This window comes from Sulfitobacter marinus (genome assembly GCF_900116285.1).
GTDB lineage: Bacteria > Pseudomonadota > Alphaproteobacteria > Rhodobacterales > Rhodobacteraceae > Sulfitobacter > Sulfitobacter marinus.
This window is the reverse complement of record NZ_FPAJ01000002.1, coordinates 284,482-340,914: the sequence shown is the minus strand read 5'-3', so window position 1 is coordinate 340,914 and position 56,433 is coordinate 284,482. Positions and strand designations below refer to the sequence as shown.

Below are 56,433 nucleotides of genomic sequence, written 5' to 3'. Positions count from 1 at the left end.
GACGCAGCTGGAAACTTCCGTCGCAAAAAATGTGAAAAACTTTCGCGGATCAGTTTGCGACATCGCGACGCAATAGCGTTATGCCGCCTTTCAATTACGTCCAAACACCCGCATATGAGAAGGGCATCAGGATTGAGAACATGACAGATCACAGCACCGAAATTGCCCATACAGACACAGACGAACGCCCGATGGCCCGGTCGCTGCTGCGCGGGTGGCGGCGTAAATGTCCCAATTGTGGGGCTGGCCCCTTGCTCAAGGGGTATCTCAAGGTCAATGACAGCTGCACCGTTTGCCGCGAGGAATTCTTTCACCACCGTGCCGACGACGGCCCTGCGTATCTGACCATTCTGATCGTCGGCCACCTGATGGCCCCCATGCTGCACGTGGTATTTGCGACATGGCGCCCGGAACCTTTGACGCTGTTCACAATCTTTGCGGTTGGCTGCGTCGGCTTGTCGCTCTACCTTCTGCCCAGACTAAAGGGGGCCTTGATCGGTTTCCAATGGGCAAAGGGCATGGGCGGGTTTGGGCGCGAATAGCACACACCGCGTATCCCGGCCCGACTGATTGCAAGAATAAGGGCCACTAGATGAACATCGACAAAAGCCAAATCCGCAACGCGTCCACGGTAATCGTGATCCGCGACCGCCATGAAAACCCCAGTATCCTGATGGGGCAGCGCGGCGCGCAGGCGGTGTTTATGCCCAACAAGTTCGTGTTTCCGGGCGGCGCGCTGGACGTAGGCGATGCGCATATCCCGCTGGCCAATCCCTTGCCCGACACCTGCCTGAACCGTCTGGCCGAAGACGCCGATGCATCGCTTGCCCATGCCTTGGCCGTCGCGGGCATTCGCGAATTGTGGGAAGAAACCGGATTAATTCTGGGCGAAAAGGGCGCGTGGCAGGGCACGCCCCCCGCAGATTGGGAAACCTTCGCACAGCGCGGGTACTTGCCGAGCGCAGCCCCCATGCAATTCGTTTTTCGCGCGCTGACGCCTCCCGGCAGGCCCCGCCGCTTTGACGCAAGGTTCTTTTTGGTTGATGCAGATGATGTGGCCACGAACCTTGATGATTTCGACGCCGCCTGTGACGAGCTGTCCCATCTGCAATGGGTCGCTTTGTCTGATGCGCGGTCTTTCGACATGCCCTTCATCACCGAGGTCGTCCTGGCCGAGGTCGAAGCCCGCGCAAAAGAACTGACCCCGCCAGAATCCGTGCCGTTCTTTAAAAATAACGACGAGGAAAGTCTGTTCCTGCGTCTGCGCGGTCGGCCCATGACCGGATAACATCGCGGGGCGCGTCGTTTTCTTTCAAAGAAAACGGTCCGGAATTTTTGAAAAATTCCGCGTGCCTCAGGCGACAAGTACCAGCATCAGGATCGAACTGATCAGAACCGCCATCCCGGCCCATTCGCGCCCGGTGATCTTTTCGCGGAAAAACAGTGTGGACGCCGCAACACTCAGGATCAGTTCAACCTGCCCCAACGCTTTTACATAGGCGGCGTTTTGCAACGTGAAAGCGATAAACCAGCACAGCGACCCGCCCAAGGACATCAGCCCGATCCACACAGCCACCTTACGCGCCTGCCACACAGCGCTCATCTGCCCCGGTTCGCGCAACCTTAGATACACCGCCATGATGGCCGCCTGCATGCACACGACTGCTGCTAGTGTAACCCCCGCCCGCAGCACCGGCATGTCCGACATAACCGCCAATGTCGCCCCACGATACGTCACCGCCGAGATCGCGAACAGGAAGCCCGAGGCAATCCCCAAGCCCGCCGCCTTGTTCCCCATATCGCGCAGACGGAAACCGTTTTCACCTTTCTTGGCGGATAACAGCAACAGCCCCACAACGCCCAATCCGATCGCGGCAAAGCCCCAGATTGTGACGCCTTCGCCCAGGATCAGCCAACCGGTCAGAACGGTCAGGATAACTTCGGTCTTCTTAAAGGTGATGCCCACCGCAAAATTGCGTTGCTTGAACAGCAAGACCACACAGACCGTTGCAAGGATTTGCGCCGTCCCGCCCAGCAAACCATAGGCCCAGAACCCCGACCCAATCTGCGGCAGTTGCGTGCCGCTCGTCCCTAGATAGACCGCAAGCCCCCCGACGATAAACGGGGCAGAATATAGAAACCTCGAAAACGTCGCCCCCGCCGCCGACAGCGTAGCGGTGGCCAGATATTTTTGCAGCATGAACCGCGCGGTTTGAAAGATTGCGGCGGCTAGGGTGACGAGGATCCAAAGATCAGGCAATACGAATGTCATGCCGCACCTTATGCGCTATTCTTTGCCACGTGCCAGCCTTCAATCAGACCTTGGGGTCAGGGTTTTCCGTGTGACCATCCACCGCGATCACCTGCCCCGATACCAGCCGCGCGCCGTCTGACCCCAAAAACACCGCCATGTTCGCGATATCCCGCGCCTCGACAAAGCTGCGCATTGATGTGCCAGAAGCGTAGCCGTCATAAACTTGATCGCGGGTCATGCCTTTGGCTGCGGCCTCGCGGTTCAGCACACCTTCCATCCGCGGGCCTTCCACCGCGCCAGGGCAGATCGCATTGGCGCGGATGCCAAAGGGGCCCAGCTCCATCGCGAGGGTTTTCGTCAGCCCGATCATCGCCCATTTCGCCGCCGCATAGGGCGTGCGATTGGGGTAGCCATAGATACCCGCCGTTGACGACGTGACGATGATTGCGCCCCTGCCTGCCGCCTTCATAAGCGGTGCGGCATGTTTCGCGGCGATAAAGGCACCTTCCAGATTTACGCTGACACAGGCGCGAAAATCCTCCAGCGCGACATCTTCGATCAACGCGGTTGGCCCCGCGATCCCCGCATTGGCGCAGAGCACATCGATATGGCCCATTTCGGCGATGATCGACGCCATGGCGGCCTCGTCGGTGGCGTTGGCCACGCGGTGATGCCACTGCGCAGGACAATGATCCAGCGCCGCGCGGTCGGTGTCGGTCACCCAGACCTCGAACCCTGCCGCGTCAAACGCGTCGCCCATGGCGCACCCGATGCCTGACGCCCCGGCGGTGATCAGAACCCGTTTCAACGCGGTGCGCCGACAAAGCGGCCAACGCCTTCGGGCATCGGCAGGCTGGCGTGGCCTTGGGCGAACCGCACCAGCGCGGCCTCGATTTCAGGGCTGGGGTTAGACGGCTTGCGGGTTTGCAGGCTGACATGCAGCAAGAAATGTTCCCCCGTGGCCAGCAAGCGGTCGCCTTCATACATCTCATGCCACAGATGCATTTTCTTGCCCGCCCCCATCAACACCCGCGTCCTGATCTCGATCAGCGCGCCAGCGTGCACTTCATCCACGTGGCGGATATGGGTTTCTGCGGTGAAATAGCTGCCGCCCGACGCAATATAATCGGCGTCGCAGCCGATCAGCTCCATAAATCTGTCTGTCGCGTCGGCAAAGGCCTGCAGATATTTTGCCTCGGTCATGTGGCCGTTGTAGTCGGTCCAATCCAGCGGCACAGCGCGGCGCACAGTCAGTACAGGCTGGCTTGCGTCTGCAATATCGTCCGCTCGTGCGTCCAACACAGTGCCCACCCGCAATGTCGCCTCGTGCTGCTTCATCAACCGCCCAGCGCCCCAGTCTTGCTGTTTCAGCGCGCGCATCATCGACACCAGATTGTTATCGCGGATACGTTCCAGATCGCGAATGCCGTAAGCGCCGGACTGTTCGTCAGATTGCCCCGCGATCAGATCAACCAGATCATCATTGAACTCGGGCACGTCCATCAATTTGGTCCACGGCCATTTCAGCGCGGGGCCGAACTGTGCCATGAAATGCTTCATCCCGGCCTCGCCGCCCGCCACGCGATAGGTTTCAAACAGCCCCATCTGCGCCCAGCGAATACCAAAACCATAGCGGATGGCGTTGTCGATTTCTTCCGTGGTGGCAACGCCGTCTTTGACCAGCCACAGCGCCTCGCGCCAGACGGCCTCAAGGAAACGATCCGCCACATGTGCGTCGATCTCTTTCTTGAGGTGCAGCGGATACATCCCGATGGAGGTCAGGGTTTCCTTGGCCTTGTCGACCAGCGGCCCGTCGATGCCATTGCCCGGCACCAATTCGACCAGCGGCAGCAGGTACACAGGATTGAACGGGTGCGCGACCATGATCTGATCCGGGCGCGCCATGCCGTCTTGCAACTCGGATGGTTTGAAGCCCGACGTCGACGACCCGATCACGGCATCGGGGTCACAGGCCTGTTGGATCGCACCAAAAGTCGTGTGCTTAATCTCAAGCCGCTCTGGCACGCTTTCTTGAATCCATGACGTGTCCTGAACGGCGTCTGATATGCTATCATGAAAGCTGATCTTACCCTCATCTGGCAGCGCCACATCGGTCAAACCGGGCATCGACCGCCGCGCATTGGCCATGACCTCACCAATCTTGCGTTCGGCTTGGGGGTCGGGGTCGAACACTTGCACGTTCCATCCGTTCAACGCAAACCGAGCGGCCCATCCGCCCCCGATCACGCCACCGCCAATCACTGCTGCAATCTTTGTCATTTTCGCATCCTTAGCTGGCTGATGTCATAGCCGTTGAAATCCAGTATCTCTTGTGCGGCTCTTATCCGGTCCGCGCCGCCGGTAGGCTTGCGGTCCAGTATCCAGCCGAAATCCCCCGCAGGGTTGCCGACAGCAGCGGTACGAAATCCTTCGTCGACCCAAAGTACCCAGAAAGTCTTTGTTTCGCCATCTGGCCCGGTCAGCGCATAGCGCCCCTGCCCTGTGGACGTCGCCGGCCAAACGTCATCGCACGCGCCATCGCTGTCACAGAACTGAAAGGCAGGCCCACCTCTGCTATCAACAAAGGCAACGGTTGCAGGCGCATCAGCGTCAAAGCTGCCGCGCACCACCCAGGCCCCTTTGAACCGTGCCGCATCATAGCGGCTGGTTGATCCGATCAAGGCCGACGGGTCGCGGTATCCGTCGGTCAGCTTTGGCCCCTGTGCTCCGCAGCCCGCCAGCAATAGCAGCGCTAGCAGCGCGCGCTTCACTTGGGTGCTCGTTTGGTCAGGCCCAGCTTTTCGCGCACTTGTGCAGGGGTCATCAGCCGTGCACCCATGTTTTCGATAATGCTGCCCGCACGTTCAACCAACTGCCAGTTTTCGGCCAAAACGCCCTTGTCCAGCCACAGGTTATCCTCAAGCCCGACGCGCACATGGCCTCCCGCCAGCACCGATGCCGCGACATAGGCCATCTGGTTGCGCCCCAGACCAAAGGCGCTGAACGTCCAATCGTCCGGCACGTTATTCACCATCGCCATAAAGGTATTCAGATCATCCGGTGCCCCCCATGGCACGCCCATGCACAGCTGCACCAAGGCGGGGTTGTCCAGCACGCCATCTTTGACCAGCTGTTTGGCGTACCACAGGTGGCCTGTATCGAACGCCTCAATCTCGGGCTTGACCCCCAGATGTGTCATCATCCGACCCATGGCCGTCAGCATGCCCGGCGTGTTGGTCATGACATAGTCGGCCTCGGCAAAGTTCATCGTGCCGCAATCAAGGGTACAAATCTCGGGCAGGCATTCCGCGATGTGCTGCACACGTTCAGATGCGCCAACCATGTCCGTGCCTTCGATTGGCGGCAGCGGATGTTCGGTGGGGCCAAAAACGATATCCCCGCCCATGCCCGCGGTGAGGTTCAAGATCACATCGGTCTCAGACTCGCGGATACGCTCAGTGACTTCGCGGAACAAATCCAGACGGCGGCTTGGCGCACCGGTTTCCGGATCACGCACGTGGCAATGTACCACCGCGGCCCCCGCCTTGGCCGCCGCAATCGCGCTGTTGGCGATCTGTTCGGGGCTGCGCGGCACGTGGTGACTGCGGTCCTGGGTCGCACCCGATCCGGTGACGGCACAAGTAATAAACACATCTTTGCTCATGGTAAGTGGCATTTGGGTACTCCTTTGGATCGGGTTAGTAGGGCATTGGATGCGCTTTATGCGCGGCGGCAATATCGGCCATAATCTCATCGCTCAGTTCCAGATCAATGGCACCCAAGGCAACATCAAGCTGGTCCATAGACGTCGCGCCAAAGATGATTGACGTCATAAAGGGCCGCTGCCGCGCCCAGGCCAGCGCCATATGCGTCGGGTCCAGCCCGTGCTTTTGCGCGATATCCAGATAGGCGGCTGTGGCGTCAAACACGTTGCCAGTTTTGCGCCCGCCCAGATCACCAACAATCGACATGCGCGACCCGTCGGGCACCGCGCCGTTTTGGTATTTCCCGGTCAAAAGACCAGCAGCAAGCGGCGAAAAGGACAGCAGGCCAATGTCTTCGTTGTGGCAGGTTTCAGCCAGATCGGTATCGGCCAGACGGCACATCAGCGAATACTCGTTCTGCACCGATACGGGGCGCGGCCCGCCTGTGCGCTCGGCGGCATTGGCCCATTGGGTCAGGCCCCAGGCGCTTTCATTGCTTAGACCAAAGCTGCGGATCGTGCCGCGCTTAACTTCATCTTGCAGCGCGCCCATGCAGTCTTCCATATGGGCGATCACCTCGGCCCGGTTTTGCGAGGACGGGTCATAGTCCCAGTTCTTGCGAAACATATAGCTGCCGCGATTAGGCCAGTGAAACTGGTACAAATCGACGTAATCCGTCTGCAAACGCTTGAGCGAGTCCTCAAGCGTCTCGCGAATTGTCTTGGACGAAATAGGGGCCCCGTCACGCGGAGCCGCCCCCGCGCCCGAATGTTTCGTGGCCAGCACAAAGTCCTTGCGCCTGCCGGATTTTGCGATCCATTGCCCGATGATTTCTTCGGTCAGGCCGACGGTCTCGGCCTTGATCGGGTTCACCGGATACATCTCGGCCGTATCGACAAAGTTGATGCCAGCAGCCAAAGCGCGGTCAATCTGTGCGTGGCCTTCCTCGGGGGTGGTTTGGGTGCCCCAAGTCATCGACCCAAGGCAGAAATCCGATACCTTGATATCGGTGCGGCCCAATGTGTTCATCTTCATCGCATTCTCCTGGTCTTGATTTGCGCCACCCTCTCGTTTCGACTGCCCCATCGCAAGCGCATTTTCTGCACTGCGCGACAAAACATCATTTGCGTCGTTTTTTCCAAAGCAATGTCGTTTTGACCGTTGGTTTCCAGATTGTATGACGACATGGTGCACAGCATGCGTTTGCTCATTTCCTTTGCCGCCCTTTTTCTATCGGTCATCTTGCTGCAGCTGTCCTCGGGCGGTGTGGGGCCATTGGATGTGCTGTCAGGTGTCAAGATCGGATTCTCCAAGCAAGAGATCGGCCTGCTCGGCTCGGCACATTTCGTGGGCTTTTTCATTGGCTGCTGGTGGGCACCGCGCCTGATGGGCAGCGTGGGCCACAGCCGCGCCTTTGCGGCCTTCACCGCGTCCGGGGCGATCGGGTTAATGGCCCATATGCTGGTGCTTGATCCGTATGCCTGGGCGTTGATGCGCGTCGCGTCAGGCCTGTGCGTTGCGGGCTGCTATACCGTGGTCGAGGCGTGGTTGAATGCCAAAGTGACCAACGAAACGCGGGGCCGGACCATGGGGGCCTACCGCGTTGTCGACATGAGCGGGTCACTGGCGGCACAGATGATCATCGGCATTTTGGCCCCTGCATCATATGTCTCGTATAACCTGCTGGCGATCTTGTGTTGTGCTGCACTGATCCCGCTGACCCTGTCCACTTTGCCGCAACCGGAAACACCAGCGCAGCCGCGCTTGCGCCCACGACTGGCAATTGCCCGGTCCCCCCTTGCCGTCGCTGCCGTGGTGGTCGCCGCCCTGTCCAGCGCATCGTTTCGGATGGTCGGGCCGATCTATGGCCAAGAGGTCGGGCTAAGCGCCGGGCAAATCGCGTGGTTTCTGTCCGCCTTTGTTTTGGGCGGCGCGCTGGCGCAATTCCCCATTGGCTGGCTGGCCGATAAATTCGACAGACGTTGGGTGCTGATCTGGATGTCGGCCGCGTCCATCGTCAGCTGCGCGGTCACCGTAATGTCTGCGGGGTTTGGCACCCAAGCGATCTTTTTCGCGGCAACATTCTTTGGACTGACGACATTCCCGATCTATTCTGTCGCCGCCGCCCATGCCCATGACTTTGCCACCAGCGAAGAACGGGTCGAGCTGTCAGCGGCGCTGATGTTCTGGTTCGCTGTGGGGGCGATCTTTGCCCCCTATCTGGCGTCGGTGCTGATCGACAACTATGGCCCGGCGGCCCTGTTTACGATGATATCTGTGGGTCATGGGGTTTTGGTGATCTTTGGCCTGACCCGCATGCGCGCCCGCCCCACGGCACGCAAACGCACGCCTTATGTCTATGCACCACGCACCTCCTTTACCATCGGCCGTCTGATGCGCCGCCAGCGTGACGGTAGCAACAACAACGCCCCCTAGCCCTTGGCGCGTCCCTGCGTTAGAGACATGCCAAAGCATTTTCGGGGCCCTTACCATGACACGCCATCTTATTACGTCAGCCATCCCTTACATCAACGGGATCAAGCATCTTGGCAATCTTGTGGGCAGCCAACTGCCCGCCGATTTATACGCCCGTTACCTGCGTGCGCGTGGCCACGAGGTTTTGTTCCTATGTGCCACCGACGAACACGGCACCCCCGCCGAACTGGCCGCCGCCAAGGCCGGTAAACCGGTCGCGGAATACTGCGCCGAGATGCATGATGTTCAGACGCGGATTGCCGACGGGTTTGGCTTGTCCTTTGACCATTTCGGGCGGTCCTCCAGCATCCAGAACCAAAAGCTGACCCAGCATTTCGCCGGTGCTTTGTATGACCAAGGGCTGATCGAGGAAGTCGAGCAACGTCAGATCTATTCTGAGACCGATGGCCGCTTCCTGCCTGACCGCTATGTCGAAGGCACCTGTCCGAATTGCGGGTTTGAGGATGCGCGCGGCGATCAATGCGACAACTGCACCAAACAGTTGGACCCCGAGGACCTGATCAACCCGCGCTCTACCGTGTCGGGTGCGACCGATCTGGAAATGCGCGCGACCAAACATCTGTTCCTAAAGCAATCGCAGATGAAAGATCAGCTTGACGCGTGGATCAATTCGAAAACCGATTGGCCCGTTCTGACCACATCGATCGCCAAGAAATGGCTGCATGACGGCGACGGCCTTCAGGATCGTGGCATCACCCGTGACCTAAGCTGGGGCGTCCCAGTCAAACGCGGCAATGAGGATTGGCCGGGGATGGAGGGCAAGGTGTTCTATGTCTGGTTTGACGCCCCTATCGAATACATCGCCTGCGCCCAGGAATGGGTCGATGCGGGCAAAGGCAGTGATTGGGAAAGCTGGTGGCGCACCGACAAGGGCGCCGACGACGTGCGCTATACCCAGTTCATGGGCAAGGATAACGTGCCCTTCCACACGCTCAGCTTTCCGGCCACGATCATGGGTTCGGGCGAGCCGTGGAAGCTGGTCGATTACATTAAATCTTTCAACTACCTGACCTATGATGGCGGGCAGTTCTCAACCTCACGCGGGCGTGGCGTGTTCATGGATCAGGCGCTGGAAATCCTGCCCGCAGACACATGGCGCTGGTGGCTGTTGTCCCACGCGCCGGAAACATCCGACGCGGAATTCACCTGGGAAAACTTCCAAGCCTCCGTGAATAAAGACCTTGCCGATGTGCTGGGTAACTTTATCAGCCGGATCACCAAATTCTGCCGCTCGAAGTTCAGCGAAGACGTGCCAGCAGCGGGCGAATATGGCCCTGCCGAACACGCGTTGATCGCAGACCTGACCGAGCGCGTGGCCCGCTATCAAACCGCGATGGAGGCAATGGAAGTCCGCAAATCCGCCGCTGAACTGCGCGCGATCTGGGCGGCTGGCAACGAATATCTTCAGGCCGAGGCCCCTTGGACCACGTTCAAAACCGACCCCGACAAGGCCGCCGCCCAAGTACGTTTGGCGCTGAACCTGATCCCGCTTTATGCGGTTCTATCAGCGCCGTTCATCCCCACCACAGCCGCCAGCATGTTGGAAAGCATGCATGTGGAAGACGCCCAATGGCCCGACGATGTGCCCGCCGCACTGGGCCAGCTTACCCCCGGCCACGCCTTTGACGTGCCAGAGGTTCTGTTCACCAAGATCACCGACGAACAGCGTGACGAATGGGCTGAACGATTCGCGGGCGTGCGCGATTAAGGGCCGCGCCCGGTCTGACGATATGCTTGTCTTGTGGGCAGGCCGTGTCTGTGTGGGCGAAAATGCGCACCGTAGTGCTAAAAAATGGACCATTGAATATCAATTTGATTCAGCGGGTTAACCAAAACACGTGGCAATGAACGATGGTTTTCGACCCGCAGGCGCATCATAGCGTTGGACAGATCGTTAACGCGCCTTATGTCACAAGAAATACAGCGAAAGGGCCTGGGGACTTAAATGCCTACAAGATCTATTGATGAGATGGCGGCAGAACTTGTGCACTTGCAAGACGCATTGGCGGCCAAAGAAGCTGAGTCAGCAAAGAAGAACTCCGACAGCAAATCCGATCGCCTGATCTTTCTCGAGGCGATGATGGAGACCGTGCCGGTCGGCGTGATCATGGCCGACGCAAATGGGCAGATCATCTATGGCAACAGCCATGTCGAAAGGATGGTGCGCCACCCGGTTATCCATTCAGAAGATGCCGATAACTACCAAGGCTGGGTGTCCTTTCACGAGGATGGTCGTCAGGTTGAAAGCCACGAATATCCACTCGCACGCGTGATCCGCGACGGCGAGGCGCATTCCGAAATCGACGTGAATTACCAACGCGGTGATGGCACACGGTTCTGGATGCGCATCATCGGCAAACCGGTGGTCGACGCCAACGGCGCGCGCATCGGTGCCTCCGTAGCACTTATCGACATTGACGAAGAACGCCGCCTGCGCGAGGCGCAGAACATCCTGATTGCCGAACTGAACCACCGCGTGAAGAACGCCTTTAGCGTGGTCAAATCCATCGTCAGCCAGTCCTTGCGCAAAATGAGCATTCAGCGCGGGTTGCGTGAAACCATTGATCAACGGCTCAACGCCTATGCCTTGGCGCATTCCAAACTGGTCGGCACCTCATGGGACCGCGCCGAAATCGGTGCCGTTGCCGCAGATGTGTTAGACCCGATCGGAAACGGCCGCATTGATCTAAGCGGCCCCAAGGTCGAGGTCCCCTCGCGGCAGGCATTGTCCTTCTCGATGGCATTTTACGAACTCGCAACCAACGCCATGAAATACGGCGCGCTGTCCGTACCCGAGGGGCGCGTCAATTTGTCATGGGAACAATCTGATACCAAGGAGGGTTCAGTTATAGAGCTCCACTGGAATGAGCTAGGCGGACCCGCGGCGGAAAAACCAAGTGAAACCGGTTTTGGCAGCTTTATCACGGGCCGCGCATTGCAAATGGAGACAGGCGGAGAAATCATAACCGATTTCGGGCCTGACGGATATAAATGGCATCTCAGAATGCCGGAACATACGGAAGACCGGGCAAACTAATGAGCAATACACCGCAGAATATTTTTATCGTCGAAGACGAGGTCGTTGTGGCGTTTGAGATGACGGATATCCTTGAGGATATTGGTTTTAACGTCATTGGCCCGTCCATTCACCTTGAAGACGCGAAAACCAAGGCGCGCGAAGGCGACATCGACATTGCCTTTCTTGACGTGAATTTGGGGAATAACAAAACCTCTAAACCGGTCGCCGATATCTTGCGCGAACGCAAAATCCCGTTTGTGTTCATCACCGCCTATGATGCGGATCAGATCAGCTTTCTTGGGCCCGATGACCGCGTGGTGAAAAAGCCCGTCAGCAGCCAAAAGCTGATTGAAACCTTACGCCGCGTGTACCCAAACCTAGAAACGTAATTTCCCCAGTGTAATCACCGAAAATTGAGCCGGATTTGATAGGCCGCGACATGTCGTCGTGGCCTATTTGCGTGACACGACCGGCGCAAGAACATATAGTGAACATATGGTTAAGCAAACAGTAGAACAAAAGCTCGCTATTCTGAGTGATGCGGCAAAATATGACGCGTCCTGCGCCTCTTCGGGGTCGACGAAACGCGACTCGCGCGATGGCAAGGGGTTGGGATCGAACGAGGGCAGCGGCATTTGCCATGCATACGCGCCCGACGGGCGTTGCATCAGTTTATTGAAGATCCTGATGACCAATTTCTGCATTTATGATTGCAGCTATTGCATCAATCGCGCGTCCTCGAACGTGACCCGCGCACGGTTCAGCGTGGACGAGGTCGTGAAGCTGACCATCGAATTCTACCGCCGCAATTATATCGAAGGGTTGTTCCTGTCCTCGGGCGTGATCCGCTCACCGGATGCCACCATGTCGGACATGGTGCAGATCGCGCGCAAACTGCGACACGAGGAAAACTTTCGCGGCTATATTCACCTCAAAACCATCCCCGACGCCGCCCCCGAACTGATTGCCGAGGCCGGACTGCTGGCGGATCGTTTGTCGATCAATGTCGAACTGCCGACCGATGCCGCCGTCCAGCAATATGCGCCCGAGAAAAAGCCCGGCCAAATTCGCAAGGCAATGGCCGATTTCCGACTGCGCAAGGAAGTGTCCAAGGATAAGTCCCACAGCGGCAAACGCCCGCCCCGTTTTGCCCCTGCAGGACAGTCAACGCAGATGATCATCGGGGCTGACGGGTCAAACGATGCTGCGATCCTGGGGCAATCCACGCGGCTGTACTCCAGCTATAAGCTCAAGCGCGTCTATTATTCCGCCTTCTCGCCAATCCCTGATAGCTCGTCAAAGCTTCCGCTGATCCGGCCGCCGCTGCAACGCGAACATCGGCTATATCAGGCGGATTGGTTGCTGCGCTTTTATGATTTCCAACTGGACGAAATCACATCCGTAACGGCCGACGGGAACCTCGATCTTGAGATGGATCCCAAGCTCGCCTGGGCGCTTGTCCACCGCGAAGTGTTCCCTTTGGACGTTAACCGCGCCAGCCGCGAGATGTTGTTGCGCGTGCCGGGGTTCGGGGTCAAAACCGTCACCCGCATCCTGTCCACCCGCCGCCATCGCACGCTGCGCTACGAGGATTTGATCCGCATGGGCGCATCGATGAAAAAAGCGCGCAGTTTCGTCACAGCCGGCGGCTGGTCCCCCGGCGGTCTGACCGACAGCATCGACTTGCGCGCGCGTTTCGCGCCGCCGCCCGAACAGCTGGCCCTGTTCTGATGCACCGCGCCGTCATGCCTCGGATTGGCACCGCGCAGGCGTGGCGTGATGCTGCGCGGCAGTTTCTGACCGCCGGTATCCGGCCCGAGGATATCGTGTGGGGCGACGCCACCACCGCCCCCGATCTGTTCGGCGATGATACGCCCCTGCGGCCAAACATGCAGGTCACCGTGCCGCGCAGTTTTATCAGCATGGCCAGCAGCGTGGTCTGGCACAGCGATCCCGAACGTTTCGCCCGGCTTTACGCATTTCTGTGGCGGATCAAAGATGCGCCGCATCTGATAACGGACCGCGGCGATGCCGACCTGTCACGCCTGCGCAGGATGGAAAAGAACGTGCACCGCTGCCAGCACAAGATGAAGGCTTTCGTACGCTTTCGCGAAATCGGGCAGCCCGACGCCCCCCGCCGATCCTTTGCCGCGTGGTTCGAGCCGACCTATCACACGGTAGAACCCACAGCGGATTTCTTTGTACGACGGTTCAGTGATATGGACTGGCGCATTTTGACACCGGACGTCTGCGCCCTGTTCGAAAACGGCAAGCTGACCTTCAGCGAGGGGCAGGAAAAACCGAACTTGCCCGAGGACGCCAGCGAACAGCTGTGGATCACCTATTTCCAGAACATCTTTAACCCCGCGCGGTTGATGGTCAAAGCCATGCAATCGGAGATGCCCAAGAAATACTGGAAGAACATGCCAGAGGCCGCGTTCATCCCCCAGATGATCGCTGATGCCCCGGCCCGTGCCCGCGCGATGGCCGAAACCGCCCCGTCCCTGCCCCCTGCCCGCATGGCGCAGATTCAGGCGCAACTGACCGCGCATCAATCGGCGTGGGATGGCCCGAAGGATGCGTTGCCCGCAGCCATCGCCGCCTGCACGCGCTGCCCTTTGCATTGCAATGCGACCCAAGCCGTAACGGGCGAAGGACCGCTGGATGCCGGCCTGATGATCGTCGGTGAACAGCCCGGCGACCAAGAAGACCTGAGCGGGCGGCCCTTTATCGGCCCGGCTGGGCAGCTTTTTGATCAGATCGCAACGCAGGCCGGGCTGGACCGAACGCAGGCCTATGTCACCAATGCGGTGAAACATTTCAAGTTCACGCCACATGGCAAACGTCGCATCCATCAGCGGCCCAACACGTCAGAGATTGATCACTGCCGCTGGTGGTTGGACGCGGAAATCGCACAGGTACAGCCCAAGCTGATCCTTGGCATGGGGGCCACCGCCGCCGAGGCACTGACAGGCAGCCGCGATGCGATCTTGAACCGTAGTGGCAAGGTCGAGGCCACACCATCCGGCACGCCCGTTCTGCTGACGCTGCACCCATCTTATCTGCTGCGGGTTGCCGACCCACAGGCCAAGGCAGACGCCACGGCACAGTTCAGGAATGATCTGCACATGGCTGTGCGGATGTTGGCCTAGCGCGACACTTGTTTCCAAAGCAGGGGTTGCAAACGCGATATAGACATCCATATAACATCCACATGGATGGAGAAACATATGAGTAATGTCACAAAGCTTCGGGACAAGATGCCAGATAACGAGAAGATCACCATCAATCTGGGCTTTGTCGATCTGGGCCGGATCGATCTGCTGGTGCAGGAAGGGTTTTATTCAAACCGCAGCGATTTCATTCGCACCGCCATTCGCAAGCAATTGGATCACCAGTCAGATAGTGTGACCCAATCGATTGACCGTCACACCATGGAAATGGGCCTGCGCGACTATACCGCCGCAGATCTTGAGGCCGTGCGCGCCGCCAACGAGCTGTTGCACATCAAGGTCGTCGGCCTTGCCCGGATCGCGGCCGATGTGACGCCCGAACTTGCCCTAGCCACCATCGGTTCAATCAATGTGCTGGGGGCACTTCAAGCCAGTCCCGAGGTCAAGAAAGCCCTTGGCGCGCGGATCAGCTGATCCCTGTCTTATGTTTCAAAGGAAACCAAAATGACAAATAAGTTCACCTCGGCCCTGCGCCAAGCAACCAAACTGGTCCGCGCCGGGAATCCTTTAGGGGCCACGAAAACCATACAAACCGCGTTGAGGGGTGGTGGGATGGCCGCGTTGGATGAAATGGCCAAGTCCTCGAAAAAATCGTTTGGGAAACCGAGGGTTGGGCGAAGCCTGCGCGACACGCTTGCCAGTCTTAACGCTGGCATGGCGCAATCTGCCACGACGGCGGCAGACGTGACAGAACCGCCGCTGACACCGGGCGCGTGTTTTGAAGCGGAAACCTTTGAGTGTGCCGAAGGCAGCCGCGACTACCGGCTTTACATCCCTGACCTGAAAGGGCGCAAACCGGCGGCTATGATCATGATGCTGCACGGCTGCAAGCAATCGCCCGTTGATTTTGCTAAGGGCACAGGGATGAACCAGTTGGCTGATGCCCACGGTCTGATCGTGGTGTACCCCGCACAATCACGCGGCGCGAATATGCAATCCTGTTGGAACTGGTATGCGACCAGTGACCAAACACGCGATGCGGGAGAACCGGCGATCCTAGCCGGTTTGGCGCGTAAGATGCAGACCGATCATGGCGTGGCCGAGGGCCGCGTTTTCGTCGCGGGCCTGTCCGCCGGTGCGGCAATGTCGGTTGTTTTGGGCCAGACCCATCCTGACGTGTTCAGCGCCATTGGGGTGCATTCCGGCCTGCCCTATAAGGCCGCGCATGATGTACCATCCGCCTTTGCTGCGATGGGGTCGGGCAGCACCCGCAGTCACGAAACGCGACCGATCCCCTCGATTGTGTTTCACGGGGATGCCGACGCCACAGTGCATGTGACAAACGGACAGCGCATTGCAGAAGCCGCAGCAACAGGCGCACAAGTTGTGGACGATGGCAGCGTCAAAAATCGCAGCTTCACGCGCAGCACAACCCTGTCCCCCGACGGCCATGCCGTGATGGAGCATTGGACAATCGCGGGCCTTGGGCACGCGTGGTCAGGCGGCGACAGTACCGGGTCCTACACCGATCCCGACGGCCCCGTTGCCAGCGCCGAAATGGTACGGTTCTTCCTTAACTTGCCTATGAAAGGCGCATAACGTGACCCATTCCCTGACCTTTGACGCCGTTAGCGAAGCACCCCCCGGCCCCAAATGGGCCGCCCGCTGGCAGCGGTCATGGCCCGCTTACGAGGCATGGTTCACCGCACGTGGCGGCGACAACGGCCCCGACCGCGCCGCCTGCGAGGCCGCATTGCGCAAGTATATGCCCAAGCTTGTCCCCGTGCATGCCAAGCTGACCCAGCTTGCCGGTGGATCGGACCGCGCGGCGCGGTTCCTGTCCACATGGTGCCCGCCCAGCTATCTGGGCGGCTGTTCGCTGGCGGTTGCCACGTCACGCGACGACATCCGCCTTGTCCGCAATTACGATCTGTCGCCGGACCTGAACGAAGGGTTGTTGCTGCACAGTGCGTGGACCGGTCGGCGCGTCATGGGCATGGTGGAATTCCTGTGGGGATTATCCGACGGGATCAATGACGCGGGCCTTAGCATCGCGCTGGCCTATGGTGGGCGGCAGGAAACCGGGCGCGGTTTTGGCATCACCACGATCCTACGCTACGTGCTTGAGACCTGCGAGACTGTCCCCCAAGCGTTGCGGGTCTTGCAACGCGTACCATCGCACATGCCCTATAACGTGGTCGTGGCCGATGCATCGGGTGCGGCGGCGAGCGTAGAGATGTATGCAGGCGGCGGCGCAAAGGTGCAGCCGCGCCTTATTTCCACCAATCACCAGACCGATGGCAGCATGCCAGATCGCGGCACCTTTACCCGTACGTTTGAACGGTCAAAGCATCTGAATGGCGTCTTGTCCGAAGGGGCTCCTCCCGCCACCCTTGTCGGCCGGTTTACCCAAGCGCCGCTAAAACAGGATCGCTATGCCGAAGGGTTTGGCACGTTGTTTACCGCAGAATACGAACCGCTGCGCCGCCAGATGACCCTGCATTGGGAGGGAGAGGTCTGGGCGCAGTCCCTCGACGCATTCGAGGAAGGCACCCGTGAGATACGCTATGGCGCTACGGGCACCGCTACGTCCTATCACTCTGGCGGTATCGACTGGGTCAAGATCGGCATGGGTTATGCCGCAGGACGACATCCCGACTGGCACAGGTTCTTGCCCAGTGGCGTGGACGTCGCCTGAGATCACATAAAAAACGCCGGCCCTTTTGATAAAGGGCCGGCGTTTTCTGTCTCAAAAGCATTTGCCCAAGATCAGCCGTAGAACAGCCTTGGGAAATACAATGCGATCTCGGGGAACAGGATGATCAGCGCGACCCCGATCAACGTCACCACGACATAGGGGAATACTGACGCATAGATGTCGCCCATGGTGACATCAGGCGGGGCCACCCCCTTGAGGTAGAACAGGTTAAAGCCAAAGGGCGGCGTCATATATCCGACCTCCATCATGATGATGAACAAGATGCCGAACCAGATCGGGTCAAACCCCGCACCATGCACAATTGGCAAGAACACCGGCAAGGTGATCAACATAATGCCGACAGGGTCCAGAACCATGCCAAAGAAGAACAGCAAGACCAGCATAAAGAACAACGCGCCCCAACGACCGCCGGGAATATAGCTCATCAGATCAGAGATCAGGCTTTGCGCCCCCAAGGCGGTATAAGCCGTCGAAAACGCATGTGCCGCGAACAAGATCCACATCACCAAGGCAGTCAGCTTGAGTGTGGCGATCGAGGCATCATGCAACACCTGCCAGGTCAGCTGCCCATTGATCAAAGTCGCCACAAGCGAGCCGAACACACCAATGGCTGCAGCCTCTGTCGGGGTAGCAAAACCGCCAAAGATCGCGCCAAGAACAATCACCACAATCATGATCGGCAGGATCACCGCCTTGAGCGATTTGATCTTTTGCGACCAATCGGCGCGTTCCTCAACGGGCAACGCTGGCCCCAGATGCGGTTGAAGCCAGCAACGCCCACCGATGTAAAGCGAGACCAGCACGAACAGGGTCAAACCCGGCCCGATGCCCGCCGCAAAGAGACGGCCAACCGATACTTCGGTCAGCAGCGAATAGAGCACCATCAGGATCGAGGGCGGGATCAGGATGCCCCATCCGCCCCCCGCGTTAATGGCCCCGAGGGCGAGCTTTTTATCATACCCTCGCTCAAGCATTTTGGGCAGCGCGATGGTGCCCATCGTGACCACGGCCGCACCGGAGATCCCCGACATGGCGGCAAAGATCACGCAAATCAGAACCGTCCCAATGGCCAAGCCGCCGCGCAGGCCACCAAACCATTGGTGCATCATATCGTAGAGGTCATTCGCGACCCCCGATTTTTCCAGCAAAATCGCCATGAACACGAAAAGCGGCACCGCCATCAGGGTCGGTGATTGCATCGTCTCCCACATCTTGGAGGCCAGCAGATAGAAACCGATTGTGCCCATCTCAAAGTACAAAAACACCACCGAAACACCGCCCAGCACAAAGGCCAGCGGCGTTCCCAGCATCAAAAACAACAGCAATGCGCCGAAAAACAGCAAGGTAAGGAGTTCGACGCTCATTTTTGCTTCTCCTGAGTATTTATTTCATCTCGGTCCGGATCACCGGGTTTGCCAAAAACATCTTCGGGGATCGGCAGGCCCCGCAGCACGCGGATGTCCGACCACAGGCGCACGATGCCCTGCAACAGCAGCAGAATGGCGGCGACGGGGATCAACGCCTTGGTCGGCCACAGCGGGGCCTTCCAGACGGAATTTGACCGCTCCATATCGGCAATCGCCTCGGATGCGATGTCCCAGCCTTGCCAAAGCAACACGCCCACAAACAGCAAAAACAGCGGCCATGTCAGGATATCGACGGACGCCCTGCGTCTGCGTGACATACGGCCATAAAAGATATCGACGTTCACATGCCCGCGCTCGGTCAGCAGATAGCCGCCGCCGATGATCGCGTAGACACCAAAGATCAAGGTGGCCAATTCTGCTGTCCAGATTGTCGGGCTTCCCACCAGATATCGCATCACGACATCGGCCAGAAGCAGGACAAAAATCACCAAGACACCCAGCGACACCCATCGCCCGATAAATTGGTTCACACGCGTAATAGTACGGGCCAGTTGCATCATGGCGGCATGCTCCTTTAGTGCGAAAAGGGGGCGGCGCACCACATGCGCGCCGCCCTATTTTTCAAAGCTACAGGAAACGGGGCTTAGGCGTAGCCCATATCCTTCATCAGCGTGCGATAGATGTCAGCTGCCTTTGCGGCTTTCTCGCCCTTCTGGCCTTCGGTCTCAAGGATCTGAGCCGAGGCCGTCGCGAGCATTTCCAACACATCATCCGGCAGGGTCATCACTTCGACGCCATCATTGGCCACGCCTTCGGTCAGCGCAATCGCTTCAAAATGTTGATACTCGGCCGACCGCAGGAAGAACCGCGTTGTGATCGTATCAACCAAGGCGCTGCGCAGATCGTCCGGCAGCCCCTCAAGCGCGTCTTGGTTCAGGATGAACGCGTCGGTTGTTTGCGCCAGAACCGGTTTGTAGTGGTATTTACACACTTCCCACAGAGACATGGATTGCGCCCCAATGGCAGCACCCCAATGTGCACCGTCCACGACACCAGAACTGAGCGATTGATACAGCTCTGATCCGGGGATGTATTGCGGTGCCGCACCGGCAGCGGCCAGATAATCCAGCATCGCGCCAGAGGACCGGATCTTGAGGCCTTGGAAGTCGGCGGCAGATTCGATCTTTTTGGACAGAACCATTTCCGTCGGCAGAACTTTTTCGCACATCATATGCACGCCGTCAGCGTTCAGGTCCTCGTTCACCAGCGCCTCGACGCCAAGGTTCTTGATCGCGTGTTCCATTTCCCACGCTTGGCGCAGGGTGCCCGGGATGCCATAGGCAAATGTCGCGGCTTCGGCCTGATCCGAGATATAGGACGGGCTGATCGTGCCCATCGGTACAACGCCCTTGCGCACGATGTTATAGATGTCAGGCCCTTTGGCGAATTCACCCGCGCCCAGCAGTTCCAGCTTGAACGCGCCTTCGGTTTTCTCCTCAAGCTGCGCGGCAACGACGCCTAGGCTGGCGGTAAAGGAACTGGATGCTTTGGGCCAATGCGCCTGAACGCGCCAAGTCACTTCGCCCGCTGCAATTGCCTTGCCAACAAGTGCCGGCGATGCGACGGCGGCAACAGCCGCGCCGCGCAACATGGACCGGCGGTTCAGCTTCATATTCTCTTTTGTCATGTCTTCCTCCCATTGATTTCATCAATCGACGTGCCTTGGTTTGGCCCGTCCAGTTCGCCAGCAATCCCGACGAATGTTACTCCCGTAGAATGATCCTGACAAATGTCCGGTTGAACCTCAACAGAATTATTTGTGAAACGGTCATAGGCCCCAGTTCAGCGTCAAAACCCCGATAAACTCCCGCATTGGCTGGAGTTCACGGTTAAATGTACCCTCAAAGTTGCCGCAGGGTTCGACAGCAACGTGGCAACTTTCAGCCCGCTTTCATTTGCCGTGCAGTCCCGCACTCCGACGTCTTTTGCTTGCGTGCCCAGATGCAGGCGGAAAGCCACCTATGGCCCGCTCAGCACTTCTATTATGGGTTGAATGTAGTGCTATTTATGCGAAAATATACCCCTGTGGCGCTTTTGTGTGAAGCTGTTAACAGTCAGACCAAGAAAATAGTAAAATAAGGGCAGTCATAAATTTCGCGTCACCTCTCATCAGGGTTATTGGACTGATAGGTTTGCGCTGTCCGCTTTCGCGGCTGGCGCGATCAATGACTCGCTCGCAAGAGAATTTGACTGCTTAATCCGGCGAATGGTTTCCGCCGGATCACGCTGGGTGCGTAACGCGTAAATCAGTAATGGTGGATAGTTAGTACTAGTGGACAGGCTCGTTATACTTCTCGCAATCGGATATGCTTGTGGCGCTGTCGTCAGTGGCATTTTCGCGATCAACCAACCTATATGGCTGGGATTGCTGATGTTTTGGCTTGGCGGTGCCGTTGCGGCCATCATCGCGGCGCTGGTTTTCAAACTATGCGTCTGCGCCGCGCAAAAAATCCGGGACCGCTATAAAGGCTCGCCCGCGATGCGGGGGAAAACGGGCTGCACCAGCCGGAAGACACAACTGCGCTGACCTGTTGGCTCGAACGCTGCGGGCAGCCGAAATCAAACTCACCCCTCCTTGGTTAATCACGACGACCTGCGCTCATACCGTTGGTGATATAGGCGTGCCAGCGCCCCGACGCGAAAGCGATGCACAACTGCGCGTTTACCGAAAGAAAGTCCAAAATCATCTCCTCGGAATGATCCCGCCCCGCCCTTTGAGGTTGGGCGCGATCTAACCATTGCATTTTGTTGCGGGTGCCCTTGACTTACCGGTGTGCTTAGTACCTTATTATACCAGCTACTAATTCACCATAAAATTGGTGCGAATGATATCTTTGGGAGAACGAGCGTGACGAAAATCGCATTATTTGGGGCTGGCGGAAAAATGGGGGTTCGTCTGTCGCGCAACCTTGCTGCGACGGATTTTCACACCGTCCATGTCGAGGTTTCCGACATCGGAAAAGAGCGACTGAAGACCGAGTTGGGCTTTGACTGCCAAGACCCCGATATCGCGCTCGAAGATGCCGATGTGATCGTTTTGGCCGTGCCGGATACCGCCATCGGCAAGGTGACTGCGGGCATCATAGACAAGGTGAAATCCGGTGCCATGATCATCTGCCTTGATGCCGCTGCCCCCTTTGCGGGCCACCTGCCCAAGCGTGATGATGTTACCTATTTCGTCAGCCACCCGTGCCATCCCCCGATCTTTAACGATGAAAAAACCGAGGCCGGCCGCAAGGATTACTTTGGCGGGGTGGCTGCACAGCAAGGTATTGTAAACGCTCTTATGCAGGGCCCCGAGGCGGATTATGCCTTGGGCGAAGCCGTAGGCAAAGCGATCTATGCACCCGTCGCGCGGTCCCACAGGGTGACTGTTGAGCAAATGGCGCTGCTCGAACCGGGTCTGTCCGAAACCGTCTGTGCATCGCTTCTCGACATCATGCGCGAGGCCATGGACGAAGTGGTGGATCGTGGGGTTCCCAAAGAGGCTGCGCGCGATTTCCTGCTGGGCCATATGAACATTCTGGGCGCGGTCATCTTTGAAGAGGTCGACGGCGTATTTTCAGACGCATGCAACAAGGCAATCGAGTTCGGAAAGCCCGTGTTGATGCGCGATGATTGGAAGCGCGTGTTCGAACCAGACGAGATCGCCGCCAGCATCGAACGGATCACCTAAAGCGGCCAAGCAATCCACTTGTAGCACCAGTAAATAAGTCTTACAGTTGCCGTACATCCTAACTGGGAAACGGCACGACATGAGCAAAGAAGGTGAACAGGACCGCAAGATCGTCCGGCTGAAGCTGTCTGATCAGGTTTTTGAACGGCTGCGCGAACTGGTGGCAAGCGGTGAGCTTGCGCCCGGTGATTTCGTGCCGTCAGAACGAACCTTGATGGAACGGTTTGGCGTGGGACGCCCCGCGGTACGCGAAGCGTTGCAAGCCATGCAAAGCAAGGGTTTGATCACCATTACCCATGGCGGTCGTAGCCGCGTCAACGCGCTTACTGCCGGGGTTGCGTTCAGCCAATTGGATGACATCGCCAAACTGCTACTGTCGAGCGAGCCGGCAAATATCGAACATCTCAAAGTCATCCGGCACATTTTAGAACGGGGCACAGCGCGGCTTGCAGCTGCTAAATGCACCTCGAAGGACGCCGCCGACCTGACCGAGCTGATCGAGCTTCAGCGCGCGCAACTTGGCGACGCTGAGGCCTTTATGAAGGCCGATATTGCCTTTCACACGCGGCTTGCTGAAATCACCGGAAACCCGCTGATCAAAGCCATCACCGAAATGATGCTGACCTGGTTGTTCGAATATCACGCCTCGCTGCTTTTGTGGTCTGGGCGCGAAGAAACGACGCTTAGCGAACATGCGGTTATCGTGAAGTGCCTGAAGGCCAACGACGAAGACGGCACGGAACACGCATTGGAAGCGCACCTAAGCCGTGCCGATTCCAAGTTCTCATCCGCAAACCAGACCTAGTTGCTAGCCTAATCTACGGCGCGCCATTCAAACGGGCTGAGATCACCGTTATCTTCGGGCGTAAGGTTGGCTGTGATAACAGTGGTGCCAACTGACAGTTTCGCAATACCGTCGCTGATCTGTGCGCCTTTTACCACTTGTCCCGCAAGCGATGCCAGCATTGCCAATGCCTGCGTGATGGGCCAATCCGACTGCCCTGTCGTCCCTACGAACCCGATACCGCGCGGGCCGTATATTGCCGCCGGTGTCCAGACCGCGACGTTCGCAGCGGCCAACGCAGTGGCAAGCCCCATAACATAGGCCGCGCCAAATTGGCCACGATGGCGCGGGTCGTCATCAGTCATGCAAACACGCTGCGCATCGGGGTTCGGGATCACGCGGTTGCCATAAGGGTTTTGGCGCATCGCAATCGTCGCCGGGCCAATACGGTACTGCATATCGTCGAAAATCGCCCGTGCAGATCGGGTGATATGAGGGATCGTTTCCAAGGTTTCCATCACCGAGATATCATCCGCAGCATGGACAATCGGGCATAGCCCGTGGCTGACGAAGTCCAGCATCTTCAGTGGCGGGCGTTTACGGTTCAACTCGGGGAAAAAGCTGACCATGCCACCGCCCAGCATGACATCGGGAAAGGCGTCAGCCGCCGCACGGTGGATGTCTTCCAGCGGTGGGCAATCCGGCCAGTCCGATCCCGGCGGCGTCGATTGCCGGTCAGCGGACGGGCAAACCGTCACGCTGGCCGGGACCAGCCCAAACGCCTGTATATGAGCCGCCACAGCACCGAGTTCGGCCGCAGGCGTGTCGGCGCAGGCCAGAATAAGCTCAAGGTCAAACAGGACATCGGGGCATGCAGATTGCGCCGTCGCAAAAGCCTGTATCTGGGCCTCTAGGCCGCCCAACTCCATGTCCAGATGGCACAGCAACCGCTGCGGGTTCACCCCTGCCAGATCGCTAGGCGACCCGGCAAGTCGGCGCGCATCCTCCGGTGTTACCACCAACGCCATATCTGGAAAAATGGCCTCGCTTGATGTCTGCGGCTCTGGCCGGGATCGCGCATAGGGCAACGGCGCGCCGATGCTTAGAACAACAGATTGTGCCAGCCCGTCCCCCTCGGTGATCTGATAGGGCCAAGGTTTCGCAAGCGGGCGGTTATACGTCTTGTAAGACGCATCCCCCCACTGCCGCTGGTCTTCCATCTCAAACGTATCGCCCTCTAACCGGCAGGTTACTGAATAATCGCCAACCGTGTGGGTCAAAGACGCGATATCCATAAACGGTTGCCATGGCTCTATCAGCATTGGGAATGTCGTTTCTTCCAGCGTGCCATCACTATGACCCACATGCACGGGCTGCCCCGCCACGCCATCAATTGGATGCAAAACCGTAAAGCCCGCGCGGTTGGTTTCAAAATCACCCTTTGTGATACCATCTGCGCGCATGGATAGCTGCCCGGCAGTGACCTCAACCTCGATATCAACGATCAACTGCGCCGGTCCGTTTGTGTAAGTTGCGGTATAGGCGATACGCAGGCCAGCGTCGGTCTGGCTGATGACCTCATCCTGAATTTGCGGCACCAAGGTGCCCCAATCACGATCCCTGACCAGAAACGCAATACTGCGGATTGCCTCTGTCCCGTTCAGCTTGATATGCCGCAAGCTGCCTGCCTCAAGCGTGAAGGCCCATGGCGCGCAGGCCAGCGGCGTGCCGGTCACCGCAGGCTGGTCCGTCCCGAACAAGAGTGTGTTCCGGCTCAATGTTCCGACAGCCGCACTGTCCTGCCCTCAGCGGCGGACAGATAGGCCGCTTCGACCAGTGCTAGCGTTTGCAGGTTGTCTGCCCCCGATGTTTGCGGCGCGCGGCCCTTGGCCACGCAATCGACAAAGTGCTGTTGGATCGTCAGTACGCTTTCTTGGATATTGTGCCATGGTTTTTCAGCCCAAGACAGCACGGGCGGGTTCACATCCACGCTATGCGTTTCCTTACCGGTCACCGACAACTGATACCCCGCATCCAAGCGGGCCGTCCCTTCGGTGCCGTCAATCTCCAGCAAAGTTTCCGGGAAAGTCTCAGGCGTGCGGCGGGTGGCGTAAGAACAATCCACGACGCTTGTCGCTCCGCCCGCATGGGTCAACAACATCGTCGCCACGTCCTCGCCCTTGATATTGGGGTTCACGCGTTTCGTTGTTGCAGCAATGCGGTCGGCATCCCCCAGAAAGGCGCGGGCAATATCGAGAATGTGAATGCCCAGATCTTCGATGATGAAACGCGCCCCTTCCGCCAGATAGGGCTGACCGGAAAACACATCATAGCCGGAGCGGAAACTGAAACGGCCAAAGAACGGATCCCCAATCGATCCGGATTTCACGACATAAAGCGCCGCTTGAATCGCCGATTGCCAGCGGAAATTCTCGTGCACCATGAGCGTCTTTTGCGCGGCATCCGCAGCGGCCACCATTGCGCGCGCATCCGCCAGATTATCGGCAAAGGGCTTTTGGCAGATAATGTGAACGCCAGCTTCTGCGGCCATTTTCACCAGCGGCAAATGCGATGGCACAGTGGTGGCAATATCGACAAAATCGAACCCGCCCACGGCGAACATTTCAGCGGCATCCGCATGGGTACGCGTTATATTAAAATCCGCAGCCGATTGCGCGAGCCGCCCGGCGTCTTGATCACACAGGGCGACGATTTCGACCCCGTCGATATCACGCCATGCATGTAGTTGGTTTTGCGCGAAGAACCCACATCCGATCAATGCACCCTTCATCCGAACCCCCTATTTATCCATGGCCGCTTGGGCACGCAGCACAACACGGGCCTGAACCTTTTGCTGGGCTTGGTCGATAACCACAGCCGCAATGATCACAAGGCCCTTGATGACGGTTTGCCAGAATGACGAAACCCCCATCATCACCAGCCCGTCCGAAAGCACCCCGATCACGAAAGCCCCGATAATCGTTCCAATGATGCGCCCGCGCCCGCCAGACATTGACGTGCCGCCCAGAACTGCCGCCGCAATGGCGTTCAGCTCGAACGTGTCGCCTGTCGCGGGATGTGCCGCCACCAGCTGGGACGAGATGATAAGCCCGACCAAAGCGGCACAGAAGCCGGAGAAAATATAGACGAAATACTTGGTGCGGTTGACTTTGATCCCCGACAAACCGGCCGCGCGTTCATTGCCGCCCACCGCATAGATGTGCCGGCCCAACGGCGTCCGCGCAGCGATATATCCGGCAAGACATCCAACAACGATCAGCAGCGCAATCGAAAACGGAATACCGAAAATGTCGCCCGTGCCGATCCAGCGGAAGGTGTCCGAGCCGTATTCAGGATTGCCATTCAGGTTCGGAAAGGTGCGCCCATCCGAGCTAAGCATCGCTGCACCGCGCGCCACATAAAGCGTGCCCAGCGTTGCAATAAAGGGGGCCACGTTCAGTTGCGTGATCAAGAACCCGTTCAAGGCCCCAATCGCAACCCCCACAAGGATCACCAAAAGGCAGATCTCGAACGTGTTAAACTGGATTGACCACCCAAGCCCGACATCGATCCCGTTCAGCACAAGATAGCCAGCGACCATCCCGCAAAGCCCCACGATGGACCCGACCGAAAGGTCGATCCCCCCCGACACAATGACAAAGGTCATGCCAATCGCCAAAAACGCGTTCAATGCCACGTGTTTCGACATGATCACCATATTGGCGGTGGACATGAAGTTTGGCGCATGCAGCGCGAAAAACACAAAGACCAAAATCAGTGCGATGAACGTCCGCGCCTTGAGCAGCAAAAGCAATGCATCCGATCCTGACCAAGATGGCATGTTGGTGGTTTGATCAGTCATCAGACGGATTCCTTACTTTTATGTTCTGTTTTGTGCCCGACCGCAGAGGCTTCGATAAGCTTGGCATTGGTTGCCTCGTCGCGGGTGAATTCACCGGTGATACGGCCGTTTGACATGACAAGAATACGATCAGACAGCGACATAACCTCGTCCAGATCAGAGGTGACAAAAATGATGCCCAGCCCTTCGGCGGCCAGCTGGCGCATGACGCGAAACACTTCGGCCTTTGCGCCAATATCGATGCCACGTGATGGCTCGTCCATCAGCAGCACCTTCGGGTCGGTCATCAGCGCCTTGGCAATCACCACCTTTTGCTGGTTGCCCCCTGACAGCGATGAAACCTCATGTTCGGGGGATGCGATTTTGATCGTCATACGTTTTACAAAATCCGCGACCGTCTGCTTTTCGCGCACAAGGCTAAGATGCACCGCCTTGGTAAAGCGCGACAGGCTGGACATCGTCATGTTTTCGCGGATTGACAGAATTTGTACCAGCCCATCGTTCTTACGATCCTCGGGGATCAGGGCAAGGCCACGGCTGATCCGTGCCGAAACGCCTTTTTCTTTTAGGGGCACGCCATCAATCGCAAAGCTTCCCGTGGCATACCGGTGACGCCCGATAACACATTCCAAAAACTCGGATCGGCCCGCCCCCATCAGCCCATAGACGCCCAGGATTTCACCTTTGCGCAGTGACATGGATACATCGTCGACGACCAGATCACCGCCCGCACCTGGCAGGGACACATGCTCGGCGCTGAACACTTCGTCGCCAAAGGGGTGATCAATCTCTTTGGCGAAATCCTTGCCACTTTCGCCGATCATATTGTGGACGATCCAATCGACATCCACGCCTTCCATCGACCGCGCGCCGGTGATCACACCATCGCGCAGCACGGTGATATAGTCGCCGATCTGGATCAGTTCCTCTAGCCGGTGCGAAATATAGACCAGCCCAACGCCGCGTTTTTTTAGGTCCGCAATAACCCTGAAAAGTATCTCGACCTCGGCGGCGGACAGGGCCGAGGTCGGTTCATCCAAAATCAGAATCCGGGCGTCATGGGCCAGTGATTTGGCAATTTCAACGATCTGTTGCTGGCCGACACGCAGATCACCGACCAGATCATCGGGGTCGATATCCTGCTCAAGCTGGATCATCAGCTCACGGGTTCTAGCCCGCTGCGTGGCCTTGTCGATATCAATACCACCACGGGTCTTTTCGCGGGCCACAAAGATGTTTTCGGCGACGGTCATATTGGGAAACAGGTTCAGTTCCTGAAACACAATACCGATACCGTTGCGCGCCGCCTCTTCTGTGGTGCGAAAAGTAACTTCTTGGCCATCAATAATAATCTTGCCTTCGGTCAGTTGTTCAACACCGGCAATGACCTTCATCATCGTGGATTTGCCAGCGCCATTTTCCCCAACAAGGACGTTCACCGCCCCCATGTGCAGGTCGAAATCCGCCGCCTTTAGCGCAACCGTTCCGGGATAAACCTTGGTCCCGTTACGGATAGAAAGGCCGATTTCATGGGCGGTCATGGCGCACCAAAAGTGAGAGTGGTGGGGACAATTTCGGGACGGCTTTCAACGTCCTTGAACGTATAAATACCCGCGAAACTGACTGTTTTCCCAATCGGGTCTTCGGTCGGTATCATCAGGTTTTCATGGGCCATCGCGTTTAACCCGCCAGCCAGCTTTGCAAATTCGATCTGATCACGGAAATCGGTAAAGCTCAGGAATGACATCGCGTCGCGCAGGGCCGTGCCACGAATGATTGGGCCCAGCTGGATGGTCACATCCGGTTTGCCGTCGCCAACCGTGTCAACCTGCAGCTTCGCCGCGCGGCTTTTCATCTTTGTCTCGACGATCACCCCGGTGCCCGTCACGCCAAAATTCCATGCGCTGGCTTCGCCCACCGGCTTGTAACCATATTTGGCACCAGCAGCGTCGACATCTTGTGCAAGCGCTGCGCGCACGTCGGCAAGCGGGGCCAGCAGATCAGCAACGGCAGGCAAAACCTGCGGCTCCCAAATCTCTCGGGCTAAAGCGGCCATTCGGGCCTGATCCGTTTGCGCTTCCTCAGCCTGCCCAGCCTCGGCCGGATCGGCATTCTTAACAATCTTACAACCGCCCAACGCCACAAGGCTACTCAGCAGGAAAACAGAAATTTGTAGCGTAGGACGCATGCAGACTCCCCCAGAAAGGACCCGCCTTGCATGGCGAGCCCCATATTTTCATGGATATTCTTAGTCGATTACGAGCTTAGCGCGAAAGTCTCGAGATCGGCAGCGTTATCGGAATTGATCAAAACACAATCCATCAACTGCTTTTCCTGCAGGCCCGTTGAGCCGGTTTGAATATACTGATCGGCCTGCTCAACCGCGATCTGCGCCTGACGGTATGCTGGCTGCAGAACGGTCGCCTTGATACCACCCGCAAGGATGCTATCGCGCACATCGTTGGAGCCATCAAACCCGACAACGATTACCTCGTTGCGGCCCGCAGCCTCAAGCGCGGCCCACGCGCCCATTGCCATGGTATCATTTCCGCAGATCACACCCTTGATGTCCGGGTTTGCCTGCAAGATGGATTCCATCTTTTCAAAGGCCTCGGTCTGAGACCAGTTTGCCGATTGCTGCGCAACCATCACCAGATCGGGGTATTGGTCAATAATGTCGTGGTAGCCAGAAGACCGGATGCCCGCATTGGTGTCCGCCTCACGGCCCAGAAGCTCAACATAGTTGCCCTCTTCACCCATTATGGTCACGAACTCTTCGGCACCCAACTGTGCACCTTGGTAGTTGTTGGAAACGATTTGGCTGATGGCGATGCCTGATTCTTTGATTTCGCGGTCAATCAGGAACGACGGGATACCCGCATCCAGCGCACGTTTTACAACGGCGACAGTTGCGTCGGCACCAGCATTATCAAGCACGATCGCGTCCGCGCCACGGGCGATGGCCGTGTCAAACAGTTCGGATTGCTTGTTTGGATCATCATCATGCACCAGCACGATGGTCTCATATCCCAGTTCTTGCGCACGCGCTTCGGCACCTACGGCTTCGGCTTTAAAGAACGGGTTGTCATGACTTGGTGTGATAATGGCGATCAGACCTTTGCCTTGTGCACGCACGATGGACGTGGATGCCAGTGTCACTGCGGCTGCAAGACCGGACACAAAAACGCGGCGATTCGTATTCATTTTTCTCTCCTCCCAAAATGCCAGCTTTACGATAGTAAGCGAGCTGGCCTTCACTTTTTTACAGTTTGGTCATATTGTCAACAGGTATGATGAGTAATCATCTTCATGACCTCCCACTTTCGAAACCGAGGGATTGAGGTTGAAACAAACGTCTCCGATGGTGCCGGGACATCCGACACGCTTCAGGCGCAAACCCTGCGAGGCTTTAGGCGCTTTTCTATATGTATGTTGTACTAGGCGGGTGGGTCATGGGTCGTGCCCCGCGCCCATAGATCGCTAGGTGGCTGCGGATGCAGACAGCTTCATTGCAGCCTCAAGCCGTGACCAATCGCCCTGTGATCCGGGCAGGCCAAGCCTTATCCAGCTATCAGAATATGGAAAGACCCGGGTCCAAATATGATGCGTAGCAATATCTCGCTGCGCCTTGGCGGCGTCTCGTGTGGCATAAGTGCGAAACAAAGACGTTCCGCCAACCAGTTGCCATCCCAAATCCGTTGCCAGCACATCAAGGCGGGCTGCATCCTGCCGCAGTTGCCTGCGTGTCTGCTCCGCCCATGCATCATCTTCAAATGCACGCTTGCACACGTCTATCGCCATGCCTGAAACCGGCCAGGGGCCAACCATATCTCGGATTTTACCCGCCACCGCAGGCACCCCCAGCACAAAGCCGAGGCGTACACCGGCCAACCCGTAAAACTTCCCGAACGAGCGAAGGATAACGACGTTGCCCGGCAAGTCCTGTGGACCGCTGGCCAATGACATCTCGGGCTCCGGGTCGGCAAAGCTTTCGTCGACGATCAACAAACCGACCTTTGTAGAAAGGGCCAGCAAGGTCTGGGGGGGATAAACTTTGCCATCCGGGTTGTTAGGGTTCACCACGACGGCGAGGTCATAGCCTTCCAGCGCCTCAATCGCCGCGACCTCCTGCACGTCCCAACCGCCAGACCGCAAGGCCGCCGCGTGTTCATTATAGGTCGGCGTCAGAACGGCGGCGCGTCCGGCGGGCGTAAGCATTGGCACCAATTGGATCGCCGCTTGGGCACCCGCCACGGCAACCACATCAAGGGACGTGCGATAGGCGCGCTGCGCCGCCCCCTCAAGTCCGGCGAGGCTTCCGTGTTCGGGAAGCCGCGCCCATGCAGCCGCAGGCACCTGCCCCACAGGATAGGGTGTCGCATTGATCCCGGTCGACAGGTCAATCCAATCAGCAGGATCGCCGCCGAATTCCGATATCGCCAATCCCATATTACCGCCGTGGTCTCGCATCCCGTGATCCTTAAAATATCGCAAACAGCGTTATGATAGCGGCAAGCGCGACCATCGTCCGCAGATAAAGCGCAAGACCCATCATAACAGACCCCGCATGCGCATCAGGTGCCCCGGCATTCACCCACGGCTCGTTCGCTATAGTGTCACCATATATGCGCGGGCCGGACAGGCGCAGATTTAACGCCCCAGCCATGGCGGCTTCGGGCCAGCCCGCATTGGGGGATCTGTGATGGCCCGCATCACGCAGCATGACCGAAACGCAATGTGAGGCCCTTCCTGACATCAGCGCGAACAACAGCCCCGTCAGCCGCGCGGGGATCAAGTTGGCGAGATCATCCAGCCGCGCGGCAACCATTCCGAAATTCTCGTAACGCGCAGAACGATGCCCGATCATGGAATCCATCGTGTTGATCGCCTTATACCCCACCAGCCCCGGCAGGCCGAATACCAAGCCCCAGAACACCGGCGCGACAATCCCGTCCGATGCGTTCTCGGCCAGGCTTTCCAAAGATGCGCGCGCAATTCCTGCATCATCCAGCGTTTCGGGGTTGCGCCCGATGATCATAGAAACAGCATGTCGGGCCTGAACCGTGTCCCCTTGGCCAAGCGGCCGGGCGACAGCGACCACGTGATCATAAAGCGATCTGGCCGCCAAGAACGGCCACGCCAAAACGCCACCGATCACGGCACCGCCCCAGCCATCCGGCAAAATAGAACTGATCCAAATACACGGCAGCACTGCACCCGTAAGGATAATAGCGACCAGCACCGCGCCAAGCAGATTTTGCGCGCGGACAGATTGTTGGGCATCGTTCATACGTAGCTCAAGCAGGGTGATGGCACGCCCGATCCACGTCACCGGGTGGCCGATCACGCGAAACAGCGGCGCAGGCCATGCAAGCGCGGCTTCGATCAGAAATCCGATCAAAAGGGCGGCGGCAAAGGTCAATATTCTGATCCCGTCGAAAATCGGAACGCCTCGGACAGCCCTGCGCGCGTCAGGATGGCTTCAGCCGTCTCGGGAACCGTTCCGGGTGCAAAGATGAACGCGCGCGCCGATCCTGTGTGTGCCCGCGCATGGCCCAATGCGCCCAACTGACGTGCAATTGCCGCGCTTGGGTCGCCTGATGGCCCGCGTAGACGAGTCGTGCGTTCCGCCGCTGCACTGGCAAGCGCCGCAAGCCTGGCCAAGTCAGACCTGTTTGCGGCCTGTTCCCAGAGCAGCACCAGATCAGAGATATCAGCAAATGCGCTGTCACAGGGATCGGTTCTGATCGGATCGCCCAAATAGCCGCCGACAATCTCGCATCTCGGCGGGGCCTTGAACTCGGCACAGATTTCCGCCCGCCGAGACGACCAAAGCACCCTGTCCGGCTGGGACAGCATCAAGGGATCTGTCGCCCCTTCGACCCGCAAACACGCCGCTGAAAGCCGCGTTTCATCCGCCCCCGCCGCCCGCGCAAGCGCTATCAGGCTCGCCGTGGATGACCCGGCCCCCACACCGGGCAAAATATTTCCCGACAGGCTGAAATCGCCGCTTGCGGGTTTTCCGGTAGCAGACAGCAAAGCTCTTAATTGATCGTGGGTCACCGCGGCGACGCCCGAATGACCCAAGCGTAACTCCGAGGCCGGCGCATAGGTTGCCTGCGCATAAAGCACATCACATTTCATGGTTATCACGACCACTGGCCCCTCCGGCCCCAGCCGCCCTTGCAGCCATTCCCCGAAATGGCCAGCAACCCTGTCCCGTCGCCCGATTGGCTGAGTATTTTCGCTAACCATCCGCATGTGATTGCTCAAATCAGAACTACCTTATCAAGATCAAGTCATATTGAGCATTGGGGCTGAAACGACAACCGCCAAGACAGCAGGGTTGCTTAGCACGTTAAGAACGGCCGGACCCGTGTGCGTAGTTTGACATCCAGTCCGCCAGACGGCCCACTGCGATGTGCAGCACCACGGTCAGACAGGCCAGCACGATCAGGCTTGCGAACATCAGGTCAATCTTCGCGCGGCCATTGGCCAGCAGCATCAGGTATCCCAACCCCTTGGACGCGCCCACCCATTCGCCAATCACCGCCCCGATGGGCGCATAGACCGCAGACAATCGCAGCCCCGTGCCAAGACTGGGCAGCGCACTTGGTATCCGGACATGCCGCATGAAATGATATTTCCCCGCCCCCATCGTGACGGACAAATCATGATAGCCCCGATCAATACGCGTCAGCCCATCGTGGAATGCCGATGCCACGGGGAAGTAGATGATAATAACCGTCATCACGATCTTTGACCCCATGCCGTAGCCAAACCAAAGCGTCAGCAACGGTGCCAATGCGAAAACCGGCACCGCTTGGGTAAATACCAAGAGCGGCAACATAAGCCGCTCAGCGGTTTTCGACAGGGCCAGATGTATCGCAGTCGCCGCCCCCAAAAGGGTACCAAGCACGAGGCCCAGCAAAACCTCGACCGTAGTCACCACCGCATTTTCCGCAATAATTGCGCGACTGCGATAGGCCGCCTGCGCAATACGCCAAGGCGAGGGCAATATGAAATGCGGCGCATTTGTCAGCATCACAGCACCCTGCCACAGCGCCAACCCCAGCAAGACCGCGATCAGGATGTCGCGGCCCCTCATGCGGCGACACCTCGGATATGGGACAACAGGCGGGTTTGGCAGGCAAGGGTTTGCGGGTCGTCGATGGCGCGCGGGGCTGGCGTGTCCGGCACCGGCCAGCGCGCGGTGCCTTGGGCGGACATGATGATGATCTGATGCGCTAGACGTGTTGCCTCGGACGGGTCATGGGTCACCAGCAAAACAGTGCGCCCCTGCAATGCCTCTGCGGCCAAGTCCTGCATGTCCGCGCGAGTTCCCGCATCAAGGGCCGAAAACGGCTCGTCCAGCAACACGACCGGGCGATCCTCGAACAAGGTCCGCGCGAGGGCAGCACGCTGGCGCATCCCGCCAGATAAGGTGCTTGGTTTGCTCGCTAGGTGGTCTGCCAGCCCCACCCGCACCAACAGATCAGCGGCACGGGCTGCGTCCGGAACCTCACCCCGCAGGCGGGCACCGATGCAGACATTTTCAAGCACCGATAGCCAAGGCAGCAAGAGGTCCGATTGCGCCATATAACTGATGCGCCCGGCCAAACCTACGCCGTTCGTCGCCGAAATATCGCCCGTGAACTGCCCGCCTGTTTCCAGATCAAGGATCAGCCGCAGGATGGTGGATTTCCCCACACCGGACCGACCCAGCAGGCAGGTCCACTGGCCGCCGGGCAGTTGGATATCGGCATCAAACAACAGCCGCCCGTCGATGTGGTGCTGTCCAGCAAAGCGAATCCCCGGCGGCACGGTCATTGGCAGCGCAATCCCATCTGCCAAAACCCGATCTCTAGCGCCGTGGCCGTCGTGAACCGGTTCTGCAACACATCAGCGCGGGGGGATGTGGCAAGATCACCGATACGCCGTGCAACAGCGTCATCAATCATCGTGCCGACAGATGTGCACAGCGATTGATAATCCGGATCAGCATAGGTGTTGATCCAATCGGCATAGGGCGTATCGGGATTCTTATCCCGCGCCAGCCGCAGACCGATTTCACCATAGCCCATCACACAAGGGGCTAATGCCGCCATCAAATCAAGGAAATCGCCCTGATGCCCCGCATCCAACACATAGCGCGTATAGGCTAGGTTTTCGGACGCCTCAGTCGCATCAAAAAGCGTTTGCTCGTCGATACCCTCTGCCGCGCAGGTTTGAACATGCAGTGCCATCTCGTGATTAACCAGCGCATCAACGGTTGCTGAACAAACCTTCATCTCGTCCAGCGCTTCCGATTTCACCACACCCAGCGACCACGCCCGCGCGAAATGCACCAAAAAGACATAGTCCTGCACCAGATAATGCAGGAACGCGCGGCGCGGCAGTGACCCGTCACGCAGCCCTTCTACAAAAGGATGGTTGGTATAGTCGCGCCACGGGTCTGCCGCCTTGGCCCGCCAATGGGCAAAGGTCTTGCCATAATCGGGGGCCATCAGTCTGCCGTCACATCAATGGCGATTTTTGACACGGAGTTCTGGCTTGGGATCAACCCCGCCTCGTTCAAAAACGTCTCGAACGCGGCATAGCGCCCGGCATCCATAGCGGCAGGGCGCAGCGCGAAACGTGGGATGGTATCGGCCCATGCCAAGGCGTTCAGCTCGTCTTGCAATTCGGCCGAGGTGCCGGAAAACAGTGCCCAGCTTTCTTGTGGGTTGTTCACAATATACTGGGTCGCCTGTTCGGTCGCGGCCAGAAAACGCGCGATCATATCTTTGCCCATGCTGTCACTGTTCGCGACATAGATCAGCTCGTCATAGGGTGGCAGCCCTTCTTCCTCGACAAAGAAACAGGTGCCTTCGATCTCTTCGATTTTCATCTGGTTCAGCTCGAAGTTCCGAAATGCGCCAATGACCGCGTCCACCTGACCAGACATCAGCGAGGGTGACAGCGACCAGTTCACGTTAACCAGTTCAACATCATCCGGCGCGACCCCGTTGTGGCGCAAGATCGCGCCCAGCACGGCCTCTTCGACACCGCCGACAGAGAACCCGACCTTTTTACCGGCCAAATCTGCGGGTGATTTGATAGGCCCGTCTTCCAGCGCCAACAGACAGTTTAGCGGCGTCGCGACCAAGGTGCCGACCCGTTTCAAGGGCAAGCCTTCGTGGATTTGCAGGTGCAGTTGCGGCTGATAGGAAATTGCCAGATCCGCCTTTCCAGCAGCCACCAGCTTAGGCGGGTCCGACGGATCGGCTGGCGCAATGGCCGTGACGTCCAGATTTTGATCGGCAAAGTAACCTTTTTCCTGCGCGATGATGATGGGGCCGTGGTTGGGGTTCACGAACCAGTCCAGCAGCACGGTCATTTCATCAGCAGCGATCAAGGGTGAAGCGGCCAGCAATAGTGCGACGGTGAACGAGGGTAGTTTCATGTGGTTTGCCTTTCAAAGTGTACTGTGTCGCCAACGGCAACAAGGGAGATTTCGCCAGCCCAATAGGACCGTAGATGTGTGGCAGCCTGCCAGGCCCGCAGACCGGACCGACATGCAAAGACGGCGCGCGCACCCGGCTTTGGGGCAGCGCTTTTCTGGGTGAATTGCGCGACGGTCATGCGCTGCGCGAAGGGCACGACGGGCATGGGGGCCTCGGCTTGGTCGCGTAATTCGACGACAAAGTCAGACGCCGATATGGCGGACGCTGCGATAAAGCCAAGCGCGGTGTCAGGCTCGGGCGCGGTATCAAAGCGAAAGCCGCCCGTGCGCAGGCTGTGCATGTCAAAGCTGATCAATTGTCCCAAGGGAGACGGTGATTGCCCGATCAAAACACCCAAAGCCATTTGCGCCTGTGCCGCCCCGATCATCCCGACCACTGGTCCCATCACCCCGGCAGTCGCACAGCTGGCCGCGCGATCCGGCAGATCAGGAAACACAGCGCGCAGTGACGGGGCCGTGCTGCAAAATCCGCCCACATAGCCCGAAAACCCCAGCACCGACGCGCTGATCAACGGGATGCCCGCCGCGCGACAGGTATCAGACAGAATATAGCTCACCGCGAAACTGTCGGCGCAATCCAGCACAAGGGTGCTGTCCGCCACAAGTTGCAGCGCGTTTTGAGGGTCAAGCGGCTGTGGTACTGTATGTATCTCACATTCGGCATTCAGACGGCGCAGGCTTGCTGCAGCAGCCTCAACCTTTACCGCGCCAATATCGTTTTCGCGAAACAGAACCTGACGGTGCAGATTGCTGAGCGATACGTGATCCCCGTCCACTAGGGTCAGATGCCCGACACCTGCCCCCACCAGATACTGAAGCACCGGCGCGGCCAGCCCGCCTGCCCCCACGACCAACACGCGGGCTGCGCGCAGGCGCGCCTGTCCGGCAGGACCAACCTCGGCAAGGGTTTCTTGACGGATGTACCTGCTCATCGTGTCGCCGCCAGCCATGCACGCACACGGGTCTCGGGGCTGTCATTCAACGTGATGTCCGTCACCGCCGCGACCACATCCGCACCCGCAGCAAAGGCCCCCGCCGCTCGGTCTATGTTCATGCCGCCAATGGCAATCAACGGCGTATCCCCGATTGCGACGCGCCATGTGGTCAGTTTTTCCACACCTTGCTGATGCCATTTCATCTGTTTCAGGATCGTCGGGTATATCGGGCCAAGCGCGATGTAATCGGGGCGCAAGTCCAGCGCGCGGGCAAGCTCGGCCTTGTCATGGGTGCTGATCCCAAGACGCAGGCCAGCACTTTGAATGGCCGCCATATCCGCATCATCAAGGTCTTCCTGACCTAGGTGGATATAGGTGCACCCCTCGTCAATCGCGATACGCCAATGATCGTTAATAACAAGCGTGCACCCATGTTCAGCGCAGATCGCTTTGGCGCGGCGGATGTGGTCGCACAGCACCATTGGGCTCACGTCTTTCATCCGCAGTTGCACCAGCTTGATGCCAAGCGGCACCAGACGTTCCAGCCAATCGGCACTGTCAAAAATGGGGTAAAACCGGTCTAGCGTCATTCTAGGAACGCCTTTCCAATGACAGGCGTGGAGGGGGCGGCCATATCGCGCGGCTCCATCGGGTCGGCGGTATGGGCAAGCTGCCCGGCGCTGACCGCCATCGCAAAGGCCGCCGCCATCGCCGCAGGATCGCCCGCCTTGGCCACGGCGGTGTTCAACAACACTGCATCAAACCCCATTTCCATCGCTTGCGCGGCCTGCGATGGCAGCCCAAGACCCGCATCAATCACCAACGGCACATCAGGGAAATGCGCCCGCATGGCCCGCAGCCCGAACAGGTTGTTCAGCCCCAAACCCGATCCGATGGGCGCACCCCACGGCATCAAAACCTCGCATCCCGCTTGCAAAAGCTTATCGGCGACCACCAAATCTTCGGTGGTGTAGGGGAAGACCTGAAAACCGTCTTCGCTCAGAATGCGCGCCGCTTCGACCAAGCCGAACACGTCAGGTTGCAGGGTATCTTCCTCGCCGATCACCTCAAGCTTGATCCACTTGGTGTCGAATACTTCGCGGGCCATATGGGCGGTGGTCACCGCCTCTTTGACCGAATGACACCCGGCCGTGTTAGGCAGAATGTGAACGCCAAGGCCCTGCACCAATTTCCAGAAATCCTGCCCCCCGCGATTGCGCCCGCTTTCGCGCCGCAGGGACACCGTCGCCACACTTGCGGTGCTGCGCGCAAAGGCATCGGCCAAAATCGCGGGCGACGGGTATTGCGCCGTGCCCAGCATCAGGCCGTTGGCCAGCGTCGTGCCGTAAAAATCACGCATCTCCTAGCCCCCCTGCATCGGCGCAAGGACTTCGACGCGGTCATCAGGCGCCAGCACATGCGCCGCCCGCGCAGGCGCGGCGACAAAATTGCCGTTCACCGCCGTCGCAACCTTGGCACCGCCAAAGCCTGTTCGTTCAAGCAGATCAGCCAAGGTCGCGGCCTCCACCTCGACCGCTTCGCCATTAAGCAGCAGTTTCATGAAATATCTCCGGTGTTTTGTCGTCACAAACCAACTCTGCCACCATCCGCGCCATCGCGGGGGCTAGCAAAAACCCATGCCGGTAAAGCCCGTTGGCACGGATCAAGTTCCCCCTGCGGCTGATACGGGGGACGTTATCGGGAAAGGCCGGGCGGCTATCGACGCCGATCTCGATCACTTCGGCCTCTCCGAACGCCGGGTGCAGCGCATAGGCGGCGCTTAACATTTCAAGCAGGGATCGGGCGGTGATACGGCGGCTATGGCCCCCTTCGATCATCGTCGCCCCGACCATAAACAAGCCATCCCCGCGCGGCACGATGTAGAGCGGAACACGCGGATGCAGCATACGTATGGGGCGGTTTAGCGCGACCTCGGGGCAGGACAGGATCAGCATCTCGCCCTTGACCCCGCGCAGATTGGCGATGCGGTCACGGGCCTGAAACCCGCGACAATCTATGGTCAGCCCGCGTTGTGCAAACTTGTCCGGGTTCGCATCCGCCACTTCAAATACCGCGCCATCCGCGACCAGCCCCGCACGCAATTGCGTCAACGCCGCGCGCGGGGCCAGATGTGCCTCGCTCTCAAAAAACAACCCTTTGGCAAAGCGACCCGCTAAATCAGGCTCCAGCAGCGATATCTCATCCACGTCAACTTCGCGAAACGCTTGGGTGCGGCGTGCAAAACGGGTCAGGTCTGCACGGTCTCGGGCCGGTGAAATAACCAGCGTACCGCAGCGGTGTACGGCACTTGTTTTCGCCGCCCACCAATCCGCCGCTTCTTGGCCCAACCTCACCACTGGTTCTTCGGCGCTTTCGCCCTCGCAAAACGGGGCAAGCATGCCACCTGCCCACCACGAACACGCCTGCGGGCCTAGGGCAGCGTTGCGATCCACCACGCGGACATCGGCCCCGCGGTCCAACAGCGCGCGGGCCGCGCATAGCCCGGCAACGCCCGCGCCTATGATCGTAATCCGTCCCATCACCACTGACCGTAAAAATGATGCACGGGGCCATGCCCCTTGCCAATGTGCAACGTATCCGCCGCTAGAATTGCGCCCTGCAAATATCGATGTGCCGCCCCCACAGCGGCGTCCAATACCACGCCCTTGGACAGGTTCGCTGCTATCGCCGCTGCATAGGTGCACCCGGTCCCATGGGTGTTCCGCGTCGCCACCCGGCCCGAGGACAGCGTCGCCAAAACACCGCTTTTGCCGACCAGAACATCCGTGCACGCGTTCCCCTGCGCATGGCCGCCCTTCATCAAGACCGCGGCGGGGCCCAAACTCAGCAACCGCATACCTTGCGCGGCCATTTCATCCGGCGTCTCTGCCTGTACCTCGCCAAGCAGCTGCGCCGCCTCGGGCAGGTTCGGGGTCATCAGCGTCGCAAGGGGCAGTATCTTATCGATCATTGCATTTATCGCTGACCGCTGCAGCAAGATATCCCCCGATTTGGCAACCATCACCGGATCAACCACGATAGGCCCGGCAAACCCCTCGATTGCGGCGGCTACCGCATCAATGATGGGTTCCGACGACAGCATCCCCAGCTTGATCGCACGCACATCGATATCTGACAGAACCGCTTCGATCTGCGCCACCACCAGATCAGCGGGCACCTCATGGATCGCGGTGACAGCCGTCGTGTTCTGCGCAGTGATAGCTGTGATCACGCTGGCACTATAACAGCCGTTCGCCGACATCGCCTTAATATCGGCCTGCACGCCAGCACTACCGCCACTGTCCGAGCCAGCAATCGTCAGGGCGATGGGGGTTGGGGCTGTCATTGCGCACATGTCTCCGTTTAGGCGGGACGTACGGACGCAAGAATGAGCCTGCGATGTCATTCGCAGAATACCCGTTCCCTACGCCGGTATGACCCGGATCAGGTTCGACGGGTCGGTGCGTGCACCTCTCAGCCCTAAGGCCCCCCGACGGATAATATTTCTGGTAGCTGACGACCTTAGAACGCGCCGACTACACTCAAGGGCGGACGCTAGTTCGGTGCCTCCAAGACTGCAATAGGCTTTTGTGAAAGACCGCTGTTAATTCTGGGAAGGGCTTGGAGCCGAAGGTCAAGAACCAAACAGGCCTCAAGTAGCCGAAGGCGGTAGGCCAAGGAACAGAATGGTGCGGGCGGTGGGACTCGAACCCACACGGGCACAAGGCCCAACAGATTTTAAGTTTTGATTCAGGATACTTTTTACAGCCTTTTGCGCCTTATAGCGGTCCGCAAGTCCATATAAACACGACATAAAACTCTTATGAGCCTCAGAATGACCTGAGGCAATCTAATCGAAAACGGGCCCGAGTTCGGGCTAACCGTCAGATTGCATAGGAGAAACGCTTCATGGCAACCAAACTCACACAAAGCGTGGTGGACAAAATCCGCCATGACCAAGAACCTGGGAAACAGATATATGACGCCGCTGTCAGCGGCCTTCGCATCGTCGTTGGCAAGAACAGCGCTAGCTACAAGTTGGTGGGCCGGATCAATGACGGAACGGATCGCTATATCTCTCTTCTCATTGGTCGCACGGACGAGGTGTCGCTGAAATCAGCCCGAGAACGCGCTCACGAGTTGCGCACGATACTGCGTCGTGGCGAAGACCCGAGAGCGCCTAAGGCCACGATACCGACCCTCAAGGAGGTCGCAGACGCATACTTTGCAACACGCGGTCAGGAACTGAGCACCCGGACTTTGGCGTGGTATAAAGCAAAGGTGGACGGATCACTTTCAACGTTGAAGAAAATTCCAGTGGATCGGATTGATCGCGCAACGGTTCGCGCCCTGCATGAAAAGCTGACGCGCAAGGCAGGACCATGTGGTGCCAACGGCGCAATGCGGGTTCTGAAGCTGCTGATCAACGACGCCGCCAGGACACATGATTTGCCTCCAAATCCGGTGACGCGAGGCGTCCGCATGAACCAGGAGAGGCCAAGAGATTGGGCAATTGGACCAGATGATATGCCTCTGCTTTGGCAGCAGCTAGATGATTTGGAAGATCGGGTTCGCCGCGGATGTTGGCTTGTGATGCTGTTGACTGGCTTGCGTCGAGGTGACGCTCAAACAATGAAGTGGGAACATCTGGATCAAGACGGGGTTCTTTCAGTGCCATCTCCAAAAGGTGGCGAGGCCAAGGCGTTCAAAATGCCTCTGCCTCGGCTGCTCATCCAAGAATTGGGTGAAGTGCGTGATCTAACACGGCCATTGGAAAGCCCTTTTGTGTTTCCGTCAACGGGCGCAATAAGTGGCCACATTGAAAATATGTCGCGAACAAAGGGCTTTCCGTATGCCCCTCATATGATGCGTCACACCTACCGGACCCATGCGATGGAAGCGGGAGTGGATTTTCAGACGGTGACGCTGCTGTTAAATCACGCCAATCCGCATGTGTCGTTTAACTATGTCACGAGGGCGCATCTGTTGGGCCATATGCGGGAGGCACAGGAGGAAGTTTGTGCGAGGCTGATTTCGTTTAGATGCAAACCTACCGACAATCGTTAAGCGCAATACACGACCGACCAATCATTTGTTTCTCGTTTCGAAATCTGACGGTTTAAGAATGAATGCAAAAGCTGTGCATGTGTTTGTTTTTGAACAAAAATCAGCAATGGGGTTTCCCCACGCTCAAAAAGCTCATGGTTCAATCTTTGTGAGATTGGCGCGTTATTAAACATGAAGTCAGAAGGTGACAAATCATGCCACTTTACCGCTGCTCTTGAGTATAAAGTTCTGCACTTCTCAAGCTGCCTGAAAATATGGTTACGACTACTACCTGGGACATCAAAGCGAATGGAAAACCTCATATCCAGAGCGACTTTTGGTGAAAATTCATCGATAAACCGGCATAAATCGGCCCCATGCACGGTATCCATAACAGCAATGGCAAGCTTGCTGTTATGTTGTTCAGTATCAAATTCAAAGCTCAGCTGATGCTCTTCTTCAAAAACCGGCTGTATCGGGCGTGCCGGTCGTTCAAGCCTTACAACATTAGTGGACATCGGTCTGGTTCATTTGGTCAAAGCTGCCTCAAGTTCTGGATACCCCATAGTAAGCGATGACCACTCATCCCCCCATTCTGGCGGAGACATTTCATGGTTGCCACTAACTTTGTCTTTAAGGCGCCACGTCTTCTCAAAGGCTTTGAGATAGAGTCGTGGAGCCACTCCAACGAAGGGGTGTATCAACATCTTTCCTGAGACGTTAGTGCTTTCTGCTGCATCCGTCAAAATTTTATCAGCCGATTTATGCTCCTCATGAGTGGTCAACACCATAGGGGGCACCCATTTTGATGTATCAACTTCGATGGAGTCGCCGTGTAAATCAGTTGCCAGGCTTTTTGGGTAAGGTTCAATGTACTGCACCTCATAAACACCCGCGCTTACGATATGACGCGCGCAATAGTGGCACGGGTACGTCGTTACGAACAGTCTCGTTCCCACTGTAGAAAAACCTTCTCGTCCGGCGGACAACAAGGCGTCCATCTCTGCGTGCACGGCCCGTGAAAATTCGAGCAAGCCGCCAACTGATGTCTTCCTGAGCTTAGCTCTCAAGCTTTCACGATCATCTACGCCCTTCAGCTCTGGAATCGCATTGATCAACTCATCGATAATTCGGTTTTGTTCTCGATTGCTGCTGCAAAATTTTTCACCTGATCTAAAAACACATCGATGGTCTTGCAAATTTCTTAGTGGGCCAGAGCCTTCGCCATAAACACCTCCACCTGCGGCAGGCACTTCATTCGCCCCCGTCGCGATTATCGTTCCATCTTTGTCAACCAATGAGGCCCCGACCTGGCGGGACAAACAGGAACTTCTAACTCGTGCAGAGTGGGCGTGATGCATCGCTGTTTCATCAATGGTCGGCCTAACCACCTTTGAGTGAGAAATTATATCCACCAACCTTGAACACTTTTCATCGAGCAATTGTTTCTCGTCAACGGGGTCAACTTCAGTATTATTGATAAAAAAGTCTGCTTCAAAGAAAGCATCTGTTACATGCTGCCCATATGACTTTTCGCTGTCGTCAGCATCTCGTTTTACAAATGCCCTGACTCGCTCCTTGTTGGCTTCCTGTTGCGCTTCAGGCTTAGTGAAATATTTCCCAAGGATACGGTCAACTCTTTCTGGTTCCTCGCAAACCACTCCAAGAAGAGCAAAAGAGCTCCCATAAATTCGGCGAAACACGTTCGTTTCCGATGGGTGTCGAATTGAGTCAATCAAATAGACCCGCTTCTTATCATCTGGCGCGACGGCCTCGCCCACATGGTAATCTAAATTTTGAGCTTCCGCCCTGGTTTTAGCGATTTCTCTCAACACCCCGAGCGCCACTTCGGAAGTATCTTTCTTTCGCATATCGTCGCCTAGGTTTTGCATTTCCTCAACCGTAGCCAACTTATCCTCAGCATCTGCGGACTTCGGTGGGTTTTGATCAGCGGCCCAAGTTCTAATTACAGTACTCGCTTTAATGATCGCGACTTCATAACCTGCCTCTTCACAAACCCTTTCCAACGAAGCTATGACTCTAGATCCCCCAGCACCCACTGGCCCAACCACACCAAAAAAGAGCTCTTTAGACCGGGCTCTAGCGATTTTTTCGGCCGTCTTAACTGTCTCTTTTGGCTCAGTGGTTCGGACGTTGAGTTTAGTAACAGGCATTCATTGATCCAATACAATCTAAGGTATAAGTCGCAGCTCAATATCCGCGTAAAAGTTTGCAACAGACTTCATGTTTTTCAGACAAAATTCAAGTCGATAAGGCGATATCCAACCTTTACTAACCCCAGCCAACTTCGAAAGCTCTTCCAAATTTCAACCCGCATTTAGATCCCCTTGGGAAGCGATGGGTTACATGAGGTTGCTACCGATACAAAATCAAAGCATGTCAGCCAAACCAAGGAACCCAAGGCATGCAACATCAAGAGATTTTGGAACGCCTTGAGCGTATAGAAACGGCGATCTCAACACCGGCCAAAGAATACCTAAACATCAAGCAAGCGGCCGAATTCATCGGCGTCAGCCGTCAAACTCTAGACCTGTGGCGCATGAATGCCGAAGGCCCTGCCGTGCACCGTGTCGGCACTCGCGTCCTTTACTCTGTTGCTGATCTGCGAGCCTATATGGATGAAAGACGGCATGAGGCGTTGCAATGAACGGCTCAATGAGTAGGAGCAATCATACGCGTGAGCTGATCCGCAAATATGACGCTGATAACTGGTCTGGGAAAACTGTATCAGACAAGGACGCAGTTCGAATTGGAATTGCCGTTCAAGCGGCAGTAGAGAGTTCTCGATTTGAAATTTTCCAACGTGATTTGACAGCAGGATGCGCTGAAATCGATTGGCGGCATGATCATCCCATGACCTTGTGGACTTTGGCACTTTACGCCAACGTATTTCCTGCCTGCGAGATGCCTCACGAGGTGCGCTTGACTGATGGTCTCATTCACTTTGCAGAGCCGTCAGTTGCGTTAGAACATTCAATAATCGACTTGTTTTGGAATAATCGTGACTTGGTTTGTCTCGCCCTGAAGCGGTTGAAAATCTCCTATTTACCTACAGGCCCCCAAGGGCAGCGCTCAGGCCTTCGGCCTTATCAGGGTTGGTGAACTCAGCCTGTGAGACTTTAAATAATCCTTAAGACAGCGCACGGTTTGAGCTCGTTAACATTTCCCGAATATGCCGCCTGACACCTATCAAAGCAAGTGATCGCGGGTCGCCTGTTTGCCGGAGTTGGACATCCCAACGTCCCTCGTTGGCATACGACGCAAACATACTGCAGCACTGTTTGATCGTAACAAGCGGGTCGCAAGACCACCATCAAACGACCCGCTCAATCAGGAACACAAGGAGCATAAGCAATGTCCTGTAATATTGAAGATAACGCACCACCCTATTCAACCACACCATCGTTGAGCGATTTTCTCACACCAGCCCAAACCGCTCGTATGACAGGGCATCCTGCAACCGTTCTGGCTGTCTATCGAAGCCGCCGTAATACGGGCCAATCATCTGATGCCGGACCTGATTTCATCAAGCATGGCACAGCCGTTTTCTATCCCAGATCGACCGTTGAAGCTTATATCGCAGAGAGAGGCTGATATGACTGGAAAAACAGACCCAGCCCAAATGACTGTACTTTCTGCTGCTGGATACACCCTGATCGCTCTGCATCCATGGGATGCCAAGACGAAGTGCCCGCGCACAGGCAGACTGCGCCTTCGGGGGAAATCACCAATCCACAATGATTGGACAACACGCCCGTATCGCAACGCTGACGCACTGGAACATGCCCGAAAAGGCGGCAATGTCGGCGTGCGCCTCGCAACAAGTGATCTTGTCGTGGATGTTGATCCACGGAACATTGACGGTGGGCAAAAAGGAAAGTTGTCTGCATTGAAAGCCATTGGCCTCAACCCAGACCACTTCCCAACCGTTCTAACTGGTGGTGGCGGCTTGCACCTCTACATGACTAAGCCTCCTCATCTTTCCGTTGTTGACGGATTGCCAGATGTCCCAGGGATCGAATTCAAAACCTTTGGTCGGCAAGTCGTTGCACCAGGTTCGTTGCATCCGTCTGGCAAGCCATATTTATGGTCCTCGGTGCCAGATGACTTATGGCTAGGTGCGCCCGGGGCACCCGAAAAGCTTCTGCGGCTCATCCGAAGGCCAAAACAACCTGTTGCCCTGTCTGGGCAAGGCATTGGGGAGCATCCACCAGAAGAGATTGCTGCAATCTTGGCCAAACTGGACCCAGAGGATTTTCGTGATCATGACAAATGGCTGCAACTAATGATGGCCTGTCATCACGCAAGCGCGGGTGACGCCAAAGATGAATTTGTCGAATGGTGCACAGCCGATCCGCTCTATTCAACCGATGGGCCTGAGATTGCTTATCGGTGGGACAGTTTACGCCGCCACGGCATCGGCCTTGGCACACTTTATATGTTCATGCGTGAAGCAGGGGCTGCGCATCTGATAGATCGACGCCCTCACTATGATTTCCCAGACGACCTTTCAAATCTGGAGGCGGTACAATGAGTTTGGACAATCGAGACATCCTGCAAAGTATTGCACCCAGCCATCTCGCAGCCGAAGCCATTTCAGGATCAGCATTGATCAAGGCCATGGGCATGTGGCTGGAATATGCCCCCGAGGAAAACAGATACCGGGAACTTGACAACGATGAGCTGAAAGGAATGATTTGGTCAGCACTCGAAGGTCAAACCTATATTCACAAAGGAAAGGATGGCCCAGAGGAAAAGCCGCTCCACCTGAACATAAAAATGTCGGCTGATATTCGTGAGGCGATGATCCATCTCACTTTGCAAAGGGGTGTCGAAGAACTGCCTTTCTGGCGAGACAAGCGTGATGATGATCCTGACCCGCGCAACCTTCTGCCTGTATCAAATGGGTTGCTGGATTGGCGTTCTGGGCAGTTGATAGATGCCACACCACGGTTCGTATCGACTGATTGCTCTGATGTTGCTTTTGATCCGAATGCCGCAACGTTCATGTGGGATATGTTTCTGGATGAGATTTTTGACGGTGATCTGGAACAAATCGATCTACTGCATGAAGTCATGGGATGCATTCTTACGGGGCAGAACAAATTCCAGAAGATATTCCAGCTCTTTGGCCCACCCAGATCAGGCAAAGGCACAATCAACCTGATGCTCACAAGGCTCTTGGGAATGCGTTCTGTGGCTTCACCACGTATCAAACAGATCGCTGATGGTGGCTTTGGTCTATCTTCCCTGATTGGCAAAAAAGCAGCCATTGTGGGGGACGCTCGGCTTGAACGGGGACGTAAAACGTCTGCCTTGACCGAACTTCTGCTGTCGACATCTGGGGGTGATCTTCAAACTGTTCAGCGGAAATACAAGGATGATTTCGTAGGTTATTTGCCAGTTCAATGGATGCTGATGTCAAATGAGCCCATACTCATGCATGACCTCACCGGCACAATTGCCACCAGAATGGTGCTGATGGAAACAAGGCGTTCATTTCTGGGGCGTGAAGATAACGCTCTATTTGAAAGGGACCTTTTGCCAGAAGCAGCAGGTGTTTTAAACAAATGCCTTGAAGCCGCCAGATGCCTGTTAAAACGTGGGAAATTCCTTGTTCCATCCTCCATCAAAGGGCGGCAAGCAGAGATACTGCGTGAAGCTTCAACTGTCACTGCCTTTGCCTCTGAATGCTTGATAGAAGACCCTGCGGCTGAAACACCCAAGCAGGACATTTATGCAGCATTTGAACGCTATTGTCAGGGTCATGGTCGGCTCAGTTCAGATAGTAGCATATTTTGGCGGGATTTACGCTCATCTGGTAAGTTTCGGGACGATATGGAAAAGCGTAGCAGAACCAATGGACGACGCGTGCAAACCATAAAAGGCTTGCGTGTCCAGCTTGATGAAGCCGCTTTGCCATTTGACCCTGCAGACGATTTTCTTGATTGATGCCTCCGCTGGCCAAAAGCCCACTGTGCACGTGTTTAAAGCGGTCAGGGGTATTTGCCGAAATGTGCACCGAAAATCCAAACCGGTCAGGCATGAATGCTAGCTGGTCGGGGGTCGGTCAGGGGTGGATGGCTCTACCCCTGACCGCCTAAGTGTTTGTTTCAGAATATCTTATTGATCCTGTTGTTAAAGGGGTCAGGGCGGTCAGGGTTATTTCTCAGTTATCGTATAAGAACAAAAAAACAAAAAGCCGTATATATATAATGTATACTAAATAACCCCGACCGGCCTGACCCCTTAAAATCGTTATTTCGATGTGTTTTTCGGCAGCAGGCAGAGGGTATCTGGATCAAAGGGCCAAACGCCCACTGTGCACGTGCCCAAAGCAGCTGCACTCAACGCTGGTTTCCCACAGTTCAATTCCACGGCATTCTGGCACCACAATCAATATCATCAATCAAGCAATCAGCAACCAGGCTTCAAACGGCCATTGAGAGAAACGACATGTACGGACGACAACTCAGCGGTCCCAAGAAAATAGGCCATCGGCGTGTTGAGCCGACCACGGTCGAAACCAAGCGGGAATTTCTGGCTGCACTGGCTCAAACTGGCAATGTCAAACTTTCCTGCAAGCGTGCAGGCATAAGTCGAAGTGCTGCTTACCATTGGCGTCTGACGGACCCCGAAGTGGCCTCTGCATGGGACCTTGCATTGCATGCCAGCCTGGATGGGCTGCGGGAAGAAGTCGTTGAAACTGCCCGTACAATGAGCTTGGGACGTTGGATTGAAGTGCTTGATGAGAATGGCCAGCCCGTTCTGGACGATAATTTTGAAAAGGTCATGCAATATGACGTTTCCCATGTTGATGCTCGTGTCTTGATCAAACTCCTGGATAAAGCCCTGCCTTCTGCTGATGGGGCAGCCACAACGTCAATCACGGTGCAAAACGATACGCATGTTCATACTGCCCCCAAGCCGATGCCAAAACTTGTCAGGCCTTCGGTGACGGCCGATGTGGTCGATGCCGAGTTCGTATCCGAAATTGACGAGGACACCATAAATGTCTGATTGGCCTGAAGTCCAAACCTGCTTTGTCCTGCCAAGTGGTGTGGCGACACTTCCCTTTGAGGGTGGAGCGATTACCTGCCGGGTAACGCTGGGCCACATCAATGCTCCTGACACTGGCTTGCTGGAAGAAATGCAATCCAAGGCAGAACCAGTGCCTTGGCGGAATACACAAATACGCGATGAGGCCATTGCGGCGATTGAAACCAGGAATGACCTTGGCGAAGACAAGCGGGCTAAACTGCTCGCCCACGTCCGTCAAACGCCATGGTATGAGTGATTGCTAATCCAATGTCTTTCATTCATCCAAAATAGGGCTTCCTAATCAACCACTTGGAAAGCTCTCAACTCCAGGCCCGGACACAGGCCCAATCGGCTCGCTGGCTTACGCAACAACGTCAGCACGGTATCGTTCTGGCGTATGTTGCAAAGGCGAGAGATTCCGAAATGGCTGCATTGTCACCACGTCCGCAGCCCCCGCTTCCGGCTATTCGTTACAAGGATACTCAGGCCAAAGCAGAGGCCTTGGTATCCGAAGCTCTGGGTGAATATGCCCCAAAGGCAGGTCTTACCATGCGGGCGAATGCGGTCAGGCTGTTGGTATCAATGTGGTATTGCCACGGCTCAACCAAATTCCCACGGGGATGGGTGACGCCTGCAATGCAGGCCTTTCTCGATCTGGGATTGGATTGCCCCAACGCAAGGGTATGGCGGTCCTATCGTTCTGACATTCAGGATAACCCAGGCCAATTCCTGACGACGAATAGTGCCCCTGTTGATCTCATCCGTCAGATGGAACTGGACCTCATGGGCAGCGGCTAAGCCAGCATTTCACAACCCAAAGTCAAACGCTGGTCCTCCACGGTACAAAAACACGGCAATGTCCGACCACGCTGAGCTCCGTGTTTATCTCCTTTTCTGCGAACTCAGCGGCTACAGGATCGTGGTGTGGGACCGCTGATCCTGTAGCCCCGACACGAACAGAGGATCGATATGGACAAAGATGGAACAGATAAGCGGCTTGCTGAGCTAAAGGCAGAACGCCAACGCCTCGGCTCAGAACTCGACCTTGCCCGCAATGAGGCCCGCGAAGCATTGATTGACGGCAAGAGGCCATCCAATTCAGCTGCTGCGTTGGCAGAGCGCATCTTTATTGTCGACGACGCCATTGCTGAGTTGTCCAACCGATTGGGGGCAGCGGCTGAAAGTGCGGAACGTAACAATCGAAAGCGACGCGCCGAAGCCGCACTTGATGCCACTTCAAAACGTACCAAACTGGCGGCATCCGTTGATGAGGCACTTGTCGCTTTGGCTTCCAACTGGAACGCTTATGCTGAGGCTCTGCGCAAAGATGTTGGCCAAGTATCAGGTGCAGGCGGCGACTTAACGGCTGTTGAACGCGCCCTGACCAACAACCGCTCTGCTGAACCGTTAGTCAAAGCATTGATTGCTGCGGGTGGTGTGAGCTTTGCTCGGTCTTTGGGCATAGATACCCCGATCCGAGAACGTCATGCCACGCCCCTGACGGATGCCGAAGGACGGGTGGCTGAAAGCCTGCGGGCCGAACTGCTCCGAATAAAAGCATCATCCCCTCAGCCGAATGTCTCTCGTGAGGCAAAAGCTGAACTGAATCAAATGGAGACAAACCTATGAGCACCGAAGGACAACGCCATGCTGCTGAATTGGCACGCCTGGAGGCACGCAAGAAAGAATTGGACGACGCTTTGATGCGGTTGGCCCGCGATGAAGCCGAAGCCCTGGAAGTTGCTGAATTGGCCCAACAGGTCCAGCAACTCGAAAACGAAGTGGAAGCCGCTCGTGTGGCCACAAATATGGAGAAGACCATGACCGACCCAAACAACATTAAGAAAGCTGCTGCTGACAATCGACAGAAAGCAGAAGCCGAACTCGACAAGCTGGCAAAATCTGTCCAGCGGGACGGCGAAACCTTCGAGAAAGCCTATTTTCGCGCGCTTGAAACAGACATGGGCAAAGCAATCATGCAAGCCCGTGATGACGCACAGGAACTGGAACGCGGTGGCATTACTTCAATGGATGTGGTCGAGGCACACAAGAAACTGGTGGATGGCTGATAGGCCATCCGTAGGCTCAGTTGACGCATTTCAGTCAACAAAATGGACCTATTTAGGGCCTTACGAGTCATCAGAAGTATCAACTCATTGCTCTTAAAGCACTTTTCAACGGAAATCGTGAGACTTCGAGTCCGGCGACTTCTGGTGATCTACCGCCAACACACGTCAGTTGGAGTTTTCTGGCAAAACCGCAACCTAATAGCACAGATCTATAATGTAGGTATATCGCCAACCTTGCCTTCAATCCAACCGACCACGTCGGCTCGCAAATCTTCGGTCAGTTCAATGTTCCCGTCATAAGTTGCATGCAACAAGCGTATCCTATCAAAAACGGTTATCTGGCCGCTGAGGCCAGCACGTCTAACCTCATCGGTGCCTATTACGAAAGGTGCGACTATTCCGGTACTTGGTTGTACGGCCGCGTCCAAATATGTCTTCCATTCGTCCGCGTTTGGCGTATGAATCTTGGATCGCCAATTGGTCCCGCTAGCGCATTGCAAAAAGTATGTAGGCGTAGCCTCTCTTGTGTCCGGAAATTCTCTGTAACAAACAATGTCCAAACCGCCATCCTTGGCAGCATCCGGAACCCAAAGATCAAGCCTCAGTGACCCAAGCGTATTTAGGTGACCGCAAAGCTCTTCAACGATGTTAACAATGCTCACTGCGTTATCAGGTGACCAACCAGCCCTTACCACACGCCAGCCAGGTAGGAGACCGGGACAAATCTCTTCGATCACTCGCTCAAAAAGCTCACCCTGAACGGAGAAATTCCGGTGTCTCTCGGCCCACTCCGAGTAATACTGCTGAATAGAAAGGACTAGAAAGAATGCTCGAGTTGGATCTTGCCGCCAGTCTGAAGCATCTCGAATTCGTGCACCCTCGATTACTAACTGGTCAGGAACTCCACCCCAACGCTTGCGTGTTCCAATTTCCGCCCAACCTCGATCCGCAATTTCGTGAGCCAAATCTTGACCACCGTCAGCACAGATATTCTCCTCAATCAAGATGTCCACAATATCGCTTTTGGACACTTCATTCTCATCAAAGAGCAGAGATGCCTCTAACCAATCTGCAAGAGTATTTGTCTCGATATTTATGGTGTTCACAGAACGTGAAAAATTCTTACCAGGAATTTTGAGCATACTAATTACAACTCGAAAATTTTATTTATCTGAGCAACATTGGCTGATAGGCGTTTGACAACACGTATGAGTTTTTCATCTTGAGCATAGTGATGGATTGAGGAAAGTGCTTCCTCTACATTATATGCAGCCGTTGTCATCAATTCGTACAATTCCTCTTGATCACCACCTGCAATTACAAACGCTTTTTCTAGACTCGGCCGCTTGACTGTTCTGAGGTAATCTAGTCCCTCGTCACTCGCCAGCACTGTCGCAAACTTATCTACCTGCCTTGAATCTGTGACGACAGGCGCGTTCTCTTCGTCACCAAACAGCCAGCGCGCATATTCTTTAAGATTGACGATGTGGTTGTCGGAAACAGGTGGTCTTACGTCTTTTGGCTCAACATCAAACTTGTCTGCTACCCCGAGAAAGTCGCGTACTGCGCTTCTTGCAAGGGACAAGAACAATACGCTGAACTTGTCCTCTACTTTGCCAATGTCCAATCCTTCTGTATCCTCCATTTGGATCAAGATTGAATAAGCAATATAATTGCGTTGAACGGTCGGAGTCTTACTCCCAATTTGGCGCATTACATCGCGATAAGTAAGGCCATTTTCATCGATTAATTTAGAAATGAATTGGGCTTTCTCCGGGGGAGCCCACTCCTTAATCCCGGTGACGTGCCTGAAACCCAGAAACGCATCAACCTCCTCTCGGGCATCCAAGCGAATGAAAGGCACTTCTCCAAACAATTTGTCTGGTTGGGCCACGCCATCGATAATTTCCAGCCATTTGCGAGAGGTTTCGTCACCTCCAAAAGTCTTCTGTAGCCTTTTGAGGGCCGCAATCCGCCGATTGCCCTCAATTACAACTAGACGCACATCCCCGTGGATTTCCTCTTCCACACAAAGAACAGCTTCGTGCGCCCAAAAACCGCTCTCTAAGAATGACGTCGCCAGTTCTTCCAACGACCAGTCCCGCATCAGATTGAAGATTTCATCTTGCGCTAGGTCTTTGTTATGCGCAGAGCGCCCGAGCCGAGGGTTCCTTGGATCAAGCGCAATGGAATCGAGATCAATATATTCAATTTTTCTCTGCTTCATGTCGCGTCCTTTCAACCCAAGTTCACTACAACATCGGGCACAATTTCCAATTGGTCTCGCTCGTTTGCTTCTCGCACGCGAATCGTATTCAAAAGATTGTCAGCGACCAAAGAAATTACATCAACATTCACGGCGTTCCCGAGGGCTTTATATGCCCGTGTTTTACTCTCCGGCAAACTTTGAAGACCGTCCATGCTTTGTAGTCGGGCGCATTCTCTCATTGTCATATATCGTTTTTCCCAAGCCACTACAGGAACCTGACTGGTCGTAAGCGCAACCAGAGAAGGCGCAGTAGCGGGATTCTTAACCCTAATGCCCGACGCCCTGAACTGAATGACTTTGTCCCACAATGTTCTTGAGCCATCCTGCCAGTTCCACTCGAACTTCTGGAAGCTAGGCGCAAATTCCTGAACTTTTGGCAGCCATCCTCTTAAGTGATCTTTATTCTGCTCATAGAACTCTCGGTTTTGGAGAATGAACTTGATCTTCCACCTAGGAAAGGTCCGCTCCAAGCCACGAGCATACGCAGGGAGGGCCGCGAGTTGATGCCCTTTTGACATCTTAGCCAAACTGGCTCCAAACTTCCCTCTAAACCTAGCCAAGTAGTTCTTATGATATGAACTAGGTGTACGTTCCTCGACAGGATAGTTTGCACCAAACTCCATAGCCCAGATTGGGAAAGATGGCAGTTTGATACCGCTTGGGATAACGCGAAGAAATTCTTCCCAAACTTCCAAATACCGAAGGTAATCGTCCGAAAGGCAATCAGCATCGTTGGGATTAACATCCAGTATTGAAGAAAGATGAAGTTTCGAAGGCGCATTTGAAAGTGCTGGCCAATCAAAATCAGAGAGGTCTTTTGCCCCAACGATAATTGCCCTTGGTCGCACCTGAGGGATACCGAAGTGGTGCGGCGATAGCTCCTGCGCTTCTACTTCGTAGCCCCGTCCTCGCAGACTACTTTCGATCCTTCGCCAGGTCTCCCCATGATTGTGGCGCATGATGTTCGGAACATTTTCAAAAATCAAAAACCGAGGATCATGCTTGTCGATGGCCTTGAGAATGTAATCGAACAGATCTCCCGAGTCTTCACACTCAAACCCCTTTTGAGATCCCGCTTTCGAAAATGGCTGACAAGGGAAACCTGCGCACAATATGTCGTGAGGAGGAATGTCCTTCCATGCAAACCGAATATCTGCAGCCGGTCGAATACCGTGATTGGACTGATACAAATTCCGCAAGCCTTGATCGATTTCACACGCAAAAACACATTCGCAATCCATACGTGACAGAGCCGTATGGAATCCTCCCAACCCGCTGAACAGGTCAACAAATCTTAGTTTCCGCTCAGCCTTCATTGACGCGGACTCCCGGGCCGTCTTCATTTGACACAAGAAACGTGACCCCTAGACCCTCAAGGACAGATTGTATGTCTCTTACTGTTCGATCGTAAGACTCTCGTTTGCCGCCTTCAAAATCAGCCAAAGTGGCAGCAGATACGCCAGCCAAGTCGGCAAGTTTTGCACGGGACAGGCTCACACCAGCTCTTGCCATTCTGCATTGGACAGGAGTCAATTGCACGGTTCCTCACCCACTGTAGAATTTCATCTAATGTTGGTATTTTTAGCTTATGTTGGAAAATTTGCAATAACTATTTATGCTGTTGTTATTACTTCGTAATTTGGTGCGGGCGGTGGGACTCGAACCCACACGGGCACAAGGCCCAACAGATTTTAAGTCTGGTATGTCTACCATTCCATCACGCCCGCATCTGGCGTTGTTCTTCAACTTTCAGTTTCGGGCCTATATCGGGCCTGAAAACAGTCTCTTCGTCGCAACGCCTTGTTCCGTATGCGTTTTACCGCACAGACTCAAGGATTTTAAGTCTGGTATGTCTACCATTCCATCACGCCCGCAGCGACGCGCACAATAGCTTGGTTGCTGGCAGTGTAAATGGTCAGATGTCGTCTCCGGCCGGTCCAAGTGGCGCATCTTTGGCCAAAAGCGCTGCTTCTGACAGCCACGGGTTGTTTTGGACGGCCACAAGCAGTTGCGCGCGGGCCTCCGGGATGCGGCCAAGCTTCATCAGGGTCAGCGCCCTGCCCGACTGTGCAGCAACGTGCAAAGGCTGGAGCCTAAGGGCAATATCCAGATCAATCAGCGCGTTTTCATAATCTTCGCGCAGGAAATGAATGTAGGCACGCTGGTTGTACCCTTCAGCGTAGGTGGCACAATAGGCGACCAGGCGGTCAAAATCCGACAGCGCACCAACAAAGTCGTAAACACCGCGCTTGCGCATCCCCCTGTCCAACACTTCTTGGGCGGCATCGTCGGGCGCGCGCAGCCAGACATCCCACATCTTGTTCGAAAGCATCTGACCCTCACGGAAATCACCGGCCTTCCGGGCACTTTCAAAGAGCTGTGTCAGCTCTGACGCCACATCCGGCGGTGCAGGACAGGTTGCCGCAAAAGCGG

Annotated in this window: 59 protein-coding genes, 1 tRNA gene and 1 riboswitch (1 of these 61 only partly in view); of the genes, 25 read left to right on the top strand and 35 right to left on the bottom strand. The window is 56.3% G+C overall.

Annotation, left to right across the window (positions count from 1 at the left end; genetic code table 11):
- The first annotated feature begins 140 nt into the window (after window positions 1-140).
- The gene (locus tag BM347_RS07150) at window positions 141-542 is read left to right on the top strand and encodes a DUF983 domain-containing protein (protein ID WP_093916084.1); all 402 of its coding nucleotides are present in this window, start codon (window positions 141-143) and stop codon (window positions 540-542) included.
- Between the two features lie 50 nt (window positions 543-592).
- On the top strand, window positions 593-1,288 hold the full coding sequence (locus BM347_RS07145; protein ID WP_093915748.1) for an NUDIX hydrolase: 696 nt from the start codon (window positions 593-595) through the stop codon (window positions 1,286-1,288).
- A gap of 66 nt (window positions 1,289-1,354) precedes the next feature.
- Here BM347_RS07145 and BM347_RS07140 read toward each other — a convergent pair whose 3' ends face one another.
- From BM347_RS07140 to BM347_RS07115, 6 genes are read right to left on the bottom strand one after another with little or no spacing between them, the layout of a single operon-like run.
- Window positions 1,355-2,272 (bottom strand): DMT family transporter, encoded by a 918-nt coding sequence (locus tag BM347_RS07140; protein ID WP_093915747.1) that lies wholly within the window; start codon window positions 2,270-2,272, stop codon window positions 1,355-1,357.
- Between the two features lie 43 nt (window positions 2,273-2,315).
- Entirely contained in the window at window positions 2,316-3,062 is a 747-nt protein-coding gene (locus BM347_RS07135; protein ID WP_093915746.1) for an SDR family oxidoreductase, read from the bottom strand.
- A complete protein-coding gene (locus tag BM347_RS07130) occupies window positions 3,059-4,534 on the bottom strand; it encodes a carnitine 3-dehydrogenase (protein ID WP_093915745.1) in 1,476 nt (491 codons plus the stop codon). Before BM347_RS07130 ends, BM347_RS07135 begins: the two co-directional genes overlap by 4 nt.
- Window positions 4,531-5,025 (bottom strand): lipocalin family protein, encoded by a 495-nt coding sequence (locus BM347_RS07125; protein ID WP_093915744.1) that lies wholly within the window; start codon window positions 5,023-5,025, stop codon window positions 4,531-4,533. The genes BM347_RS07130 and BM347_RS07125 overlap by 4 nt, the downstream gene beginning before the upstream one ends.
- Entirely contained in the window at window positions 5,022-5,930 is a 909-nt protein-coding gene (gene bcoG / locus BM347_RS07120) for a 3-dehydrocarnitine:acetyl-CoA trimethylamine transferase BcoG (RefSeq protein ID WP_093915743.1), read from the bottom strand. Before bcoG ends, BM347_RS07125 begins: the two co-directional genes overlap by 4 nt.
- A gap of 22 nt (window positions 5,931-5,952) precedes the next feature.
- Entirely contained in the window at window positions 5,953-6,993 is a 1,041-nt protein-coding gene (locus BM347_RS07115) for an aldo/keto reductase (protein WP_093916083.1), read from the bottom strand.
- Between the two features lie 162 nt (window positions 6,994-7,155).
- Between BM347_RS07115 and BM347_RS07110 the strand changes: the two genes are divergently transcribed.
- The 9 genes from BM347_RS07110 (at window position 7,156) to BM347_RS07070 (ending at window position 17,344) form a co-directional block, all read left to right on the top strand.
- On the top strand, window positions 7,156-8,394 hold the full coding sequence (locus BM347_RS07110; RefSeq protein ID WP_093916082.1) for an MFS transporter: 1,239 nt from the start codon (window positions 7,156-7,158) through the stop codon (window positions 8,392-8,394).
- Window positions 8,395-8,449: 55 nt separating this feature from the next.
- A complete protein-coding gene (gene metG / locus BM347_RS07105; RefSeq protein ID WP_093915742.1) occupies window positions 8,450-10,162 on the top strand; it encodes a methionine--tRNA ligase in 1,713 nt (570 codons plus the stop codon).
- A gap of 261 nt (window positions 10,163-10,423) precedes the next feature.
- On the top strand, window positions 10,424-11,491 hold the full coding sequence (locus BM347_RS07100) for an HWE histidine kinase domain-containing protein (RefSeq protein ID WP_245764204.1): 1,068 nt from the start codon (window positions 10,424-10,426) through the stop codon (window positions 11,489-11,491).
- Window positions 11,491-11,862, top strand: a complete 372-nt coding sequence (locus BM347_RS07095) for a response regulator (RefSeq protein ID WP_093915740.1) — start codon at window positions 11,491-11,493, stop codon at window positions 11,860-11,862. Before BM347_RS07100 ends, BM347_RS07095 begins: the two co-directional genes overlap by 1 nt.
- Before the next feature lie 106 nt (window positions 11,863-11,968).
- On the top strand, window positions 11,969-13,204 hold the full coding sequence (locus BM347_RS07090; RefSeq protein ID WP_093916081.1) for a putative DNA modification/repair radical SAM protein: 1,236 nt from the start codon (window positions 11,969-11,971) through the stop codon (window positions 13,202-13,204).
- Window positions 13,204-14,625 carry a UdgX family uracil-DNA binding protein gene (locus BM347_RS07085; RefSeq protein ID WP_093915739.1) on the top strand — a complete coding sequence of 474 codons (1,422 nt, stop codon included), beginning with the start codon at window positions 13,204-13,206 and terminating at the stop codon, window positions 14,623-14,625. The genes BM347_RS07090 and BM347_RS07085 overlap by 1 nt, the downstream gene beginning before the upstream one ends.
- A 78-nt stretch (window positions 14,626-14,703) precedes the next feature.
- Window positions 14,704-15,120, top strand: a complete 417-nt coding sequence (locus BM347_RS07080) for a CopG family transcriptional regulator (protein WP_093916080.1) — start codon at window positions 14,704-14,706, stop codon at window positions 15,118-15,120.
- Between the two features lie 30 nt (window positions 15,121-15,150).
- A complete protein-coding gene (locus BM347_RS07075) occupies window positions 15,151-16,245 on the top strand; it encodes an extracellular catalytic domain type 1 short-chain-length polyhydroxyalkanoate depolymerase (protein WP_093915738.1) in 1,095 nt (364 codons plus the stop codon).
- A gap of 1 nt (window position 16,246) precedes the next feature.
- Complete coding sequence (locus tag BM347_RS07070) at window positions 16,247-17,344, top strand: C45 family autoproteolytic acyltransferase/hydrolase (protein WP_093915737.1); 1,098 nt, start codon at window positions 16,247-16,249, stop codon at window positions 17,342-17,344.
- Window positions 17,345-17,415: 71 nt separating this feature from the next.
- Here the strand turns inward: BM347_RS07070 and BM347_RS07065 are convergent, their stop codons facing one another.
- From BM347_RS07065 to dctP, 3 genes are all read right to left on the bottom strand, one after another.
- The gene (locus BM347_RS07065) at window positions 17,416-18,729 is read right to left on the bottom strand and encodes a TRAP transporter large permease (protein ID WP_093915736.1); all 1,314 of its coding nucleotides are present in this window, start codon (window positions 18,727-18,729) and stop codon (window positions 17,416-17,418) included.
- A complete protein-coding gene (locus BM347_RS07060; protein WP_093916079.1) occupies window positions 18,726-19,292 on the bottom strand; it encodes a TRAP transporter small permease subunit in 567 nt (188 codons plus the stop codon). Before BM347_RS07060 ends, BM347_RS07065 begins: the two co-directional genes overlap by 4 nt.
- An 83-nt stretch (window positions 19,293-19,375) precedes the next feature.
- The gene (gene dctP, locus BM347_RS07055; RefSeq protein ID WP_093915735.1) at window positions 19,376-20,419 is read right to left on the bottom strand and encodes a TRAP transporter substrate-binding protein DctP; all 1,044 of its coding nucleotides are present in this window, start codon (window positions 20,417-20,419) and stop codon (window positions 19,376-19,378) included.
- Between the two features lie 744 nt (window positions 20,420-21,163).
- Here dctP and BM347_RS17560 point away from each other — a divergent pair.
- The 3 genes from BM347_RS17560 (at window position 21,164) to nanR (ending at window position 23,273) form a co-directional block, all read left to right on the top strand.
- Window positions 21,164-21,319 carry a hypothetical protein gene (locus tag BM347_RS17560; RefSeq protein WP_175498525.1) on the top strand — a complete coding sequence of 52 codons (156 nt, stop codon included), beginning with the start codon at window positions 21,164-21,166 and terminating at the stop codon, window positions 21,317-21,319.
- A 321-nt stretch (window positions 21,320-21,640) separates the two neighbouring features.
- Window positions 21,641-22,468, top strand: coding sequence for a phosphogluconate dehydrogenase C-terminal domain-containing protein (locus BM347_RS07050; RefSeq protein WP_139226459.1), 828 nt, complete (start codon window positions 21,641-21,643; stop codon window positions 22,466-22,468).
- A gap of 79 nt (window positions 22,469-22,547) precedes the next feature.
- Complete coding sequence (gene nanR, locus BM347_RS07045) at window positions 22,548-23,273, top strand: transcriptional regulator NanR (protein WP_093915733.1); 726 nt, start codon at window positions 22,548-22,550, stop codon at window positions 23,271-23,273.
- 8 nt (window positions 23,274-23,281) lie between these two features.
- On the opposite strand, the gene BM347_RS07040 is transcribed toward nanR, so the two are convergent.
- From BM347_RS07040 to thiD, 19 genes are all read right to left on the bottom strand, one after another.
- Window positions 23,282-25,030 carry a D-apionate lactonase family protein gene (locus BM347_RS07040; RefSeq protein WP_093915732.1) on the bottom strand — a complete coding sequence of 583 codons (1,749 nt, stop codon included), beginning with the start codon at window positions 25,028-25,030 and terminating at the stop codon, window positions 23,282-23,284.
- The gene (locus tag BM347_RS07035) at window positions 25,027-26,043 is read right to left on the bottom strand and encodes a Gfo/Idh/MocA family protein (protein ID WP_093915731.1); all 1,017 of its coding nucleotides are present in this window, start codon (window positions 26,041-26,043) and stop codon (window positions 25,027-25,029) included. Before BM347_RS07035 ends, BM347_RS07040 begins: the two co-directional genes overlap by 4 nt.
- A 9-nt stretch (window positions 26,044-26,052) precedes the next feature.
- Window positions 26,053-27,114 carry an ABC transporter permease gene (locus BM347_RS07030; protein WP_093915730.1) on the bottom strand — a complete coding sequence of 354 codons (1,062 nt, stop codon included), beginning with the start codon at window positions 27,112-27,114 and terminating at the stop codon, window positions 26,053-26,055.
- The gene (locus BM347_RS07025; protein WP_093915729.1) at window positions 27,114-28,655 is read right to left on the bottom strand and encodes a sugar ABC transporter ATP-binding protein; all 1,542 of its coding nucleotides are present in this window, start codon (window positions 28,653-28,655) and stop codon (window positions 27,114-27,116) included. Before BM347_RS07025 ends, BM347_RS07030 begins: the two co-directional genes overlap by 1 nt.
- Window positions 28,652-29,302, bottom strand: a complete 651-nt coding sequence (locus BM347_RS07020) for a DUF2291 family protein (protein ID WP_093915728.1) — start codon at window positions 29,300-29,302, stop codon at window positions 28,652-28,654. The genes BM347_RS07025 and BM347_RS07020 overlap by 4 nt, the downstream gene beginning before the upstream one ends.
- Before the next feature lie 68 nt (window positions 29,303-29,370).
- Window positions 29,371-30,318, bottom strand: coding sequence for a D-ribose ABC transporter substrate-binding protein (locus tag BM347_RS07015; protein WP_093915727.1), 948 nt, complete (start codon window positions 30,316-30,318; stop codon window positions 29,371-29,373).
- A gap of 276 nt (window positions 30,319-30,594) precedes the next feature.
- Complete coding sequence (gene cobD / locus BM347_RS07010; RefSeq protein ID WP_093915726.1) at window positions 30,595-31,584, bottom strand: threonine-phosphate decarboxylase CobD; 990 nt, start codon at window positions 31,582-31,584, stop codon at window positions 30,595-30,597.
- Window positions 31,585-31,594: 10 nt separating this feature from the next.
- On the bottom strand, window positions 31,595-32,536 hold the full coding sequence (gene cbiB, locus BM347_RS07005) for an adenosylcobinamide-phosphate synthase CbiB (protein WP_093915725.1): 942 nt from the start codon (window positions 32,534-32,536) through the stop codon (window positions 31,595-31,597).
- Entirely contained in the window at window positions 32,533-33,258 is a 726-nt protein-coding gene (locus BM347_RS07000; RefSeq protein WP_245764226.1) for a hypothetical protein, read from the bottom strand. The genes cbiB and BM347_RS07000 overlap by 4 nt, the downstream gene beginning before the upstream one ends.
- Window positions 33,259-33,472: 214 nt before the next feature.
- Window positions 33,473-34,222, bottom strand: a complete 750-nt coding sequence (locus tag BM347_RS06995; protein WP_093915724.1) for an ABC transporter permease — start codon at window positions 34,220-34,222, stop codon at window positions 33,473-33,475.
- The gene (locus BM347_RS06990) at window positions 34,219-34,944 is read right to left on the bottom strand and encodes an ABC transporter ATP-binding protein (RefSeq protein WP_093915723.1); all 726 of its coding nucleotides are present in this window, start codon (window positions 34,942-34,944) and stop codon (window positions 34,219-34,221) included. The genes BM347_RS06995 and BM347_RS06990 overlap by 4 nt, the downstream gene beginning before the upstream one ends.
- A complete protein-coding gene (gene tenA, locus BM347_RS06985) occupies window positions 34,941-35,621 on the bottom strand; it encodes a thiaminase II (protein WP_175498524.1) in 681 nt (226 codons plus the stop codon). The genes BM347_RS06990 and tenA overlap by 4 nt, the downstream gene beginning before the upstream one ends.
- Complete coding sequence (locus tag BM347_RS06980; RefSeq protein WP_093915721.1) at window positions 35,621-36,559, bottom strand: ABC transporter substrate-binding protein; 939 nt, start codon at window positions 36,557-36,559, stop codon at window positions 35,621-35,623. Before BM347_RS06980 ends, tenA begins: the two co-directional genes overlap by 1 nt.
- The gene (locus BM347_RS06975) at window positions 36,556-37,569 is read right to left on the bottom strand and encodes a HesA/MoeB/ThiF family protein (protein ID WP_093915720.1); all 1,014 of its coding nucleotides are present in this window, start codon (window positions 37,567-37,569) and stop codon (window positions 36,556-36,558) included. The genes BM347_RS06980 and BM347_RS06975 overlap by 4 nt, the downstream gene beginning before the upstream one ends.
- Window positions 37,548-38,144 carry a thiamine phosphate synthase gene (locus tag BM347_RS06970; protein ID WP_093915719.1) on the bottom strand — a complete coding sequence of 199 codons (597 nt, stop codon included), beginning with the start codon at window positions 38,142-38,144 and terminating at the stop codon, window positions 37,548-37,550. Before BM347_RS06970 ends, BM347_RS06975 begins: the two co-directional genes overlap by 22 nt.
- Entirely contained in the window at window positions 38,141-38,914 is a 774-nt protein-coding gene (locus BM347_RS06965) for a thiazole synthase (protein WP_093915718.1), read from the bottom strand. Before BM347_RS06965 ends, BM347_RS06970 begins: the two co-directional genes overlap by 4 nt.
- A 3-nt stretch (window positions 38,915-38,917) precedes the next feature.
- Window positions 38,918-39,115: a sulfur carrier protein ThiS gene (gene thiS / locus BM347_RS06960; RefSeq protein ID WP_093915717.1), complete on the bottom strand. Its 198-nt coding sequence runs from the start codon at window positions 39,113-39,115 to the stop codon at window positions 38,918-38,920.
- Complete coding sequence (locus BM347_RS06955) at window positions 39,099-40,094, bottom strand: FAD-dependent oxidoreductase (protein ID WP_093915716.1); 996 nt, start codon at window positions 40,092-40,094, stop codon at window positions 39,099-39,101. The genes thiS and BM347_RS06955 overlap by 17 nt, the downstream gene beginning before the upstream one ends.
- The gene (gene thiD / locus BM347_RS06950) at window positions 40,094-40,900 is read right to left on the bottom strand and encodes a bifunctional hydroxymethylpyrimidine kinase/phosphomethylpyrimidine kinase (protein ID WP_093916077.1); all 807 of its coding nucleotides are present in this window, start codon (window positions 40,898-40,900) and stop codon (window positions 40,094-40,096) included. The genes BM347_RS06955 and thiD overlap by 1 nt, the downstream gene beginning before the upstream one ends.
- A 58-nt stretch (window positions 40,901-40,958) precedes the next feature.
- Window positions 40,959-41,057, bottom strand: a riboswitch (TPP riboswitch).
- A gap of 406 nt (window positions 41,058-41,463) precedes the next feature.
- On the opposite strand from thiD, the gene BM347_RS06945 reads away from it, so the two are divergent.
- Window positions 41,464-42,621: a tyrosine-type recombinase/integrase gene (locus tag BM347_RS06945; protein WP_093915715.1), complete on the top strand. Its 1,158-nt coding sequence runs from the start codon at window positions 41,464-41,466 to the stop codon at window positions 42,619-42,621.
- On the opposite strand, the gene BM347_RS17450 is transcribed toward BM347_RS06945, so the two are convergent.
- Together BM347_RS17450 and BM347_RS06940 are read right to left on the bottom strand one after the other, a co-directional pair.
- Window positions 42,618-43,118: a hypothetical protein gene (locus BM347_RS17450; protein ID WP_139226458.1), complete on the bottom strand. Its 501-nt coding sequence runs from the start codon at window positions 43,116-43,118 to the stop codon at window positions 42,618-42,620. The two genes, BM347_RS06945 and BM347_RS17450, sit on opposite strands and share 4 nt — an antisense overlap.
- Window positions 43,119-43,127: 9 nt before the next feature.
- Window positions 43,128-44,774 (bottom strand): anti-phage dCTP deaminase, encoded by a 1,647-nt coding sequence (locus BM347_RS06940; RefSeq protein ID WP_093915714.1) that lies wholly within the window; start codon window positions 44,772-44,774, stop codon window positions 43,128-43,130.
- A 251-nt stretch (window positions 44,775-45,025) separates the two neighbouring features.
- Between BM347_RS06940 and BM347_RS06935 the strand changes: the two genes are divergently transcribed.
- The 10 genes from BM347_RS06935 (at window position 45,026) to BM347_RS06895 (ending at window position 51,731) form a co-directional block, all read left to right on the top strand.
- On the top strand, window positions 45,026-45,268 hold the full coding sequence (locus BM347_RS06935) for a helix-turn-helix transcriptional regulator (RefSeq protein WP_093915713.1): 243 nt from the start codon (window positions 45,026-45,028) through the stop codon (window positions 45,266-45,268).
- Window positions 45,265-45,723 carry a hypothetical protein gene (locus BM347_RS06930; protein WP_093915712.1) on the top strand — a complete coding sequence of 153 codons (459 nt, stop codon included), beginning with the start codon at window positions 45,265-45,267 and terminating at the stop codon, window positions 45,721-45,723. Before BM347_RS06935 ends, BM347_RS06930 begins: the two co-directional genes overlap by 4 nt.
- Before the next feature lie 252 nt (window positions 45,724-45,975).
- Window positions 45,976-46,215: a hypothetical protein gene (locus tag BM347_RS17555; protein ID WP_175498523.1), complete on the top strand. Its 240-nt coding sequence runs from the start codon at window positions 45,976-45,978 to the stop codon at window positions 46,213-46,215.
- Window position 46,216: 1 nt separating this feature from the next.
- Entirely contained in the window at window positions 46,217-47,155 is a 939-nt protein-coding gene (locus tag BM347_RS06925) for a bifunctional DNA primase/polymerase (RefSeq protein ID WP_175498522.1), read from the top strand.
- Window positions 47,152-48,573, top strand: a complete 1,422-nt coding sequence (locus tag BM347_RS06920) for a DNA primase family protein (protein ID WP_093915710.1) — start codon at window positions 47,152-47,154, stop codon at window positions 48,571-48,573. Before BM347_RS06925 ends, BM347_RS06920 begins: the two co-directional genes overlap by 4 nt.
- Window positions 48,574-49,077: 504 nt before the next feature.
- The gene (locus BM347_RS06915) at window positions 49,078-49,641 is read left to right on the top strand and encodes a hypothetical protein (RefSeq protein ID WP_093915709.1); all 564 of its coding nucleotides are present in this window, start codon (window positions 49,078-49,080) and stop codon (window positions 49,639-49,641) included.
- A complete protein-coding gene (locus tag BM347_RS06910; protein WP_093915708.1) occupies window positions 49,634-49,918 on the top strand; it encodes a hypothetical protein in 285 nt (94 codons plus the stop codon). Before BM347_RS06915 ends, BM347_RS06910 begins: the two co-directional genes overlap by 8 nt.
- 167 nt (window positions 49,919-50,085) lie before the next feature.
- Window positions 50,086-50,460 carry a hypothetical protein gene (locus BM347_RS06905; protein WP_139226457.1) on the top strand — a complete coding sequence of 125 codons (375 nt, stop codon included), beginning with the start codon at window positions 50,086-50,088 and terminating at the stop codon, window positions 50,458-50,460.
- A gap of 171 nt (window positions 50,461-50,631) precedes the next feature.
- Entirely contained in the window at window positions 50,632-51,291 is a 660-nt protein-coding gene (locus tag BM347_RS06900; RefSeq protein WP_093915706.1) for a hypothetical protein, read from the top strand.
- Window positions 51,288-51,731, top strand: coding sequence for a hypothetical protein (locus tag BM347_RS06895; protein ID WP_093915705.1), 444 nt, complete (start codon window positions 51,288-51,290; stop codon window positions 51,729-51,731). The genes BM347_RS06900 and BM347_RS06895 overlap by 4 nt, the downstream gene beginning before the upstream one ends.
- A 209-nt stretch (window positions 51,732-51,940) precedes the next feature.
- On the opposite strand, the gene BM347_RS06890 is transcribed toward BM347_RS06895, so the two are convergent.
- From BM347_RS06890 to BM347_RS06865, 5 genes are all read right to left on the bottom strand, one after another.
- The gene (locus BM347_RS06890) at window positions 51,941-52,873 is read right to left on the bottom strand and encodes a hypothetical protein (RefSeq protein WP_093915704.1); all 933 of its coding nucleotides are present in this window, start codon (window positions 52,871-52,873) and stop codon (window positions 51,941-51,943) included.
- A 5-nt stretch (window positions 52,874-52,878) separates the two neighbouring features.
- Entirely contained in the window at window positions 52,879-53,958 is a 1,080-nt protein-coding gene (locus BM347_RS06885; RefSeq protein WP_093915703.1) for a hypothetical protein, read from the bottom strand.
- Window positions 53,959-53,969: 11 nt separating this feature from the next.
- Window positions 53,970-55,316: a DNA cytosine methyltransferase gene (locus BM347_RS06880; RefSeq protein ID WP_093915702.1), complete on the bottom strand. Its 1,347-nt coding sequence runs from the start codon at window positions 55,314-55,316 to the stop codon at window positions 53,970-53,972.
- A gap of 324 nt (window positions 55,317-55,640) precedes the next feature.
- Window positions 55,641-55,727, bottom strand: a tRNA-Leu gene (locus BM347_RS06870).
- 188 nt (window positions 55,728-55,915) lie between these two features.
- Window positions 55,916-56,433, bottom strand: the 3' portion of a protein-coding gene (locus tag BM347_RS06865) for a tetratricopeptide repeat protein (protein ID WP_093915700.1). 37 nt of this gene lie beyond the right edge of the window; the window shows 518 of its 555 coding nt (coding positions 38-555); its start codon lies off the right edge, out of view; its stop codon occupies window positions 55,916-55,918.

What these genes read in the sequence shown, in the direction of transcription:
- BM347_RS06955 (WP_093915716.1), bottom strand. Translation starts at nt 40,094, where the DNA reads ATGGGACGGATTACGATCATAGGCGCGGGCGTTGCCGGGCTATGCGCG.
- BM347_RS06945 (WP_093915715.1), top strand. Translation starts at nt 41,464, where the DNA reads ATGGCAACCAAACTCACACAAAGCGTGGTGGACAAAATCCGCCATGAC.
- BM347_RS07075 (WP_093915738.1), top strand. Translation starts at nt 15,151, where the DNA reads ATGACAAATAAGTTCACCTCGGCCCTGCGCCAAGCAACCAAACTGGTC.
- BM347_RS06925 (WP_175498522.1), top strand. Translation starts at nt 46,217, where the DNA reads ATGACTGGAAAAACAGACCCAGCCCAAATGACTGTACTTTCTGCTGCT.
- nanR (WP_093915733.1), top strand. Translation starts at nt 22,548, where the DNA reads ATGAGCAAAGAAGGTGAACAGGACCGCAAGATCGTCCGGCTGAAGCTG.
- BM347_RS07085 (WP_093915739.1), top strand. Translation starts at nt 13,204, where the DNA reads ATGCACCGCGCCGTCATGCCTCGGATTGGCACCGCGCAGGCGTGGCGT.
- BM347_RS06980 (WP_093915721.1), bottom strand. Translation starts at nt 36,559, where the DNA reads ATGAAACTACCCTCGTTCACCGTCGCACTATTGCTGGCCGCTTCACCC.
- BM347_RS17560 (WP_175498525.1), top strand. Translation starts at nt 21,164, where the DNA reads ATGTTTTGGCTTGGCGGTGCCGTTGCGGCCATCATCGCGGCGCTGGTT.
- BM347_RS17555 (WP_175498523.1), top strand. Translation starts at nt 45,976, where the DNA reads ATGTCCTGTAATATTGAAGATAACGCACCACCCTATTCAACCACACCA.
- BM347_RS06970 (WP_093915719.1), bottom strand. Translation starts at nt 38,144, where the DNA reads ATGACGCTAGACCGGTTTTACCCCATTTTTGACAGTGCCGATTGGCTG.
- dctP (WP_093915735.1), bottom strand. Translation starts at nt 20,419, where the DNA reads ATGACAAAAGAGAATATGAAGCTGAACCGCCGGTCCATGTTGCGCGGC.
- BM347_RS06995 (WP_093915724.1), bottom strand. Translation starts at nt 34,222, where the DNA reads ATGAGGGGCCGCGACATCCTGATCGCGGTCTTGCTGGGGTTGGCGCTG.
- BM347_RS07115 (WP_093916083.1), bottom strand. Translation starts at nt 6,993, where the DNA reads ATGAAGATGAACACATTGGGCCGCACCGATATCAAGGTATCGGATTTC.
- BM347_RS07020 (WP_093915728.1), bottom strand. Translation starts at nt 29,302, where the DNA reads ATGCGTCCTACGCTACAAATTTCTGTTTTCCTGCTGAGTAGCCTTGTG.
- BM347_RS06990 (WP_093915723.1), bottom strand. Translation starts at nt 34,944, where the DNA reads ATGACCGTGCCGCCGGGGATTCGCTTTGCTGGACAGCACCACATCGAC.
- BM347_RS06890 (WP_093915704.1), bottom strand. Translation starts at nt 52,873, where the DNA reads ATGCTCAAAATTCCTGGTAAGAATTTTTCACGTTCTGTGAACACCATA.
- BM347_RS06880 (WP_093915702.1), bottom strand. Translation starts at nt 55,316, where the DNA reads ATGAAGGCTGAGCGGAAACTAAGATTTGTTGACCTGTTCAGCGGGTTG.
- BM347_RS07060 (WP_093916079.1), bottom strand. Translation starts at nt 19,292, where the DNA reads ATGATGCAACTGGCCCGTACTATTACGCGTGTGAACCAATTTATCGGG.
- BM347_RS07080 (WP_093916080.1), top strand. Translation starts at nt 14,704, where the DNA reads ATGAGTAATGTCACAAAGCTTCGGGACAAGATGCCAGATAACGAGAAG.
- BM347_RS07090 (WP_093916081.1), top strand. Translation starts at nt 11,969, where the DNA reads ATGGTTAAGCAAACAGTAGAACAAAAGCTCGCTATTCTGAGTGATGCG.
- BM347_RS07150 (WP_093916084.1), top strand. Translation starts at nt 141, where the DNA reads ATGACAGATCACAGCACCGAAATTGCCCATACAGACACAGACGAACGC.
- BM347_RS06885 (WP_093915703.1), bottom strand. Translation starts at nt 53,958, where the DNA reads ATGAAGCAGAGAAAAATTGAATATATTGATCTCGATTCCATTGCGCTT.
- BM347_RS17450 (WP_139226458.1), bottom strand. Translation starts at nt 43,118, where the DNA reads ATGTCCACTAATGTTGTAAGGCTTGAACGACCGGCACGCCCGATACAG.
- BM347_RS06895 (WP_093915705.1), top strand. Translation starts at nt 51,288, where the DNA reads ATGAGCACCGAAGGACAACGCCATGCTGCTGAATTGGCACGCCTGGAG.
- BM347_RS06975 (WP_093915720.1), bottom strand. Translation starts at nt 37,569, where the DNA reads ATGGCTGGCGGCGACACGATGAGCAGGTACATCCGTCAAGAAACCCTT.
- cobD (WP_093915726.1), bottom strand. Translation starts at nt 31,584, where the DNA reads ATGCGAGACCACGGCGGTAATATGGGATTGGCGATATCGGAATTCGGC.
- BM347_RS06905 (WP_139226457.1), top strand. Translation starts at nt 50,086, where the DNA reads ATGGCTGCATTGTCACCACGTCCGCAGCCCCCGCTTCCGGCTATTCGT.
- BM347_RS06915 (WP_093915709.1), top strand. Translation starts at nt 49,078, where the DNA reads ATGTACGGACGACAACTCAGCGGTCCCAAGAAAATAGGCCATCGGCGT.
- BM347_RS06900 (WP_093915706.1), top strand. Translation starts at nt 50,632, where the DNA reads ATGGACAAAGATGGAACAGATAAGCGGCTTGCTGAGCTAAAGGCAGAA.
- BM347_RS07095 (WP_093915740.1), top strand. Translation starts at nt 11,491, where the DNA reads ATGAGCAATACACCGCAGAATATTTTTATCGTCGAAGACGAGGTCGTT.
- BM347_RS06965 (WP_093915718.1), bottom strand. Translation starts at nt 38,914, where the DNA reads ATGCGTGATTTTTACGGCACGACGCTGGCCAACGGCCTGATGCTGGGC.
- tenA (WP_175498524.1), bottom strand. Translation starts at nt 35,621, where the DNA reads ATGGCCCCCGATTATGGCAAGACCTTTGCCCATTGGCGGGCCAAGGCG.
- BM347_RS06930 (WP_093915712.1), top strand. Translation starts at nt 45,265, where the DNA reads ATGAACGGCTCAATGAGTAGGAGCAATCATACGCGTGAGCTGATCCGC.
- BM347_RS07130 (WP_093915745.1), bottom strand. Translation starts at nt 4,534, where the DNA reads ATGACAAAGATTGCAGCAGTGATTGGCGGTGGCGTGATCGGGGGCGGA.
- BM347_RS07100 (WP_245764204.1), top strand. Translation starts at nt 10,424, where the DNA reads ATGGCGGCAGAACTTGTGCACTTGCAAGACGCATTGGCGGCCAAAGAA.
- BM347_RS07145 (WP_093915748.1), top strand. Translation starts at nt 593, where the DNA reads ATGAACATCGACAAAAGCCAAATCCGCAACGCGTCCACGGTAATCGTG.
- BM347_RS07000 (WP_245764226.1), bottom strand. Translation starts at nt 33,258, where the DNA reads ATGAAATGTGATGTGCTTTATGCGCAGGCAACCTATGCGCCGGCCTCG.
- BM347_RS06935 (WP_093915713.1), top strand. Translation starts at nt 45,026, where the DNA reads ATGCAACATCAAGAGATTTTGGAACGCCTTGAGCGTATAGAAACGGCG.
- BM347_RS07035 (WP_093915731.1), bottom strand. Translation starts at nt 26,043, where the DNA reads ATGAAGGGTGCATTGATCGGATGTGGGTTCTTCGCGCAAAACCAACTA.
- BM347_RS07140 (WP_093915747.1), bottom strand. Translation starts at nt 2,272, where the DNA reads ATGACATTCGTATTGCCTGATCTTTGGATCCTCGTCACCCTAGCCGCC.
- BM347_RS07015 (WP_093915727.1), bottom strand. Translation starts at nt 30,318, where the DNA reads ATGAATACGAATCGCCGCGTTTTTGTGTCCGGTCTTGCAGCCGCAGTG.
- BM347_RS06910 (WP_093915708.1), top strand. Translation starts at nt 49,634, where the DNA reads ATGTCTGATTGGCCTGAAGTCCAAACCTGCTTTGTCCTGCCAAGTGGT.
- BM347_RS06940 (WP_093915714.1), bottom strand. Translation starts at nt 44,774, where the DNA reads ATGCCTGTTACTAAACTCAACGTCCGAACCACTGAGCCAAAAGAGACA.
- thiD (WP_093916077.1), bottom strand. Translation starts at nt 40,900, where the DNA reads ATGACAGCCCCAACCCCCATCGCCCTGACGATTGCTGGCTCGGACAGT.
- metG (WP_093915742.1), top strand. Translation starts at nt 8,450, where the DNA reads ATGACACGCCATCTTATTACGTCAGCCATCCCTTACATCAACGGGATC.
- BM347_RS07065 (WP_093915736.1), bottom strand. Translation starts at nt 18,729, where the DNA reads ATGAGCGTCGAACTCCTTACCTTGCTGTTTTTCGGCGCATTGCTGTTG.
- BM347_RS07030 (WP_093915730.1), bottom strand. Translation starts at nt 27,114, where the DNA reads ATGACTGATCAAACCACCAACATGCCATCTTGGTCAGGATCGGATGCA.
- BM347_RS07025 (WP_093915729.1), bottom strand. Translation starts at nt 28,655, where the DNA reads ATGACCGCCCATGAAATCGGCCTTTCTATCCGTAACGGGACCAAGGTT.
- thiS (WP_093915717.1), bottom strand. Translation starts at nt 39,115, where the DNA reads ATGAAACTGCTGCTTAATGGCGAAGCGGTCGAGGTGGAGGCCGCGACC.
- BM347_RS07110 (WP_093916082.1), top strand. Translation starts at nt 7,156, where the DNA reads ATGCGTTTGCTCATTTCCTTTGCCGCCCTTTTTCTATCGGTCATCTTG.
- bcoG (WP_093915743.1), bottom strand. Translation starts at nt 5,930, where the DNA reads ATGCCACTTACCATGAGCAAAGATGTGTTTATTACTTGTGCCGTCACC.
- BM347_RS06920 (WP_093915710.1), top strand. Translation starts at nt 47,152, where the DNA reads ATGAGTTTGGACAATCGAGACATCCTGCAAAGTATTGCACCCAGCCAT.